Origin of the sequence: Streptomyces sp. NPDC021749, from assembly GCF_040640655.1 — a bacterium.
Taxonomy (GTDB): Bacteria; Actinomycetota; Actinomycetes; order Streptomycetales; family Streptomycetaceae; genus Streptomyces.
This window is the reverse complement of sequence record NZ_JBFACE010000029.1, coordinates 1-56,005: the sequence shown is the minus strand read 5'-3', so window position 1 is coordinate 56,005 and position 56,005 is coordinate 1. Positions and strand designations below refer to the sequence as shown.

General features: G+C 73.0%; 54 protein-coding genes and 3 pseudogenes (1 of these 57 cut by a window edge). 35 read left to right on the top strand and 22 right to left on the bottom strand.

The genetic code is table 11. The features are described from left to right. The 4 genes from AB0G35_RS25690 to nsrR form a co-directional block, all read right to left on the bottom strand. Positions 1-68: the beginning of a TetR family transcriptional regulator gene (locus tag AB0G35_RS25690; protein ID WP_360953957.1), read on the bottom strand. It extends 538 nt beyond the left edge of the window; 68 of the gene's 606 nt are visible here — the first part of the coding sequence; it begins with the start codon at positions 66-68; its stop codon lies off the left edge, out of view. 417 nt (positions 69-485) lie between these two features. Continuing rightward, the gene (locus AB0G35_RS25685; RefSeq protein ID WP_360953954.1) at positions 486-911 is read right to left on the bottom strand and encodes a hypothetical protein; all 426 of its coding nucleotides are present in this window, start codon (positions 909-911) and stop codon (positions 486-488) included. Positions 912-916: 5 nt separating this feature from the next. Next, positions 917-2,131 carry a globin domain-containing protein gene (locus tag AB0G35_RS25680; protein ID WP_360953951.1) on the bottom strand — a complete coding sequence of 405 codons (1,215 nt, stop codon included), beginning with the start codon at positions 2,129-2,131 and terminating at the stop codon, positions 917-919. Between the two features lie 116 nt (positions 2,132-2,247). Next, positions 2,248-2,691, bottom strand: coding sequence for a nitric oxide-sensing transcriptional repressor NsrR (gene nsrR, locus AB0G35_RS25675; protein ID WP_360953948.1), 444 nt, complete (start codon positions 2,689-2,691; stop codon positions 2,248-2,250). Between the two features lie 171 nt (positions 2,692-2,862). On the opposite strand from nsrR, the gene AB0G35_RS25670 reads away from it, so the two are divergent. Both AB0G35_RS25670 and AB0G35_RS25665 read left to right on the top strand, forming a co-directional pair. Continuing rightward, on the top strand, positions 2,863-3,294 hold the full coding sequence (locus AB0G35_RS25670) for a hypothetical protein (RefSeq protein WP_360953945.1): 432 nt from the start codon (positions 2,863-2,865) through the stop codon (positions 3,292-3,294). 143 nt (positions 3,295-3,437) lie between these two features. Continuing rightward, positions 3,438-3,863, top strand: a complete 426-nt coding sequence (locus tag AB0G35_RS25665) for a DUF779 domain-containing protein (protein WP_360953942.1) — start codon at positions 3,438-3,440, stop codon at positions 3,861-3,863. A 101-nt stretch (positions 3,864-3,964) separates the two neighbouring features. On the opposite strand, the gene AB0G35_RS25660 is transcribed toward AB0G35_RS25665, so the two are convergent. From AB0G35_RS25660 to AB0G35_RS25650, 3 genes are all read right to left on the bottom strand, one after another. Next, positions 3,965-4,912, bottom strand: coding sequence for a hypothetical protein (locus AB0G35_RS25660; RefSeq protein ID WP_360954108.1), 948 nt, complete (start codon positions 4,910-4,912; stop codon positions 3,965-3,967). 207 nt (positions 4,913-5,119) lie between these two features. Continuing rightward, entirely contained in the window at positions 5,120-5,638 is a 519-nt protein-coding gene (locus tag AB0G35_RS25655) for a lytic polysaccharide monooxygenase auxiliary activity family 9 protein (protein ID WP_360953939.1), read from the bottom strand. Between the two features lie 79 nt (positions 5,639-5,717). Beyond that, complete coding sequence (locus AB0G35_RS25650; RefSeq protein ID WP_360953936.1) at positions 5,718-6,755, bottom strand: LacI family DNA-binding transcriptional regulator; 1,038 nt, start codon at positions 6,753-6,755, stop codon at positions 5,718-5,720. 232 nt (positions 6,756-6,987) lie between these two features. Here AB0G35_RS25650 and AB0G35_RS25645 point away from each other — a divergent pair, with 232 nt between their 5' ends. Both AB0G35_RS25645 and AB0G35_RS25640 read left to right on the top strand, forming a co-directional pair. Continuing rightward, entirely contained in the window at positions 6,988-7,935 is a 948-nt protein-coding gene (locus AB0G35_RS25645) for a nucleoside hydrolase (protein WP_360953933.1), read from the top strand. Between the two features lie 23 nt (positions 7,936-7,958). Further along, on the top strand, positions 7,959-9,422 hold the full coding sequence (locus tag AB0G35_RS25640) for an MFS transporter (protein WP_360954106.1): 1,464 nt from the start codon (positions 7,959-7,961) through the stop codon (positions 9,420-9,422). Between the two features lie 40 nt (positions 9,423-9,462). On the opposite strand, the gene AB0G35_RS25635 is transcribed toward AB0G35_RS25640, so the two are convergent. After that, positions 9,463-10,605 (bottom strand): Vms1/Ankzf1 family peptidyl-tRNA hydrolase, encoded by a 1,143-nt coding sequence (locus AB0G35_RS25635; RefSeq protein ID WP_360953930.1) that lies wholly within the window; start codon positions 10,603-10,605, stop codon positions 9,463-9,465. 302 nt (positions 10,606-10,907) lie between these two features. On the opposite strand from AB0G35_RS25635, the gene AB0G35_RS25630 reads away from it, so the two are divergent. Beyond that, positions 10,908-11,324, top strand: coding sequence for a DUF2795 domain-containing protein (locus AB0G35_RS25630; RefSeq protein WP_360953927.1), 417 nt, complete (start codon positions 10,908-10,910; stop codon positions 11,322-11,324). Positions 11,325-11,438: 114 nt separating this feature from the next. Next, on the top strand, positions 11,439-11,918 hold the full coding sequence (locus AB0G35_RS25625; protein WP_360953924.1) for a DUF5709 domain-containing protein: 480 nt from the start codon (positions 11,439-11,441) through the stop codon (positions 11,916-11,918). A 66-nt stretch (positions 11,919-11,984) separates the two neighbouring features. On the opposite strand, the gene AB0G35_RS25620 is transcribed toward AB0G35_RS25625, so the two are convergent. Both AB0G35_RS25620 and AB0G35_RS25615 read right to left on the bottom strand, forming a co-directional pair. Beyond that, positions 11,985-12,149 carry an isochorismatase family protein gene (locus tag AB0G35_RS25620; protein ID WP_360953921.1) on the bottom strand — a complete coding sequence of 55 codons (165 nt, stop codon included), beginning with the start codon at positions 12,147-12,149 and terminating at the stop codon, positions 11,985-11,987. A 50-nt stretch (positions 12,150-12,199) separates the two neighbouring features. Then, positions 12,200-12,751: pseudogene (locus AB0G35_RS25615) on the bottom strand (DNA polymerase ligase N-terminal domain-containing protein); the annotation flags it as partial. Between the two features lie 197 nt (positions 12,752-12,948). Here AB0G35_RS25615 and fdh point away from each other — a divergent pair. The 10 genes and pseudogenes from fdh (at position 12,949) to AB0G35_RS25565 (ending at position 23,853) form a co-directional block, all read left to right on the top strand. Then, a complete protein-coding gene (gene fdh, locus AB0G35_RS25610) occupies positions 12,949-16,218 on the top strand; it encodes a formate dehydrogenase (RefSeq protein WP_360953918.1) in 3,270 nt (1,089 codons plus the stop codon). Further along, complete coding sequence (locus AB0G35_RS25605) at positions 16,215-17,132, top strand: 4Fe-4S dicluster domain-containing protein (RefSeq protein WP_360953915.1); 918 nt, start codon at positions 16,215-16,217, stop codon at positions 17,130-17,132. Before fdh ends, AB0G35_RS25605 begins: the two co-directional genes overlap by 4 nt. Then, entirely contained in the window at positions 17,129-18,157 is a 1,029-nt protein-coding gene (gene nrfD, locus AB0G35_RS25600; protein WP_360953912.1) for an NrfD/PsrC family molybdoenzyme membrane anchor subunit, read from the top strand. Before AB0G35_RS25605 ends, nrfD begins: the two co-directional genes overlap by 4 nt. A gap of 48 nt (positions 18,158-18,205) precedes the next feature. Then, entirely contained in the window at positions 18,206-19,495 is a 1,290-nt protein-coding gene (locus AB0G35_RS25595; protein WP_360954103.1) for an NAD(P)/FAD-dependent oxidoreductase, read from the top strand. Positions 19,496-19,605: 110 nt separating this feature from the next. Further along, positions 19,606-20,568: a Ku protein gene (locus AB0G35_RS25590; protein ID WP_360953909.1), complete on the top strand. Its 963-nt coding sequence runs from the start codon at positions 19,606-19,608 to the stop codon at positions 20,566-20,568. Positions 20,569-20,609: 41 nt separating this feature from the next. Then, entirely contained in the window at positions 20,610-20,924 is a 315-nt protein-coding gene (locus AB0G35_RS25585) for a DUF6479 family protein (protein WP_360953906.1), read from the top strand. Positions 20,925-20,982: 58 nt separating this feature from the next. Beyond that, positions 20,983-21,648: an HAD family hydrolase gene (locus AB0G35_RS25580; RefSeq protein ID WP_360953903.1), complete on the top strand. Its 666-nt coding sequence runs from the start codon at positions 20,983-20,985 to the stop codon at positions 21,646-21,648. Positions 21,649-21,822: 174 nt separating this feature from the next. Continuing rightward, positions 21,823-22,050, top strand: a pseudogene (locus AB0G35_RS25575) (hypothetical protein); the annotation flags it as partial. Positions 22,051-22,195: 145 nt separating this feature from the next. Next, a complete protein-coding gene (locus tag AB0G35_RS25570; protein WP_360953900.1) occupies positions 22,196-22,840 on the top strand; it encodes a diguanylate cyclase in 645 nt (214 codons plus the stop codon). Between the two features lie 38 nt (positions 22,841-22,878). Beyond that, positions 22,879-23,853: an SMP-30/gluconolactonase/LRE family protein gene (locus AB0G35_RS25565; protein WP_360954100.1), complete on the top strand. Its 975-nt coding sequence runs from the start codon at positions 22,879-22,881 to the stop codon at positions 23,851-23,853. Between the two features lie 71 nt (positions 23,854-23,924). On the opposite strand, the gene AB0G35_RS25560 is transcribed toward AB0G35_RS25565, so the two are convergent. The 5 genes from AB0G35_RS25560 to AB0G35_RS25540 form a co-directional block, all read right to left on the bottom strand. Next, positions 23,925-24,344 carry an Asp23/Gls24 family envelope stress response protein gene (locus tag AB0G35_RS25560; RefSeq protein ID WP_360954097.1) on the bottom strand — a complete coding sequence of 140 codons (420 nt, stop codon included), beginning with the start codon at positions 24,342-24,344 and terminating at the stop codon, positions 23,925-23,927. Positions 24,345-24,574: 230 nt separating this feature from the next. Then, positions 24,575-26,416 (bottom strand): alkaline phosphatase family protein, encoded by a 1,842-nt coding sequence (locus AB0G35_RS25555; protein WP_360953897.1) that lies wholly within the window; start codon positions 26,414-26,416, stop codon positions 24,575-24,577. Between the two features lie 169 nt (positions 26,417-26,585). After that, positions 26,586-27,845 carry an iron uptake transporter deferrochelatase/peroxidase subunit gene (gene efeB, locus AB0G35_RS25550; protein WP_360953894.1) on the bottom strand — a complete coding sequence of 420 codons (1,260 nt, stop codon included), beginning with the start codon at positions 27,843-27,845 and terminating at the stop codon, positions 26,586-26,588. A 5-nt stretch (positions 27,846-27,850) separates the two neighbouring features. Further along, on the bottom strand, positions 27,851-29,041 hold the full coding sequence (locus tag AB0G35_RS25545) for an EfeM/EfeO family lipoprotein (RefSeq protein ID WP_360953891.1): 1,191 nt from the start codon (positions 29,039-29,041) through the stop codon (positions 27,851-27,853). Between the two features lie 159 nt (positions 29,042-29,200). Then, entirely contained in the window at positions 29,201-30,061 is an 861-nt protein-coding gene (locus AB0G35_RS25540; protein WP_360953888.1) for a helix-turn-helix transcriptional regulator, read from the bottom strand. 87 nt (positions 30,062-30,148) lie between these two features. On the opposite strand from AB0G35_RS25540, the gene AB0G35_RS25535 reads away from it, so the two are divergent. The 6 genes from AB0G35_RS25535 (at position 30,149) to AB0G35_RS25510 (ending at position 34,167) form a co-directional block, all read left to right on the top strand. Continuing rightward, positions 30,149-31,027, top strand: coding sequence for an SDR family oxidoreductase (locus AB0G35_RS25535; protein ID WP_360953885.1), 879 nt, complete (start codon positions 30,149-30,151; stop codon positions 31,025-31,027). Positions 31,028-31,253: 226 nt separating this feature from the next. Then, complete coding sequence (locus AB0G35_RS25530; protein WP_360953882.1) at positions 31,254-31,709, top strand: VOC family protein; 456 nt, start codon at positions 31,254-31,256, stop codon at positions 31,707-31,709. A gap of 311 nt (positions 31,710-32,020) precedes the next feature. Further along, positions 32,021-32,158 (top strand): hypothetical protein, encoded by a 138-nt coding sequence (locus AB0G35_RS25525; protein ID WP_360953879.1) that lies wholly within the window; start codon positions 32,021-32,023, stop codon positions 32,156-32,158. Between the two features lie 128 nt (positions 32,159-32,286). Further along, the gene (locus AB0G35_RS25520; protein WP_360953876.1) at positions 32,287-32,511 is read left to right on the top strand and encodes a DUF6191 domain-containing protein; all 225 of its coding nucleotides are present in this window, start codon (positions 32,287-32,289) and stop codon (positions 32,509-32,511) included. Then, complete coding sequence (locus AB0G35_RS25515; protein WP_360953873.1) at positions 32,508-33,017, top strand: DUF3995 domain-containing protein; 510 nt, start codon at positions 32,508-32,510, stop codon at positions 33,015-33,017. Before AB0G35_RS25520 ends, AB0G35_RS25515 begins: the two co-directional genes overlap by 4 nt. A gap of 490 nt (positions 33,018-33,507) precedes the next feature. Continuing rightward, on the top strand, positions 33,508-34,167 hold the full coding sequence (locus tag AB0G35_RS25510; protein ID WP_360953870.1) for a helix-turn-helix domain-containing protein: 660 nt from the start codon (positions 33,508-33,510) through the stop codon (positions 34,165-34,167). Between the two features lie 76 nt (positions 34,168-34,243). Here the strand turns inward: AB0G35_RS25510 and AB0G35_RS25505 are convergent, their stop codons facing one another. Then, positions 34,244-34,906 (bottom strand): DUF6214 family protein, encoded by a 663-nt coding sequence (locus AB0G35_RS25505; protein ID WP_360954094.1) that lies wholly within the window; start codon positions 34,904-34,906, stop codon positions 34,244-34,246. 42 nt (positions 34,907-34,948) lie between these two features. After that, positions 34,949-35,101 (bottom strand): annotated as a pseudogene (locus AB0G35_RS25500) (DUF6214 family protein); the annotation flags it as partial. 361 nt (positions 35,102-35,462) lie between these two features. Between AB0G35_RS25500 and AB0G35_RS25495 the strand changes: the two are divergent. After that, positions 35,463-36,833: an FAD-dependent oxidoreductase gene (locus AB0G35_RS25495; protein WP_360953867.1), complete on the top strand. Its 1,371-nt coding sequence runs from the start codon at positions 35,463-35,465 to the stop codon at positions 36,831-36,833. An 18-nt stretch (positions 36,834-36,851) separates the two neighbouring features. Here the strand turns inward: AB0G35_RS25495 and AB0G35_RS25490 are convergent, their stop codons facing one another. Beyond that, complete coding sequence (locus AB0G35_RS25490) at positions 36,852-37,223, bottom strand: helix-turn-helix domain-containing protein (RefSeq protein ID WP_360953864.1); 372 nt, start codon at positions 37,221-37,223, stop codon at positions 36,852-36,854. 182 nt (positions 37,224-37,405) lie between these two features. On the opposite strand from AB0G35_RS25490, the gene AB0G35_RS25485 reads away from it, so the two are divergent. The 7 genes from AB0G35_RS25485 (at position 37,406) to AB0G35_RS25455 (ending at position 44,396) form a co-directional block, all read left to right on the top strand. Continuing rightward, positions 37,406-38,509, top strand: coding sequence for an NADH:flavin oxidoreductase/NADH oxidase (locus AB0G35_RS25485; protein WP_360953861.1), 1,104 nt, complete (start codon positions 37,406-37,408; stop codon positions 38,507-38,509). A 144-nt stretch (positions 38,510-38,653) separates the two neighbouring features. Further along, a complete protein-coding gene (locus AB0G35_RS25480; RefSeq protein WP_360953858.1) occupies positions 38,654-39,739 on the top strand; it encodes an exo-alpha-sialidase in 1,086 nt (361 codons plus the stop codon). A gap of 229 nt (positions 39,740-39,968) precedes the next feature. Beyond that, positions 39,969-40,646: a uracil-DNA glycosylase gene (locus tag AB0G35_RS25475; RefSeq protein ID WP_360953855.1), complete on the top strand. Its 678-nt coding sequence runs from the start codon at positions 39,969-39,971 to the stop codon at positions 40,644-40,646. A 23-nt stretch (positions 40,647-40,669) separates the two neighbouring features. Beyond that, positions 40,670-41,716, top strand: a complete 1,047-nt coding sequence (locus tag AB0G35_RS25470; RefSeq protein WP_360953852.1) for a phospholipid scramblase-related protein — start codon at positions 40,670-40,672, stop codon at positions 41,714-41,716. Further along, a complete protein-coding gene (locus tag AB0G35_RS25465) occupies positions 41,709-42,713 on the top strand; it encodes a BadF/BadG/BcrA/BcrD ATPase family protein (RefSeq protein ID WP_360953849.1) in 1,005 nt (334 codons plus the stop codon). Before AB0G35_RS25470 ends, AB0G35_RS25465 begins: the two co-directional genes overlap by 8 nt. Positions 42,714-42,898: 185 nt before the next feature. Further along, complete coding sequence (locus AB0G35_RS25460; RefSeq protein ID WP_360954091.1) at positions 42,899-43,765, top strand: hypothetical protein; 867 nt, start codon at positions 42,899-42,901, stop codon at positions 43,763-43,765. Between the two features lie 289 nt (positions 43,766-44,054). Next, positions 44,055-44,396, top strand: coding sequence for a nuclear transport factor 2 family protein (locus AB0G35_RS25455; RefSeq protein WP_360953846.1), 342 nt, complete (start codon positions 44,055-44,057; stop codon positions 44,394-44,396). A 22-nt stretch (positions 44,397-44,418) separates the two neighbouring features. On the opposite strand, the gene AB0G35_RS25450 is transcribed toward AB0G35_RS25455, so the two are convergent. Together AB0G35_RS25450 and AB0G35_RS25445 are read right to left on the bottom strand one after the other, a co-directional pair. After that, positions 44,419-45,513, bottom strand: a complete 1,095-nt coding sequence (locus AB0G35_RS25450; protein ID WP_360953843.1) for a lactonase family protein — start codon at positions 45,511-45,513, stop codon at positions 44,419-44,421. A gap of 217 nt (positions 45,514-45,730) precedes the next feature. Then, on the bottom strand, positions 45,731-47,251 hold the full coding sequence (locus AB0G35_RS25445) for an FUSC family protein (protein WP_360953840.1): 1,521 nt from the start codon (positions 47,249-47,251) through the stop codon (positions 45,731-45,733). 791 nt (positions 47,252-48,042) lie between these two features. On the opposite strand from AB0G35_RS25445, the gene AB0G35_RS25440 reads away from it, so the two are divergent. The 3 genes from AB0G35_RS25440 (at position 48,043) to AB0G35_RS25430 (ending at position 50,249) form a co-directional block, all read left to right on the top strand. Next, a complete protein-coding gene (locus AB0G35_RS25440) occupies positions 48,043-48,591 on the top strand; it encodes a hypothetical protein (RefSeq protein WP_360953837.1) in 549 nt (182 codons plus the stop codon). Positions 48,592-48,956: 365 nt separating this feature from the next. Continuing rightward, positions 48,957-49,436, top strand: coding sequence for an Lrp/AsnC family transcriptional regulator (locus tag AB0G35_RS25435; protein WP_360953834.1), 480 nt, complete (start codon positions 48,957-48,959; stop codon positions 49,434-49,436). Between the two features lie 57 nt (positions 49,437-49,493). Next, a complete protein-coding gene (locus AB0G35_RS25430) occupies positions 49,494-50,249 on the top strand; it encodes an HAD family phosphatase (protein WP_360953831.1) in 756 nt (251 codons plus the stop codon). 76 nt (positions 50,250-50,325) lie between these two features. Here AB0G35_RS25430 and AB0G35_RS25425 read toward each other — a convergent pair whose 3' ends face one another. Next, positions 50,326-51,405 (bottom strand): substrate-binding domain-containing protein, encoded by a 1,080-nt coding sequence (locus AB0G35_RS25425; protein ID WP_360953828.1) that lies wholly within the window; start codon positions 51,403-51,405, stop codon positions 50,326-50,328. A gap of 427 nt (positions 51,406-51,832) precedes the next feature. Next, positions 51,833-53,065: a helix-turn-helix domain-containing protein gene (locus AB0G35_RS25420; RefSeq protein ID WP_360953825.1), complete on the bottom strand. Its 1,233-nt coding sequence runs from the start codon at positions 53,063-53,065 to the stop codon at positions 51,833-51,835. A 174-nt stretch (positions 53,066-53,239) separates the two neighbouring features. On the opposite strand from AB0G35_RS25420, the gene AB0G35_RS25415 reads away from it, so the two are divergent. Together AB0G35_RS25415 and AB0G35_RS25410 are read left to right on the top strand one after the other, a co-directional pair. Further along, positions 53,240-54,409 (top strand): lactate 2-monooxygenase, encoded by a 1,170-nt coding sequence (locus AB0G35_RS25415; protein WP_360953822.1) that lies wholly within the window; start codon positions 53,240-53,242, stop codon positions 54,407-54,409. A gap of 82 nt (positions 54,410-54,491) precedes the next feature. After that, entirely contained in the window at positions 54,492-55,460 is a 969-nt protein-coding gene (locus AB0G35_RS25410; RefSeq protein ID WP_360953819.1) for an NAD(P)-dependent oxidoreductase, read from the top strand. Positions 55,461-56,005 lie beyond the last annotated feature (545 nt).

Here is a 56,005-nt window from a genome sequence, read left to right as displayed (position 1 = left end):
GTCAGCCGGACCGCCGCCCAGCTGAGCGCCGCGCGCGTCTCGGCCTTCTTCTGCTCTCGCAACCCCATGCTCAGCACGGTAAACAAAACTTGCGCGGCACGCAATAATGCGTGCCACGCAAGTTTCCGGCCCGGGGGCATCAGGCGGAAGCGTCATCGCGGTCTCCGTCACCGTTGAAGTCGCCGGCGGCCACGGCGCGTGCGGTGGGCGGAGCGGCCGTCGCCGCACCCACCGGGAGGCAGAGCAGCCCACCGGTGAGCGAAGCGGCGGTGGTCGTCGCGAGGGCTGGACGGAAGGGCCGGCGCATGAGCGTATGGGGCCGCATGGGTGGGGGAGATCGCCGGTTCGGGCGGGCGCGGGGCCGGGCCGACCGTCGGTGCGTCCTCCGCCCACCGCGGTACGGAGAAGACCGCTTGCGCGGCATGGCGGTGGTATGTCCGGCGGAGGCGCGAGCCCGGCGAGGGGTACCGCCCCGGTGCGGGCGCTCAGACCGCGAGCGTGGTGATGCCCAGGGTGAGCAGGGCCAGCGCCTTGAGGGCTTCGGCGGCGGCGTAGAGCACGTGGGCGCGGGACCGCGGGAGTTCCTCACCGGCCAGCACCCGGTCGGAGCGGCGGTTCAGGACCGGGCGGACGGCCGCGAGCTGCAGCGTCAGGAGGAGGACGGTGACGGCCGTCAGGAGCACCACGGACAGCGGGGGCCGGGCGAGGGCGACCGCGGTGACCACGACGACGGCCAGCACCGCCTCGGCCCGGTTGAGTGCCCGGAAGACGAGGCGGCCGATGCCGAGGCCGATGCGTACCGTCACGCCGGGGGCGCGGAACTTCAGGGGCGCCTCCAGGAAGGAGATGGCGAGGACCATTCCGAGCCAGACGAAGGTCGCCGCGACGGCCACGGCGTTCAGGGCGTCCATGCAGGTCACCGCCCCAGCCACAGGTCCGGGCCGAAGACCTCGTAGTGGATCGCCTGCGCGGGGACGCCACGGTGCAGCAGGGCGCCGCGGACCGCGCGCAGGAAGGGCAGCGGGCCGCAGAGGTAGGCGGTCACGCCCGGGGGGAGGTCGACGGTGTCGAGGTCGACCCGGCCGGTCGACGCCTCCGGGGCCCGGTCGCCCGGCTCCTCGTACCAGAGGTGGAGCCGGGCGTCCGGCAACGCGCCCACCAGGCTGCGCTGTTCGTCGCGGTGTGCGTGGTCGGCGGGGGTGCGGTCGGCGTGGAGGATGGTCACCGGGCGGGCGGATCCGGTGGCGGCGAGGTGGTCGAGCATGGACAGCATGGGCGTGATGCCGATACCGGCCGAGGCCAGGAGCAGCGGACCGTCGCCCTCCGGCAGGACCAGGTCGCCGAACGGTGCGGAGACCGTGAGCTCGTCCCCGGTACGGGCGTGCGCGCAGAGCCGGTGGGACACCTCGCCGTCCGGCTGCGCTCCGCCCGCGTCGTTCCCGTTCCCGGCCCGCACCCGCTTGACGGTGATGCGCCAATCGGTGCGACCGGGTGCGGCGGAGAGGCTGTACTGGCGTATCTGCCGGGCGCCGTCGGGGAGTTCGGCCTGGACGCTGACGTACTGACCGGGGCGGAAGGGGGCGGTGGGGCGGCCGTCGGCCCGCCGCAGGACGAAGGAGACCGCGTTGGGGGTTTCCTGCCGCCGCTCGACGATGGTCATGCGCTGCCAGACGTCTCCCTCGGCGGCGCCGGCCTCCTGATAGAGCCGCGCCTCGACGGCGATCAGCGCGTTCGCCATCAGCCAGTAGACCTCGTCCCAGGCCGCGGCGACCTCGGGGGTGACCGCGTCGCCGAGCACCTCGGCGATCGCCGCGAAGAGGTGGCGGTGGACGACCTTGTACTGGTCGGAGGTGATGCCGAGGGAGGCGTGCTTGTGCGCGATCCGGGCGAGCATCGCGTCCGGGCGGACGTCCGGGCCCTGTAGCAGCACCTCCGCGAACGCCGCGATCGAGCCGGCGAGGGCCCGCTGCTGGTCACCGTTGGCCTGGTTGCCCCGGTTGAACAGGTCCCGGAGCAGCTCGGGATGGGCCTCGAAGAGCTTCCGGTAGAACAGCTCGGTGATGTCCCCGATGGCGGCACCGACCGCCGGGAGGGAGGCCCGGATGACCGGGATGGACTGTTCGGAGAGCACCGCGACTCCTTAATTGGTTAACGATCTTCTTATTTAGACGCGCGAGACACAGGACATCCGGCAGCGCGATGGCGTCGGCGACGCGGGTGGCGCCGGCGACCTCGGAGACGCGAAGGTCACTCCGGCGGGCGGCCGACCAGCCCGATGAGCACCGGACCGGTGGGCGAGGCCACCAGGTCCGCCACGGTCAGCGGGTCGAGCGCGGCGTAGAACGCCTCCTGGGCGTCCCGCAGCGCCCGGCGCAGGCGGCAGGCCGCGCGCAGCGGGCACGGTGGGTCGCCGTCGCAGGAGACGACCTCGCCCTCCCCCTCCAACTCCCGGACCAGCCAGCCGACCGAGGCCCGCCGGCCGAGGCCGGTCAGCGCCAGGCCGCCGCCGCGACCCCGGCGCGCCTCCACCACGCCCAGGCGCTGGAGGCGGGTGACCGCCTTCGCCATGTGGGTGTAGGGCACGTCCATGGCCTCGGCCACCTCGCGCGTGGTCAGCGGGTCGCCCTCTCCGGAGACCGCCAGGCGCATCACGGAACGCAGCGCCAGGTCGGTGAACTTCGTCAGCCGCACATACCGGACGTTAACAAAGACGCATGTTAGATTCCCATTCAGATACGCCCGGGACCGTGTGGAGTGCGTCACGGGCGAGGCCGCTGACGAACGGGGCCGGTTGCGGGGGTCGGCCCCGCAAAGGGCCCGTTCCGCCGGCGGCGGGCAACGCACAGGGAACAGGGCACGTGTATGACTGTGGAAAACGACGGCTCCCCCGGCCCGGCCGGTGACGCACCGGTCCCCCGCGTGCTGTGCGACACCGGGGCCCTGACCGCGGCCGCGGCGCTCGACGGTACGCCGGCCGGTGCGCTGTGGCGGCTGGCGGAACCCGGACGGCAACTCGACGCCAATGTCGTGCGCCTCCCGCCCGCGGGCCGGGTGGACCCCCACACCGAGCCGGATCTGGACGTCCTCCTGCTGGTCGCCGCCGGGAACGGCACGCTGCTCCGCGCGGACGGTGCCCTCCCCCTGACGGAGGGAAGCCTGGTCTGGCTGCCGCACGGTTCCACCCGTGGCCTCGTCGCGGGCGCGGCGGGCCTGTGTTACCTGACCGTGCACCGGCGTCGGCCCGGAATGCAGATCCAGCCGTCCCCGCCCGCCGACCGCCTCCCGAAGCCGTAGGCGCTTCCGGCCGTCAGGCGCTTCCGCCGCACCTCCGGCCGTGCACCCTTTCGCCCTCGGACGGCCCGTGCAACCCTCTCGCAACCTCGTAGGGGGTTAACTGAAGGCCGTGGCTCTCTGTTGATGCGGCGGGTGGTGTGGCGGTGGACGCGGGTGCGGGTGTGGAGCGGATCGCGGTGACCGGGGCGGCGGGTGAGCTGCTGCGGGTCTTGCGGGAACAGCACGGGCCGTTGATGTTCCATCAGTCCGGCGGGTGCTGTGACGGCAGTGCGCCGATGTGCTACCCGGCGGGGGAATTCCGTACGGGCGGATCGGACGTGCTGCTGGGACGGCTGGCGGTGGAGGGGGTGCCGGAGCCGGTGGACTTCTGGATGTCGGCGGACCAGTTCGCGCGCTGGCGGCATACCCATCTGACCGTGGACGTCGTGCCGGGGCGGGGCAGCGGATTCTCCCTGGAGGCGCCCGAGGGGGTGCGGTTCCTGATCCGCTCGCGGCTGCTGACCGAGGAGGAAGCGGAGCGGGCGGCCCACGACCGGGGGCGGGAACGAGGCAGCGGCAGGACGTGGTGAGGCCCCACGCACGGGGGAGAGCGTGGGGCCTCACCTATAGGAACGGGTGGGAGCGGGAAGTGGTTCCCCTTCTGTGAAGATCCGGGAAAAAATCTTCCGGGTCAGTTCTCGTCCTGTACCAGGCGTTCGAGGAGTTCCTGGAATTCGCCGTCGACGACCACGCGCAGACCGTCCCCGTCCGGCTCGCTCAGCGGGGTCATCACGCCCCGCCGCCACCAGAAGACCCGCGGGCTGATGGCGCCCGCCGCGTCCTCGTGGCCGGCCGCCGCGAACTGCGCCATGGCCTGGAGCGCCGGGATCACCTGGGCGTCCTGGATGCGGTGGAACGCCAGCTGGTGGCGGAACGGCATGGCGACCAGCGCACCGTCCGGGGTGAGCCCGGTGCCCAGGAGCCGCTGGACCAGGTCGTCGAGCACCAGCACCCGGCTGGCGGTGAAGAAGGAGTCGCCGAGCAGCACTTCGAAGGCCGAGCCATCACCGCGGCGCACCGTCTCGTGGCCCTCGACGGGCAGAGCGCGGAGGTTGTTCAGGGCACGGATCCGCAGCTCGGCGACGTCCCCGAGGTCGCTCAGCGAGTCCTCGCTCAGCATCTGCACCGCTTCGGGCAGATCGAGGGCGAGGACCTCCCGCAGGCCGGGGGCCGGTTCCCGGCCGTAGCGGAAGGAGTCCGAGGCGGGCAGGGTCTCCTGGGCGACGACGCGGGGGTAGAGGCAGGCGCGGATCTCGTCCGCGGAGAGCACCTCCAGCGGCTGCGGGCCGTCCATGGTGCGCAGCACCTTGCCGACGTGGTCCCGGATCAGCCCGGGCCAGGCGCGTTCGCCGCGCCGGTCGCGGTGGCACACCGCCGCGAGGTTGCCGAGGCCGAACTGACGCCCCGACGAGTCGGTGACCGCTCCCGCGTACGCGGTGACCTCCAGGCCCTGCTCGGCGAAGGCCTGCCGGACCTGGGAGCGGAAGACGCCGCCCTCGCGCTCGGAGAAGAAGCTGAACTCCCCGTCGCGTGCCAGGTCGCGGGGATCCCGCTTCGGTCCTCGGCGGAACAGGCCCATCTCTTCCTCCCGGCAGCGGCCACGCACAACGGCCATGAATGGGCCGATCGTAACGGGTGCGCCGGCCGGCCCCGTCACCCTGCCGACCACCGTTCCCCGCCGTGACGCGGCAGGGCGACGGGGCAGGTGGGACGGGGTCGGCCGAGGGGGGACGAGAGGGACGAGGGGGACGTGCGCGGAGGTAGCGGACCGGTCGCCGGTACCGGGTCAGCCGCCGATGGTGACGTCGATGCAGGCGTAGAAGGCGTTCGCGGTGTCGGCGATGTTCCAGACCGCGAGGATCTTCTGCCTGCCCGTGAGGCTGCCGAAGTTGACGGTGTGGGTCACGGTCTTTGGGGGCTGTGCGCCGCCGCCGCTGAACTCGGCGACCTTCCGGCCGCCGGCGAAGTACCGCCAGGTACTGGTGGCGTGACGGGCCGTCAGATGCCAGCGGAAGGCCTGGGTGCGGCCGACCGGGGTGACCTTCCAGCCCTTGGAGTCGTCGTCGAGTTCGGCGAACCGGCTGTTGCCGCCGCTGCAACTGGTCAGCCCCTTGGGGCCCTCAACGCTCTGCGGCTCCCACTTGACGGGGCCGCAGTCGATCGCGCCGGCGGCGCACTGCGCCTGGCGGCTGGGGGGTGCGGAGACGTAACCGTGGGCACCGGCCGGGGCGACCGGCAGGGTGACGACGAGCAGCGGGGCGATTCCGGCGCCGACGGCGAGAGCCAGCCTTCTGTTCTTGTTCATGTCGACCCTTTCGCGAGGGGGGTGGGAGGCGCGAGGGGTGCACTGATTGGTCTGGACTTTACTCCCTGACCGTGTACGGTCAATAGGTCCGGACCGGCCCGTCCGCCGGTACCGCGGCGGCCGTCCCGCTGGAGGCCCGGACCACCAACTCCGGGGCGAGGCGGACCGTGTGGCACGGTCCTGACGAACCGTCGGCCCGGCGGCGGGACAGCAGCCGGGCGGCCTCGGCGGCGAGGTCGGCGACCGGCTGGCGGACGGTGGTGAGCGCGGGGTCGGCCAGACCGGCGAGCGGGATGTCGTCGAAGCCGGTGACCGCCACCTCACCCGGGACGTCCGCGCCCAGTTGCCGCAGCCGTTGCAGCGCGCCGGCCGCGATCAGGTCGTTGGCGCAGACCACCGCGTCCGGGCGGGACGGCCAGAGGCGGTCGACGGCGGCCCGGCCCCACTCCGCCGAGAAGTCGCCGAGGGCGAGCCGGCCGGGTGCCGCCGGGTCGAGGGCCGCGGCGCCGGTCTCGTAGGCAGTGCGCCGCTCGACGGCCGCGGAGGCGGTGCCGGCGGCGCCGATGAAACAGGGGCGGCGGCGCCCGGTGGCGGCCAGGTGGGCCAGGACGAGCGCCATTCCGGCGGCGTTGTCGACCGCGACGGAGTCGGCGACGCCGGGACCGCAGCCGCGGTCCAGGAGGACCAGCGGCACCTGTGCGGCGGCCGCCGCCACCGCCTCCCGGCTGTGCCGTTCGTCGACCGGTATCAGCAGCAGCGCGTCGACCTGCCGGGCCAGCAGGGCGCTGATCCGGGCCGCCTCGGTGGCCGGGTCGTCATCGCAGTCGGCGAGCAGGACGGCACGGCCCTCGGCGTGCAGGGCGTGCTCCAACTCCCGTACCAGGGTGGGGAAGAACGGGTTGGTGATCTGCGGCAGGACCAGCCCGACCGTGCCGGTGGAGCGGCTGCGCAGGGCGCGGGCGACGTGATTGGGGCGGTAGCCGAGCCGCTCGGCCGCCGCGCGGACGGTGCGGGCGGTCTCGGCGCCGACCGGGCGGGTGCCGGCGAGGACCCGGGAGACCGTGGCGATGGAGCAGCCGGACGCCAGCGCGACGTCCTTCAAGGTCACTTCGGCCACGGTGGCGCCCCTTTTGTCGACCCGTACCGGATGAGGGCGGCAAACGTTATCACCGCTCACCCACCGTGTCCGTGAGCCGGATCAAGCGGTCGTATGGCTCACATTTCGTTGACATCGCACGGAGCGATGGGCGAAATTCTCGGAGAACGTTTTCCAGCGGTAGTCGCCTCCTGCGGGCGCACCCAGAGACTTCACCCGCACCACCGTTCCGCAGAGCAAAGGGGCTCGTCCGTTGGCCAGAAAGATCATCCTCGACTGCGACCCGGGGCACGACGACGCGATCGCCATGCTCCTGGCACACGGCAACCCCGAGGTCGAGCTGGTCGCCGTGACGACCGTGGTCGGCAACGCGTCGGTCGAGAAGGTGACCCGCAACGCGCTGTCCGTGGCGCGGATCGCCGGGATCACCGGGGTCCCCTTCGCGGCCGGCTGCCCGCGGCCGCTGGTGCGGGACATCGAGACGGCGCCGGAGATCCACGGGGACACCGGCCTGGACGGCCCGGACCTGCCCGAGCCCACCCTCGAACTGGACCGCCGGCACGCGGTGGACCTGATCATCGACACCGTCATGGCGCACGAGCCGGGCGAGATCACCATCGTCCCCACGGCCGGCCTGACCAACATCGCGCTGGCCGCGCGCAAGGAGCCGCGGATCGTCGAGCGGGTCCGCGAGGTCGTGCTGATGGGCGGCGGCTACCACGAGGGCAACTGGAGCGCGGTCGCCGAGTTCAACATCATCATCGACCCCGAAGCGGCGCACATCGTCTTCAACGAGAAGTGGCCGGTCACCATGGTCGGGCTGGACCTCACGCACCAGGCGCTGGCCACCCCCGCGGTCGAGGAGAAGATCGCCGCGGTGGGCACCAAGCCGGCCACCTTCGTGCTGGAACTGCTGGACTTCTTCCGCGAGGCCTACCGCGAGAACCAGGGCTTCGAGCACCCGCCGGTGCACGACCCGTGCGCGGTGGCGTACGTCATCGACCCGGACGTGATGACCGTGCGCCGGGCCCCGGTGGACGTCGAGCTGCGCGGTGCGCTGACCGTCGGGATGACCGTGACGGACTTCCGCGCGCCCGCGCCGGACGACTGCACCACCCAGGTCGCCGTGAAGCTCGACCACGAGCGGTTCTGGAACCTCGTCGTGGACGCGCTGGAGCGGATCGGCGACGTGGCGGAATGAACGGCACGAACGGTACGAACGGCATGAACACCTCCCTCACCCAGTCCACCCGGTCCCCCGCCGAGGCGAACGGCACCGGCTCAGGCGTCCGCATCGGGGTGCTGGTCACCGCGCTGCTGGCGGCCTGTTTCGCGTTCCAGCTGAACGCCAGCATGCTCAGCCCGGCGCTGAAGAACATCGAGGACACCCTCGGTGCCAGCTCGGCCGAGATCGGCCTCACCCAGACCGCGTTCTTCACCTCGGCGGCCCTGTTCTCCCTGTTCCTCCCGCGACTGGGCGACGTCATCGGCCGCCGCCGGGTGCTCACCGGGATGCTGGGCCTGATGGTCGTCGGCTGCGTCCTCGCCGCACTGGCGACCAGCGTGCCGATGCTGTTCGCCGGCCGGATCATCCAGGGCGTCAGCGGTCCGGTCGTCCCGCTGTGCCTGATCATGCTGCGGGTCGAGGTGCGCGAGCCCAAGCGGTACGGCACCCTGCTCGGCGTGATCACCGCGGTCAACGGCGGGATCGCCGGGGTGGACTCGCTCGCGGGCGGCTACCTCGCCGACAACCACGGTTTCGGGTCGGTCTTCTGGGCCATGGCCGTCGTCGCGGCGCTGGCGACCGTCCTCGTCGCCACCCTGACCCCGGAGTCCAGGGCTCCGGCCCCGGACACCCCGGGCGCCCGCCGGATGGACTGGCCCGGCGTCGCCCTGCTCGTCGTCTCGGTCGGCTCGCTGCTGACCGCGCTGAACGAGGCGGGCAAGCTGGCCGCCGCCGACTGGCCGCTGATCGCCGTCCTCGTCGTGGTGTCCGCGGCCGCCTTCGGCCTCTTCTGGCGCACCGAGAACCGCAGCGGGCACCCGCTGGTCGCCACGAGGCACCTCAAGCAGCGCGCGACCTGGGCGACCCTGCTGACCACCGTGTTGACCATGACCGGTGTGTTCGCCGTGATGAACGGCCTGATCCCGGCGTTCGCGCAGGACGCGCAGGCCGGTCTCGGGATGAGCGCGGAGGCGTCCGCCTGGTGGACGCTCTCGCCGTACGCGCTGGCCGGTCTGGCCATGGGCCCGCTGGCCGGCCGGCTCGCCGCCACCTTCGGCTACGGCCGCGTCCTGCGGTGCGGCCTGGTCGGCTCGGTGGCGACGGTGGTGCTGATGCTGGCGACGATGCACAGCCACTCGCACGTCCTGCTGCTGGCGACCTCGATCCTGGTGGGCATCGCCTACGCGGGCGTGGCCAACATCGTCCTCAACGGGCTCGGCATCGTGCTCTCCCCCAGCGAGAACCCGGGCTTCCTGCCCGGGCTGAACGCGGGCGCGTTCAATCTCGGCGCGGGGCTGAGCTTCGCGGTGCTCTACGCGGTCAAGACCGCCGCCACGCCGGCCGATCCGGCGTCCGCCGGCGGCTACACCGCGGGCATGATCGCCGGTGTGGTCGTCCTGGCGGCGGCGATCGCCACCTCGTTCCTGATCCCGAAACCGGTGGCGGCCGAAGCCCAGGACTGAGGGCTCACGGCGCGCCACCGGGGGATTCCCGGGCGGCGGCTCACTCCGGCGCCGGCTCGTCCGTCCACCGCAGGATGGCGCCGAGCCCGCCGGAGGGCGCCCGTTCGGGATCGCGGACGATCACGACCTCGGCGCCGCTGGCCGCGGCCGACCGGATGAGCGCGTCGTCGGCCCGGGCGGCGGCCGGCCGCACCTCGCCGAGGTACTGCAACTCGGTGCCGCGCACGGCGAGTTGGTCGGCGCCCTCGCCGACCCAGACCTGGCGTCCGGTGTCTGCGCCGTGCGGGTCGACCAGCAGGGTGTCGATCCGGTGTTCCCGGGCCGCCTCGACCAGCGCGGGGATACCCGCCGCGGCGTGCGGGGCGCCCTTGCTGCCGGGGGCTTCGCCGGTACGGAAGCGGTCGGTGACCTCCGCGACGTGCAGGCGTTCCTGTTCGGCCCGGACCTGGGCGATGTCCCGTTCCACCAGGTCGCTCTCGGAGCCGGCCGCGCGGCCGCCGTGCTCGCTCTCGTAGGTGAGGCCGCGCAGCTGCTCCGGCAGCTTCTCGTGCACGAGGTGCCGCTCGCGGGCGTCGCCGATGAGGATGATGGCCTCCGCCCCGTGTTCCTCGGCGGTGCGGCGGATCGCATCGGCGATCTCCGCGGCGTTCTGCTCCCAGGTGTTCTCCACCTTGGCCTGGAAGTGGGTTTCGGACCAGTCCGAGGACGTGGTGCGGTGGATGGGCCACTCGGCGCCGGTGACCTTGCCGGCCGCGTCCTCGGTGCCCTGCTGCCCCAGGACGGCGAGGTCCGCGCCGGTGCGGTCGAGCCGGACCACGAGGCAGACGGGGTCGTCGCCGATCGCGGCCAGGAAGGGCGCGATCCGGGGCACCGGCCCCCAGGCGGCGAAGGGTGTCGGCGGTGGCCCCGGCAGCGGTGCGTCGAGCACGACCTTGCCGTTGGTGGCGAACAGCACCCGCCCGGCGTGCGACTGCGGTTCCCCTTCGCGCCGCGTGACCAGGGCCTCGTGCACGGCGCCGCAGGTGGCCTCGTCCGCGCCGAGCGCGAAGAGCTGCGCGGTGGTCGCGCTCGCCGTCAACTCTTGCTGCTTTTCGGCGTCCTCGGTGCCGTGCGAGATATCGGCATAGACGGTTGCCCATGGGCCCGGCCGATCGATGACCGGTCGAAGGAGCGAGAGTCGCATGGCGCTGCCTCCTTGGGTTCTCCCGGTTATGCGGTGGGCTTGTCTGCAGTTGGCTGCGTATGCGTGGGACGCGTATGCGTCGCTGCGTATGCGGTTGGCTGTCATACGAATTCCCGATCCCCCAGGGCGTATGCATTGCGTTCCGGCCGGGGATATGCCTCGATGGCGGTCACCCAGAGTAGTAGTTCGGGTGAATTCCGTACCGGGGCTTGAATCGAGTGCGTCGGGTTGTTAGGGCGGAAGGACCAGGGAAACTGGGAGAAACGCGTCGGGTCGGTACGACTCGGAGACCGGAGGCAGCGATGGTCATGGAACACGGAACGGACAAGACCGGCCCCGCCCGGGACGACATGATGAAGAAGCAGCTGCGCGGTCAACTGGCCGCGGAGCGCTCGCTGCGGACCGACGAGGAGCACGAACTCCAGCCCCCGGGCGAGGACCAGCCGGTGCCGGCGTGGTCGCCCGCGAGCGACTACCGCGGCGGTACGCCGAGCGGGATGACCGAGCAGGACGTCGGACTGCGCTCCGAACTCGCCCAGCACCTCGGCCGGAGCCTGTACCCCGCCGACAAGAACACGGTCATCGAGACGCTGCGGCGCAACCAGGCGCCGGACCGGCTGGTGGAACTGGCGCAACGGCTGCCGGCGCACGACCGGTACGTGAACGTGCAGGCCATCGCCGAGGCCATCGGACTGCACACCGAGCACGTGCGGCGCTGACCCGGCCGTCCGCCTCCTGACGCTGCCGAGCGGCGCCGGGAGGCGGACAATTGGTGGCAGAGGGCTCCGCCGCACCCGGCGGCGGGCCGAGCGGACGGGAGAGGGAGGGCGGTCATGTCCGACGACGCGATGGGCGACGAGGTCTACCAGCCGCCCAGCTCCGACCCCCAGGACAACCCCAACGACCTCGACATGGAGGACGCCCTCGACGAGCCCGACCTCGATGCCATGCTGGACACCGGCTATTCGCCGCCCGAACGGCCCTTCGTGGTCAACCACGACGGCACCACGGCACGGGAACTGCACGACCGCGAGTCGCTGGAGCACCGGCTGGCCGTGGAGGTGCCGGACGTGCTCCCGGTCGACGGCGACGGCATCGGCGATCTGCCGGGCGGCGTGGGCGAACCGGTGGATCTGGAGTGCGGCGAGGAGCGGGCCGGCCGGCTCGTGGGCACCGACGAGGGCTTCTGGCGCGGCGGCAGCGACGACATCGCCGCCCGGGACGTCGGCATCGACGGCGGTGCGGCGTCCGCCGAGGAGGCCGCGGTGCACATCGCCCGCGACGACGCGGGGGACGGGGAGCCGGAGGTCTAGCCGCCCGGGCCCGAGATTCCTTCGCCGTACCTTTCACGCCGTCCGCCGGGGGGATTCCGGCGGGATTCAGAAGATTTCCCCGGCGGTGGACCTGACGATACGGGCCCGCATATTGCGTTCCATCATGCGCAGCGCGGCTTCCGCGAGATCCCGGTGAATGTGGGCGCAGGCGTCCTCGACGACGATGACGTTGAGATGCCGGATATGGGCGTCGAGCGCCGAATAGAGCACGCATTGTTCGGTGACCTGGCCGCAGAGCACGATCGTGTCGATGCCGTGCCCCGGCGGGCGTCGGGGGTGCCGCGCCGTTCGGCTCGTTCGTCGTTCTCCTTGACCAGCAGCCAGGACTCCCGCTTCCCGGGGTCGTCGCCGCCGCGGAACCGGGTGAGCGCATAGCCGCCGTGCAGTTTGCTGCCGTCGAGCCAGAAGGACGCGTGGCCCTGCTCCAGTGCCTCGCCGAAGGTGCGGGGGCGGCCCTTCCTCCTCCCGGGCAGCGGCCGGTAGCTGCCCTCGTCCCAGACGATGACGGTGCCCGCGCCGTACTCCCCTTCCGGGATGACGCCCTCGAACTCCCGGTACTCCAGCGGATGGTCCTCGGTGGGCATGGCCAGCCGCTTGTCCTGCGGGTCGGTGGACGGGCCCTTCGGCACCGACCAGGACTTCAGGACGCCGTCGACCTCCAACCGGAAGTCGAAGTGCAGGGTGCTCGCGTCGTGGATCTGCACCACGAAGCACGGGGTGTCGCCGGAGGAGGGCTGCCCGCCCCGCGGCTCGCGGGTCCGGTCGAAGTGCCGTTTGCCGCGGTACGTCGTCAGTCCGTTCCTGCCACTCACGGGTCGGCCCGCCTTTCCTCGGATGCCGCATCTCTCACTGTGGCGCGCGGCGGGCGGCGCCGCACGTGCGCCCCGGGGCCCGACCGCGGCTCTTCGCGTGCCCGGTCGGGTGAGTAACACGCCCGCCAAGGGGCACGCGAGGGCCGCGGGAGGCAGTTTGGCTCCCGGCCGCACGGCGCGAGGTGCTTGGAGGAGCCATGGGCGTGGGGAGGCTGCTGCGTGACTGGCCGGTGTACCGGCAGCTGACCGGCGGCGATCCGCTGGGCCGCGGACGCGCCGCGATGTCCGCGCGCACCGAGGCGCTCCGGCCGCGGACGGACACCGCCGACCGGGTGGTGAAGTCGGTCTGCCCGTACTGCGCGGTCGGCTGCGGACAGCAGGTGTACGTCAAGGACGACCGGGTGGTGCAGATCGAGGGAGACCCGGATTCGCCGGTCAGCCGGGGCCGGCTGTGCCCCAAGGGGTCGGCGACGCTCCAGCTGACGACCGGGCCGTCCCGGCGCCACCAGGTCCTCTACCGCCGGCCGTACGGCACCGACTGGCAGCCGCTCGACCTGGACACCGCCATGGACATGATCGCCGAGCGGGTGATCGAGACCCGCCGGGACACCTGGCAGTGGGAGGTGGACGGCAAGCGGGTGGCCCGCACGCTCGGCATCGCCAGCCTGGGCGGCGCGACCCTCGACAACGAGGAGAACTACCTGATCAAGAAGCTGCTGACGGGTCTGGGCGTGGTCCAGGTGGAGAACCAGGCCCGGGTCTGCCACAGCTCGACGGTCGCGGGTCTGGGCACCTCGTTCGGGCGGGGCGGGGCGACCACCTTCATGCAGGACCTCCAGCACGCGGACTGCATCGTCATCGAGGGCTCGAACTTCGCCGAGGCGCATCCGGTGGGCTTCCAGTGGGTGATGGAGGCCAAGGCCCGGGGCGCCCGGATCATCCATGTCGATCCGCGCTTCACCCGCACCAGCGCACTGTGCGACCTGCACGTGCCGATCCGGGCCGGCACCGACCTCGCCTTCCTGGGCGGGCTGATCCACCACGTCCTGTCCGAGCAGAAGGACTTCCGCGAGTACGTCCTCGCCTACACCAACGCCGCCACCCTGATCAGCGAGGACTTCCGGGACACCGAGGACCTCGGCGGGGTGTTCTCCGGCCTGGACGAGGAGGGCCGCCGCTACGACCCGGCGAGCTGGCAGTACGAGGGCACCGACGTCCAGGCCCCGGCCGGCGACGTCGAGCAGCTGCACGACCGCCGGCTCCAGGACCTCCGCCAGGCCTCCCACCACGCCCCCGGCCACGCCGAGACCCACGGCTCGGGCGGCCCGCAGGCCGCCGCCGCGGCGCCGCAGGACCCGACGCTTACCCACCCCCGGTGCGTCTACCAGATCCTCAAGCGGCACTACGCCCGCTACACCCCGGAGCTGGTCGAGCGGACCTGCGGGATCCCGCGCGAGACGTTCCGGCAGGTGTGCGACGCGCTGACGTCGAACTCCGGGCGGGAGCGGACCAGCGCGTTCGTCTACGCGGTCGGCTGGACCCAGCACGCGACCGGCTCCCAGTACATCCGGGCCGCGAGCGTCCTGCAGCTGCTGCTGGGCAACATCGGCCGCCCCGGCGGCGGCATCCAGGCGCTCTGCGGCCACGCCTCCATCCAGGGCTCCAGCGACATCCCCACGCTGTTCAACCTGCTGCCCGGCTATCTGCCGATGCCGCATGCGCACGCCCACGAGGACCTGGACACCTTCGTCGCGGCGAGCCGCACCGACAAGGGCTTCTGGGGCGATATGCGGGCCTATTTCGTCAGCCTGCTCAAGGCGTACTACGGCGCTGCCGCGACCCCGGAGAACGACTTCTGCTTCGACCACCTGCCACGGCTGACCGGCTCGCACAGCACCTACGACACCGTCGTGGCGCAGCTGGACGGCGTCTGCAAGGGCTACTTCCTGATGGGCGAGAACCCCGCCGTGGGCTCCGCCAACACCCGGCTGCAGCGGCTGGGCATGGCGCGGCTCGACTGGCTGGTGGTCCGCGACTTCTCGCTCATCGAGTCGGCGACCTGGTGGAAGGACGGGCCCGAGATCGACAGCGGGGAGCTGCGCACCGAGGACATCGGGACCGAGGTGTTCTTCCTGCCGGCCGCCTCGCACACCGAGAAGTCCGGGTCGTTCACCAACACCAACCGCTGGCTGCAGTGGCACCACGCCGCCGTCGAGCCGGACGGCGACGCCCGCAGCGATCTGTGGTTCATGTACCACCTGGGCCGGCGCATCAAGGAGAAGCTGGCGGCGTCCACCGACCCGAGGGACCGCATGGTGCAGGACCTGACCTGGGACTACCCGGTCGAGGGCGAGCACCGGGAGCCGGTCGCGGCCGCCGTCCTCGCCGAGATCAACGGCCACGGCCCGGACGGCGCCCCGCTGAGCGCCTACACCGAGCTGAAGGACGACGGCTCGACCCGCTGCGGCTGCTGGATCTACTGCGGGGTCTACGCGGACGGCGTCAACCAGGCGGCCCGCCGCACCCCGCACACCGAGCAGGACTGGGTGGCCGCCGAGTGGGCGTGGGCCTGGCCGGCGAACCGCCGGATCCTCTACAACCGGGCGTCCGCCGCCCCCGACGGCACGCCCTGGAGCGCCCGCAAGGCGTATGTGTGGTGGGACGCCGGTGCGGGCCGCTGGACCGGCCGCGACGTCCCGGACTTCGTGCCCGACCGGGCGCCGGACCACGTACCGCCGCCCGGCGCGACCGGGCCGGACGCGCTGCGCGGCGACGACCCGTTCATCATGCAGGCGGACGGCAAGGGCTGGCTGTTCGCCCCGTCCGGGCTGCTCGACGGGCCGCTGCCGACCCACTACGAGCCGCAGGACTCGCCGTTCGGCAACGCCCTCTACCCCGACCGGCCGCGCTCCCCCACACAGCAGCGGTACGTCCGGGAGGGCAACCGCTACCACCCCAGTGGCGGCGAGCCGGGCGCCGAGGTCTTCCCGTACGTCGTGACCACCCACCGGCTGACCGAGCACTTCACGGCGGGCGGGATGAGCCGCTGGTCGTCCCATCTCGCCGAGCTGCAGCCGGAGTTGTTCTGCGAGGTGTCCCCGCGGCTGGCCGCCGAGCGCGGTCTGACGCACAACGGCTGGGCGACGATCATCACCGCCCGGAACGCCGTCGAGGCGCGGGTCGCGGTCACCGACCGGATCAGGACGCTGACCGTGCACGGCCGCGAGGTGCACCAGATCGGGCTGCCGTTCCACTGGGGCCCCAACGGGACGGTCACCGGCGACGCGGCCAACGAGCTCATGGCGATCGTGCTGGACCCCAACTCGCACATCCAGGAGGACAAGGCGCTCACCGCCGACATCCGCCCGGGCCGCCGGCCGCGCGGCCCCGCCCTGCCCCGCCTGGTGGCGGAGTACCGGCGGCGCGCGGGCATCACCGAGCACACCGGAGAGGACCGACGGCCATGACCGACAGCCTGCTCAGCGGCCCGGAACCGGACCCGGCCGGCGACGCCGGGCACACCGGTGCCCCGCCCCGGGTCGGGTTCTTCACCGACACCTCCGTCTGCATCGGCTGCAAGGCGTGCGAGGTGGCGTGCAAGGAGTGGAACGCCCTCCCGGAGGACGGACTGACCCTCACCGGCATGTCGTACGACAACACCGCCGGGCTGGGGGCGTCCACCTGGCGGCATGTGGCCTTCATCGAGCAGTCGAAGCCGCATGCCCCGGTGCCGGCGCCCGAGGGCCGTACGGTGCTGCCGCTCGCCGCGGACGCGGACCAGTCGGCCGGCGGTGACCTGCGCTGGCTGATGTCCTCGGACGTCTGCAAGCACTGCACCCACGCCGCCTGCCTCGACGTCTGCCCGACCGGCTCGCTGTTCCGCACCGAGTTCGGCACCGTGGTGGTGCAGGAGGACATCTGCAACGGCTGCGGCTACTGCGTCCCGGCCTGCCCCTACGGCGTGATCGAGCAACGCCCCTCCGACGGCCGGGCGTTCAAGTGCACGCTCTGCTACGACCGGCTCGGCGCCGGACAGGAACCGGCCTGCGCCAAGGCCTGCCCGACCGAGTCGATCCAGTTCGGCCTGCTCGACGAGCTGCGCGAGCGCGCGGCACTGCGGGTGGACCAGCTGCACGCGGCCGGGGTGGGCGAGGCCCGCCTCTACGGCCACGACCCGGCGGACGGGGTCGGCGGGGACGCGGCGTTCTTCCTGCTGCTGGACGAGCCGGAGGTCTACGGACTGCCGCCGGACCCCCAGGTCACCACCCGGGACCTGCCCGCGATGTGGCAGCACGCCGGCGCGGCGGCGCTGTCTCTGGCGGCCGGCTTCGCGCTGTCCTTCGCGCTGCCCGCGGTGCGGCGAGGGAGGGGACGGCGATGACCCGGCCCGACAGGGTGGACGACCGGTGCGCACGGCGGCCCCGCAAGGGCGAGGAACTCATGGTCCCGCGCGCCGAGTTCGACTCCTACTACGGCCGGCCGGTCATCAAGGCTCCCTCCTGGTCGGCCCGGGACATCGCCGGGTACTTCTTCCTCGGCGGCCTGGCGGGTGCCGGCTCGGTGCTCGCCGCGGGCGCCCAGCTGACCGGCCGGACCACGCTGGCGACCGGGATGAAGGTCTCGTCGCTGGCGGCCGTCTCACTGTCCACCGCGGCGCTCGTCCACGACCTCGGCCGGCCCGCCCGGTTCGGCAACATGCTGCGCGTGCTGAAGCCGACCTCGCCGATGAGCGTCGGTTCCTGGCTGCTCAGCGGCTACGGGCCGGCGGCCGGCGCGGCGGCGGTGTGCGCGGTCGGCGGGCGGCTGCCGCGGACCGGTGCCGCCGCCACCGCGACCGCCGCGGCGCTGGGGCCGGCCGTGGCCACGTACACCGCCGTGCTCACGGCGGACACCGCGGTGCCGGCCTGGCACGGCGCGCACCGCGAACTGCCCTACCTCTTCGCGGCCTCCGCGACCGCCGCGGCGTCCGGCATGGCGCTGGTGCTGGCGCCGCCCCGCGAGACGGCGCCCGCGCGCTGCGCCGCCGTCCTCGCCGCCGCTGCCGACGCGGCGGCGACGCGGGCGGCAAAGCGGCGGCTGGGGATGGTGGCGGAGACCTGGCGGGAGGGCCGGGCCGGGCGGCTGCTGCGCGGGGCGGAGCTGCTGCTCGGCGCCGGGGCGCTGACCGCGGCGCTCGGCGCCCGCCGCTCCCGCGCCGCGGCCGTCGCCGCCGGGCTGGCGCTGCTCGCCGGGTCGGCGTGCACCCGCTTCGGCGTCTTCGCCGCCGGGATCGCCTCCGCCGAGGACCCGGCGTACACCGTCGTCCCGCAACGCGCCACGAAGGGGCCGTCCGACGGACCGGGACCGGGACCGGACCCGGCCACCGCCCGCCCGGACGGCCGGGAAACACCGCAATCGACCGACTGACCGTCCTCGACCGCAGGAGTCCACGTGCAACGACGTCGCCCTCGGATCGTGATCGTCGGAGCCGGTTTCGCCGGCTACGAATGTGCCCGCACACTCTCCCGGACGGCCAAGGGAGCCGCCGAGATCGTGCTGCTCAACCCCCATGACTACTTCCTCTACGTACCGCTGCTGCCGGAAGTGGCGGCCGGGATCCTGGAGCCGCGCCGGATCTCGGTGTCGCTGACCGGGACCCTGCCGGGCGTCCGGCTCGTCCTCGGGCAGGCCCACGACCTGGACCTGGACGCCCGCCGGGTGGCGTACACCGACCCGGAGGACCGGGAGGGCACGCTGGACTACGACCGGCTGGTCCTCACCGTCGGCAGCGTCAACAAGCTGCTGCCCATCCCCGGTGTCGCCGAGCACGCCCACGGCTTCCGGGGCATGCCCGAGGCGCTCTACCTGCGCGACCACATCACCCGCCAGATCGAAATGGCCGGGACCGCCGAGGACCCGGCCGAACGGGCCGCCCGGACCACCTTCGTGGTCGTCGGCGCGGGCTACACCGGCACCGAGGTCGCCGCCCACGGCGTGCTGTTCACCGATGCGCTGGCCCGGCAGAACACCGGGCTGCGGGACGGTCCGCGGCCGCGCTGGCTGCTGCTGGACATCGCCGACCGGCTGCTGCCGGAGCTCGACGAGCGGCTCTCCCACACGGCCGAGCGGGTGCTGCGCGGCCGCGGGGTGGACGTCCGTACCGGCACGTCGGTCAAGGAGGCCACCCCGGACGGGGTGCTGCTGGACGACGGCGAGTTCGTCGACAGCCGCAGTCTGATCTGGTGCGTCGGCGTCCGCCCGGACCCGCTGGTGGCCTCGATGGGGCTGCCCACCGACCGGGGGCGGCTGTGCGTCGACGAGTACCTGGGTGTGCCCGGGCGGCCGGAGGTGTTCGCCTGCGGTGACGCGGCGGCCGTCCCGGATCTGACCCGGCCGGGCAAGGTGACGCCGATGACCGCCCAGCACGCCCAGCGGCAGGGCAAGGTCGCGGCGCACAATGTGGCGGCGTCCTGCGGCCATGGCACCCCGCGCGCGTACGAGCACCACGACCTGGGGTTCATGGTCGACCTGGGCGGGGTCCAGGCCGCCGCGAACCCGCTGCACGTCCCGCTGTCCGGCCCGCTCGCCGGTGCCGTCACCCGCGGCTACCACCTGATGGCGATGCCAGGGAACCGGGTGCGGGTGGCCGCCGACTGGCTCCTGGACGCGGTGCTGCCCCGCCACGGCGTCCAGCTCGGCCTGGTGCGGTCCTGGTCGGTGCCGCTGGACACCGAGACACCGGAGGTGGCCCGGGTGCCGCGCTAGACCTGCCCGGATCCGGCGGCCGGCCCGCGCCGGGATGCGATCACCGCCGATCGGTCGTGCCATGGAGAGGACCAGGCCCCTGGCACGTCCGGTGCGAAGAGGTGCGATCCATGGCACGACCGGTGTGGAGCGGTGCGCTGACCTTCGGGCTGGTCACGCTGCCGGTACGGCTGTACACGGCGACGGACAGCCACACCCTCCACTTCCACCAGATCCAGCGCGGCACCTCCGACCGGGTCCGCAACCAGCGGGTCAACGAGCGCACCGGCGAGGAGGTCGCCGCCGACGACATCGTCAAGGGGCTGGACGCCGGGGACACCTACGTCCTGGTGGAGCCGGAGGAACTGGCGGACATCGCCCCGGGGCGGTCCAGGGCGCTGGAGATCAGCGGATTCGTCGACCTGGCGGAGGTCGAGCCGGTCTGCTTCGACCGGACCTACTACCTCGGCCCCGGCGGCAAGGAGTACGCCAAGGTCTACGCGCTGCTCCAGCGGGCCCTGGACCGGTCGGGGAAGGCCGGGATCGCCACGTTCGTCCTGCGCAACCCGGAGTACCTGGCCGCCGTCAAGGCCGAGGACGACGTGCTCGCGCTGCACACCCTGCACTGGGCGGACGAGGTGCGCGACCCGCACCGGGAAATCCCGGACCTGCCCGCGAGGTCGAAACCCGCCGAGAAGGAACTGAAGACCCCGCTCCAGCTGATCGAGGCGCTGGCCACCGGATGGGATCCCGAGGAGTACCACGACACCTATCAGGAACGTGTGCGCCGGCTCGTCGAGGCGAAGAGCAAGGGCGAGACGGTGGATAAGGAGGCGGAGGCACCGGAATCCACCCATGTCATCGATCTGATGGAGGTCCTCAACGCCAGCCTCGACACGGCGAAGGGCAAACGAAAGGCCGCGCGGGCGAAGGGCGGAAAGCGCCGCACCCCGCCGGCGGAAAAGCGCGGTACTGCGCCCTCGGACCTGGAGCAACGCAGCAAGACCGAGCTCTACGAACTCGCCACCGAGGCCGGTATTCCCGGCCGTTCGTCGATGAACCGGGGCGACCTCATCAAGGCCCTCTCCGCGTGATTCCGGCGCTTGTCCGGACAGGTGCCGGGTATCCGCCCGGAATGGAGAAGCTGACCGTGGAAACCACGTATCCGTCCGCGCCTCTCGCCGCTCCGCACGGAACGAGCGGCGCCCTGCTCACGATCGTCGGTGTCCTCGTCGTCGCCCTGCTGCTCGCGGCGTTCGTCCGGGGCCGGCGCATCAGGAAACGCGAGCCGGGCCCGCCCCGCCCCGAGTCACAGCCGCGGCTGCCGCACGGCGGGCCGGTCGGCGACGTCGTGGAGCGCCGCGAGCCCGATGAACTCCCCCGGACCGACCACCGGCGCACACCGCACGAACTGAAGGGCGACGGCATCGAGTCCCGGCGCCGCGAGTAGGGCAGGTCCGGCGCTCGGCATTTCCGTTCAGCCCCGGCCGCTGCGAAGGAGGCGCACCATGACCGCGGACCGCAGAGCCGCCCTGTTCGACATGGACGGCACCCTCGTCGACAGCACCTATCTGCATGCCGTCACCTGGTGGGAGGCGTTCCGCCAGGCCGGCCACCGGGTGCCGACGGCCGCCGTCCACCGGACCGTCGGCATGGGCGCCGACCACCTCATCGGCCATCTGCTGGGCCCGGACCGGGACCGCGAGGGCGATGCCGCGATCAACGCGGCGCACAAGACGCTGTTCGCCGAGTACTGGGACCGGCTGGCGCCCCTGGACGGCGCCGCCGAGCTGCTGCGGGCCTGCGCGGGGCGCGACTGGACGGTGGTCCTGGCCAGCTCGGCGGGCGGCGGCGAACTGAGCGCCATGCGGGCCGCGCTGGACGCCGAGGACGCGCTCACCGCGGTCACCGGCGCGGACGACGTCGAGTCCAGCAAACCCTCCCCCGACCTCGTGGAACAGGCGCTGGCGCAGGCCGGCACCGAGCCCGCCCGGGCGGTTTTCGTCGGGGACACGGTGTGGGACATGAAGGCCGGTGCCCGGGCCGGGGTGCCCTGCGTGGGCGTGCTCACCGGTGGCTACTGCCGCGCCGAGCTGCTGGACGCCGGTGCGCGGGAGGTCTACGACGGGCCGGCCGCCCTCCTGGCGCGGCTGGACTCGTCGCTGCTCAAGTGACCGGCCCGTCGCTGCACAAGTGACCGGCCCCGTCGCCGCGCAAGTGACCGGCGCCGTCGCTGTGCAGGTAACCGGCGCCGCTGCGCAAGGGAAGGGCCGTGCGGGTGAAATCGCCGTGCCGGCCGGCGGCATGGCGGTCTCCGCCCGTAGCGGCCCATCGAGTATCCAGGAGCCATGGCCCTTCGTCATCCCGTGGACCGCGGCGGTAACGAGCGGGGGCGGTTCGCCGAACTGGCCGAAAGAGCCTCGCATTTCACCAGTTCCCCGCTCTTCTTCGTGCTCTGCCTCGTTCTGATCGCCCTGTTCCTCGCCGTTCACCTCGCCCATCTGTCGCTGGCTTGGCAGCTGCCGGCGGGGGACTTCATGACCGCGGTGACCCTGCTTCTCCTCGCCCTGCTCAAGAATTCCGAGCTGCGGGCGGAACATGCGATCCAGCGGAAACTCGACGCCGTGGCGGCGGCCTTGCTGGAGTCCCGCGAGAGCCGGGGCGGAAAGGCCGCCGAGGACCTCTCAGGAAGGCGATCCGAATGGAGGAGGAGACGTAAGCATGGACCTCACGAAAAGCCCGGTCGCCCGGGCCTGGCGCGGCCGGCGCCGGCTCACCGCGCCCGACATGCCGCGCCGGCCGATGGACGTCGAGGACGCCAACCGCCGGTTCCTGCTGTACGGCGTGCTGCCGCTGTGGCTCGTCCCGTCGGTGGCGGACTGGGCCATGCACCGGCGCACCCGCATCGAGGACACCACGGGGGTGCGGGAATCGGCGGTGCACGCGCTGATGCTGACCGAGGCCGGGGTGCCGCTCGCGATGGGCCTGCTGGCCAGGATCAATCCGCTCGTCCTGACGGTCATGGGCGGTGCCGCGCTGGCCCACGCCGCCACCGCCCTGTGGGACGTCAGCCTGGCGGACGGCGAGCGCGAGCTGCACCCGGTCGAGCAGCACATCCACAGCTTCCTGGAGGTCCTGCCGCTGACCGCGCTGGCGTTCTTGTGCACGCTCCACGCCGACCAGACCCGGGCCGCCCTGCGCGGCGGCCGCGGACCCGACGACTGGAAGCTGCGGCCCAAGGAGAAACCGCTGTCCGCCCGCTATCTGGCCGGCCTCGGCCTGGGCGTCGGCGCCTGCGTCGTGCTGCCGTACGCGGAGGAGATGACCCGGTGCGTCAGGGCGGCCCGGCGTCGGCGCGGCCGGTGAGCGCCGTCCAGGGGGAGCGGGCCGCGGGCGGGGGGCCGCTGCCGCTCCCGCCGGCGCGGATCGTCGCTCCCGGGATCGAGGGGCCCGAGGACGTGGTGGCCGACGCCGACGGCAGCGTGCTGACGGGCGCCGCGGACGGCACGATCTGGCGGGTGCGGCTGCCGGAGGCAGGAGCGGCCGACCGGACGGCCCGGGCGGAGGCCGTGGGCCACACCGGCGGCCGGCCGCTCGGTCTGCATCCGCTCCCCGGTGGCGAGCTGCTCGTCTGCGACGCCTACCGGGGTCTGCTGCGGCTCACACCCCGGGACGGGACGGTCCGGGTACTGGCCGACGAGGCGGCCGGCGGGCCCCTGCGGTTCTGCAGCAATGTCACCGCGGCGCCGGACGGCACGGTCTACTTCACCGTCTCCAGCTGCCGCTACGGCCTGGACGAGTGGCCCGGCGACATCCTGGAGCACCTCGGGACGGGTCGGCTGCTGCGGCTGCGGCCCGGCGGAACGCCCGAAGTCCTGCTGTCGGGGCTGCAGTTCGCCAACGGTGTGGCGCTGGCGCCGGACGGGTCGTTCCTCGTCGTGGCCGAGACCGGCGCCCGCCGGCTGCGCCGCTACTGGCTCACCGGGCCGCGGGCCGGCCACTGCGAGACCCTGGCCGCGGACCTGCCCGGTTACCCCGACAACATCTCCCTCGCCGACGACGGCATCTTCTGGGTGGCCCTCGCCGGGCCGCGCCAGCCGGCCCTTGAGCTGGTGCACGCCCTGCCGCGCCCGGTGCGGCGCGCGGCCTGGCGGACGATACAGCGGGTGCGCCCCTTCCCGCCGCCGCATCCGACGGTGCGGGTGCTGGGGATGCGCCCCGACGGCCACCCGGTGTGGGACCTGCGCGCCGCCCGGTCGCCGTACCGGATGGTCACCGCGGTCTGCCGTACGGGCAGCCGGCTGGTCCTGGCCAGCGTCGCGCAACGCGGGGTGGCGGTGTGCCCGCTGCCCGGTGCGAAGTCGCTGACCGGGCACTGAGGAGGCAGGCGCCGGCGGGCCGGATCGCACCCGCCGGGCCCGTCCCGGGCCCGGCGGGGCCTCATCCGCGGCTACCGGACCCGCTCGGTGGTCTCCTCCTCTTCCTCTTCGGGGAGTTTCACGTCGCTGACCGCGATGTTGACCTCCACGACCTCAAGACCGGTCATCCGCTCGACCGCGGCGATGACCTGCTCGCGGACCGACCGTCCGACGTCCGGGATCACCTCGCCGTAGTCGACGATGACGTCCAGGTCGATGGCCGTCTGCTTCTCGCCGACCTCGACCCTGACCCCGTGGGTGCCGGCCGATCCTCCGCCGGGCACCCGCTTGCGCAGCTCGCCCATGGACCGCGCGAACCCGCTGCCCAGGGCGTGCACACCGACCACCTCACCGGCCGTCAGATAAGCGATCTTCGCCACCACGCCGTCGGCGATGGTCGTCCGCCCGAGGGTCCCGGCGTTCCGCGACCCGTGCTCGGTGACCTCGGTCATCCCGCTCACACCCCTCGCTCCGTCGCCTGTGCTTCGTGCCGTGCGCTCCCGTACGGAGAAAAGCGTTGGCCCTCTCTTCACGCTAGAGCCCGGCAGATGAGGCCGCCTCTCCTCCTTTGCCGTACCGGCAACCGGAATTGTCCCCGTGCGACGGCGGACGCCCCGGTGACCGTGTCCGGCCGGACGCGGTCACCGGGGCGGTCTCCTCCGGTGTCAGGTGGCCCTGTGGGTCAGGCAGCCCCGTGGGTCCGGCGGCGGCGCAGCGCCAGGACGGTGCCGGTCGCGCCGGCCGCCACCACCGCCGCGCCGATCGCCGCCGGGAGCACGGGGAACGCCGGGGAGTCGGTGGCCGAGGCGGTGTTCTGCAGGGCCGGGCCCGGGTCGATGGTGGTCGCGACCGGGGCGACGGGCCGGATCGGGCCGACCGACCTGACCGAGCCGTCCTTGTCGAGCAGCACCTGCTTGTTGTTGGGGTGCCGGAAGTCGAACATGCCCTTCAGGGAGCCGGCCCGGGTGTCGAAGGCGGCGTCGCCGATCCGCCCGGTGTGCCAGTTGTCCTCGATGAACTTGATGAGGGAGGTCTGCTCGGTGCGGGTGTGGTCGATCTTGTTGACCTTGCTGTACGGGGAGATCACCAGGAGCGGCTGCCGGGTGCCGGGGCCGCAGCGGTCCGCGTAGCCGCCGGCGGCCGCGGGGCCCGCCTGGCAGGCCGGGCTGTCGGTGGCCTTGCCGTTGGAGCCGGTCGAGGTGTCCTTGGAGCCGTTGCGCGGCTTCACGTAGGCGTGGTCGTACCAGCCGTCGGAGTCGTCGTAGGCGACGACGACGGCGGTGTCCTTCCACTGCGGCGACTGCTGGATGCGGTTGATCCGGTCGACGAGGAAGTGCTGTTCGTCGACCGGGTCGGAGTAACCGGCGTGACCGTCCTGGTACGCGGGGGCCTTGACGAAGCTGACCGCCGGCAGCTTGCCCGCCTTCAGGGCGGCGTCGAAGTCGGTCAGGTCGTAGTTGTGGTTGGCCGGCCCGGCGTGACCGATCTCGTCGACGCTCTTCGGCGGCAGGTGGTGCGGGTTCGCGGTGGACCGGTAGTACTGGAACGGCGCGTGGTGCGGGCTGTAGTCGACGACCGCAGCGCCCCCGACGTTGGCGTGGGTGGTGCCGCCGCACTTCGCGTAGTGGCCGTCCTGGCCGTCCCACGGGGTGCTGGGCCGGAAGCCGCCCTGGAACCAACCCCAGCTGACGTGCCGCGCGGTGAGCAGGTCGCCGATGTTGCGGCCCTGCATCGCGGCGACCGCGTTCTTGCCGGTGTGGTCCTTGTTGGAGCAGTCGTCGTACGCCGGGTCGGGGTCGTTGACGATCGTGCCGACGCCGTGCGCGTCGGGCGACTGCACGGCGTGCGGATCGGGCTTGTCGGTCTGCCGCGGGTGCTCCGTACCGGAGGCCGGGTCCATGGAGACGACGCCGTGGGTCTGCCCGGAGACCAGGTTGAGGGCCCCGGGGGTGGACGGGCCGTACGTGGTGCTGAAGGAGCGGTCGTTGAGGGCGTAGTGCTGGGCGTAGTTCCACAGCCCGGTGACGGTGTTGCCGTCGTAGTAGTCCATCACCAGTCCGGGCTCGCCGAAGAGGCCGCCGGAGCATTTGCCCGAGTCGGTGTTCTGGACGAACCGGTCGGCCTTCCCGCCGTTGTACGCGTACTGCTCGGGCCCGTAGTCGTGGTTCTGGTCGCAGGTCATGGCCTGCTGCGGGGTGAGCCGCTTGGGCGCGTACTGGTTGGGGTTGTGCTTGAGCAGACCGGCGGTGCGCAGGTTGTCGATGTCCCGGGGCGTGCGCGGGGACGGCGTGAAGCGGGTGCCGTCGGTGTTCGCGGCCTTGGGGTACGTCGCGAAGTAGTGGTCGAACGAGATGTTCTCGTCGAAGAGCACGACCACGTGCTTGATGGGGGTGGCCGTACGGGAGGGGGCGGGCTGGTGCCCGGCGGCCCAGGACGGCACCCCGGTGCCCAGGACGGTGAGGGCCGCGGCGCCCGCAAGGGCTCCCAGGCCCCGTATCGCCGCTCGTCTTCCCCTGCTTGCCATGCTCGTTACATCCTTCGGACGGGGACGTGGTGGTGCTGTACGCCCGGATGCTCGGCCGGGCGGGCAGCGGCTCGGCAGAGCCATGATGACGGGCGGGTGAACACTGAGTCAGGTAAGCCGGGCCAAAGCTTGACCGGGTGTTGACCCTTTGCGGCCGGCGGGGCGTCGGTCAGGTGAGCAGGGCCCGGCCGTACCAGTCCGAGGCGTCGCGGACGCCGGGCAGTGCGTAGAAGTACCCGCCGCCGAACGGGGTGAGGTAGTCCGTCAGCGGTTCGCCGGCGAGCCGGTGCTGCACGGCCTCGAACTGGGCGGCCACATCCCGCTGGTAACAGCAGAACAGCAGGCCCATGTCGAGGTTGCCGTTGCGGTCCACCCCCTGGTCGTAGTTGTAGGAGCGGCGCAGGATCCGCTGGCCGTCGGTGTCCGCGGTGCGCGGGTTGGCCAGCCGGATGTGGCTGTCCAGGGGGATGACGTCGCCCTTGGGGTCGCCGGGGTAGTGCGGGACGTCGTGTTCGTGGTTGCCGTCCAGGGGCGCCCCGGTCTCACGGTTGCGGCCGAACATCCGCTCCTGTTCGGTCAGCGACACCCGGTCCCAGAACTCCACCAGCATCCGGATCAGCCGCACCACCTGGTAGCTGCCGCCGGCCGCCCAGGCCGGTTCACCGGAGTCCCGGCCGGCCCAGACCAGCCGGTCCATCTCCCGGACGGACCCGGCGTCCGGGTTGGCCGTGCCGTCCTTGAAGCCCATGAGGTTGCGGGAGGTGCCGGAGGGGCGGGGCGGGCTGCTGAAGCCGTCCATCCGCCAGCGCACCTGCATGCCGCCCCGGGTGTGCCGGGCGATGTCCCGCAGGGCGTGCAGCACGGTGTCGGTGTCGTCGGCGCACAGTTGGAGGCTCAGATCGCCGTGGCACCACTCGGGCCGGAGGTCGTCGTCGGGGAAGGTCGGCATGGCCGTGAGGCGGCGCGGTGCGTGGCCGTGCAGTCCGAACCGGTCGTCGAAGAGGGACGCGCCCACACCGACCGTCACCGTCAGTGCGCCGGCGGGCGGCAGTGGTCCGAGGATGCCGGAGCCGGCGGGCGGGCCGGTGATTCCGGGGTCCGCCGGTGTGCCGCCGCCGGTCAGGAACCGGGCCCGGGCGGTGAGGGTGCGCAGCAGCTCGGCCAGCTCACCGCGGTCGCCGGCGGTGACGTCGAACGCCGTGAAGGCCGTGACCCGGCGGGTCGGGGCGAGCACCGAGGACTGGTGCGGACCGTGGAACGGCACCGGGGGTGCGGTCGTGATCCCGAGCGCGGAGCCGGGCACCGGCACCGTGACGTCGTTCTGCGGCGAACCCTGTGCGGGCGCCGCCCCGCCGGCCGCCAGCCCGGCCCCGGCGAGGGCCGCGCCGCGCAGGAACCCCCGTCTCCCGACTCCGTTCACGCCGCTCATCCCGCTCACACCGTCCTGCGCGCGTCGCACAGCGTCGCCACCGACGCCAGCCGTTCCACCAGGTCTCCCAGCACCGCGTCGGTACGCTCCCGCTGCCGGCGGTCCAGTCGGTCCAGCGGCGTCCAGCGCCCGTCCCGGTGGAAGCCGTCGAGCACTTTCCCTGCCCGGTCCAACCGGCGTTCCAGCGCGGGGAGTTCGGGGTAGCGGGTGACGAGCAGAGGGCGGAGCCGGGCGAGCACGGCACGGGTGCCGTCGAGGTTGGCGCGGGCGGTGGCGAGGTTGCTGCCGCTGCCGTAGTCGGTCCGTCCGGTCAGCTCGAACTGGAGGGTGTTCTCCAGGATCTCGTGGGCCCGCAGGCCGAGGTCCGCCGGTTCCATCCGGGCCTCGGCCCAGTCGTCCCGCAGCGTCTTGACGGCATCGGCGAGTGCGGTGGCCGGCCCGCGCAGGGAGTCGGTGGACCGTCCGTGCCACAGCCCGTACTCGATCCGGTGGAAGCCGGTGAAGGCCGGGTCGCGGACGCCGTCCGGCAGGCCGGCGGTGGTGCCGTTGATCTTCCCGTCCGCCTCGCCGAACGCCCCGTAGGCCGCCCCCAGCCGTTCGTAGGCGAGGTGCGCGGACAGCCAGGCGTCCTCGGCCGCCGCGCGGTCGCCGTCCGCCAGGGCGTCCCGCAGCCGCCCGGTCCTGCCGACGAGACCGTCCAGGCCCTTGGCGACCCACTTCTGGTAGGCGAGCGCCGGGGGGATCAGATCGTGCTCGGTGACCGGGGCCGCCGCGGGGCCGGCCGGGCCGCCGCCCGCGATCCGCACCGTCGGCCCGGTGACCGCGTTCGCGTCGTCCGGCAGGCACATGAAGGCGTACGCGCCCCGGCCCAGCCGGACCCGCAACTGGCGGGTGGTGCCGGGCCCGATGCCCTCCACCTCGCCGTGGACCGAGCCGTCGGCGGGGTTCTTGAGGTAGACCTCGGCGGCGGTGTCGGAGGTGTTGTGCAGGTCGAAGACCTGGAAGCCGGGGCGCGGATGCCGCCATCCGCGGCCGCACCCACCGGGCGACACCTCGATGCGGGTGTGCGGCAGTCCGTCCGGTGCGGCGCGTCCCGCCCCCGCGTCGTCGGCCCCGCCCACCAGCGCCAGTCCGGCCACCAGCCCGCCGACGACCAGTACGGCACCGACGGCCCTGGTCCGCGCGGTGGCTCTCATGCTGCTCCTGGCCTTCTCCTGGTCCGGTCCGGGTCCACCCGACGGCGCCCGCCCCCATGCTAGGCAGCGCTCCGCCTCCGAACACCCCTTCTCCCGGACCGGCTCCGAGAGTTTCCCGTCAGTTCACCGCACGGACGCTCCGCCACCGCCGTCGGCCGGTCAGCCGGGCACCTCCAGGCGCTGCGTGCCGACGACCGACAGCAGCCGCATCGCCTCTTCCGACGGCGAGCCGGGGGCGGCGGTGTAGATGACGACGCGTTGGTCCCGGTCGGCGATGTCCAGGACGTCGCAGCGGACGGACACCGGGCCGACGAGGGGGTGCTCGAAGGTCTTGCAGAGGGTGGGACGGTCGGTGACGTCGTGCGCGGCCCAGAGCCGGGCGAACTCCTCGCTGCCGGCGAGGAGTTCCTCGACCAGACCGGTCACCTCCGGGTCGTGGGGGTAGCGGGCCGCGGCGGCCCGCAGGTGCTGGGCCGAGGTCCGGGCGAACTCGTCCGCGTCCGAGACGCCGTACAGCCGCCGGTGGTCCCGGTAGGGGCCGAGGAAGGTGCGCCGGACGAGGTTGCGGTCCCGGGGCGGGAGGGCCGAGAAGTCCTCCATCAGGGCGGCGGCCAGGTCGTTCCAGGCGAGGACCTCGTACGTCGCCGACATCACCAGCGCCGCGGCCTCCGGCAGCCGGTGCAGCAGGTCGACGATGCTCTGCCGCACCTCCCGCGACGGCCCGGGCGGGGGTCCTGGCGGGGCACCGGCGAGGTGGTGGAGGTGGTCGCGCTCGGCGTCCGACAGGCGCAGCGCGCGGGCGAGCTGGGCCAGCACCTCGCGGGAGGGGTGGGCGGCGCGGGCCTGCTCCAGGCGCGCGTAGTACTCGGTCGAGATGAACGCCAGTTGCGCCACCTCCTCGCGGCGCAGTCCCGGGGTGCGGCGGCGCGGCCCGGCGGGGAGTCCCACGTCGGCGGGGGTGATGCGTTCGCGTCTGCTGCGCAGGAAGTCACCAAGCTCACGTCGCACTCGTCGATCCATCCCCCCAGTGTGCGCGGGCGCCGCGGCCCCCATCCAGGTACTGCCGGTGCCTGGATGAGCACAGCCGCCGGACCCAGGCTCGTCGGCATGAACAACACACCGATCACCACCGCCCCCTCGGAGACCTGCGGAACCTCTGCGGCCTCCGGAACCTCTGCGGCCTCGGGGGCCTCTGCGTCTTCGGAGGCCTCTGCGGCCTCGGGGGCCTCCGGCCTGCTCGCCGGCAAGGTCGCCTTCCTCACCGGCGCCGGCCGCGGAATCGGCGCGGCAGCGGCACGGCTGTTCGCCCGGGAGGGCGCCCGGGTGCTCCTCGCGGCCCGTACGGAGAGCCAGCTCAAGGCGGTCACCGAGGAGATCCGGGCGGTCGGCGGCACCGCGGAGTACGTGGTGTGCGACCTGGCCGACCCGGCGAGCGTCCGGGCCGCCGTCGAGCGGTCCGTGGAGCTGTACGGCCGGCTCGACGTGGCCTTCAACAACGGCGCGACGGCGCAGCCGCCCGGCCCGATGGACCAGCTGTCGGAGGCCGATTTCGACCACGTCTGCGCCGTCAACTTCAAGGGCCCGTGGCTGGCCATGACCGCCGAGGTCGCCGCCATCCGCGCCACCGCCCGGCGCGGGGCCATCGTCAACACCTCCAGCGTCGGCGCCGTGATGGCCAACCCCTGGCTGCCCGCCTACGGGGCGGCGAAGCGGGCGGTCGACAGCCTCACCGCGTCGGCAGCCGCCACCTACGGCCCGGAAGGCATCCGCGTCAACGCCGTCGCGCCGGGCACCACGCTCACCGAGATGCTGCACGAGTGGGACGAGCGGACCCCCGGCATCATCGACCAGCTCAACGCCCAGACCCCGCTGGGCCGGGCCGCCGATCCGGAGGAGATCGCCCAGGCCGCCGCCTGGCTCCTCAGCGACCGCGCCTCCTACGTCACGGGCACCGTCCTCCGGGTCGACGGCGGCATGCGGGCCTGAACCGGCGCGGCGTCCATCCTCGACGGCCTGCGCCCCCGCGTTCCGACCTGATGCGGGGTCAGCCCGCCTGAGATGCGAAGCGGTTCAGGGACCGGCACCAAGGTCGGCAAGGTCACGACCATGACCGACACCCGGAGAGCCGGAGGCGCCGCGCTCCTTCTGCCGCTGAGCCAGGGCCTGTTGCGAAAGTGGATCGGCTGTCAGACCTGTCTGGGATGCTCCGGCCATGGAGATGACAGTGCAGCTGACGATCGACTGCTCCGATCCGCAGAGAATGGTGACTTTCTGGGCCGAGGCCCTGGGCTACGTGCCCGAGCCTCCGCCGGGCGGGCACGCCACGTGGCGTGCTTACTGGGCGGCGGTGGGGGTGCCCGAGGCGGAGTTGCCGGCCGGTGCCGGGGATATTCCCGAGTCGATCATCGATCCCGCGGGACGTGGGCCGAGGGTGTGGTTCCAGCAGGTTCCGGAGGCGAAGGCCGCCAAGAACCGGTGGCACTTCGACCTGAAGGTCGGTGGGGGCCGTGACGTCCCATGGGACGTCCGCACCCAGCGGGTCAAGGCTACGGTGGAACGGCTGGTCAAAGCCGGTGCCACCGTGCTGCGGGTCAAGGATGAGCCGGACATGGGGTTCTACGCCACCGCCATGCAGGACCCCGAGGGCAACGAATTCGACGTCGTCTGAGGGCCGTTGCGACGGCGCTGGTCACAGCCACTCGGTCACGGCTGCGACCAGCACCGTCGCCTCGTAGCGCACGGAGAGCTCGTCGTACCTCGTGGCCACTGCCCTGCGCCTTCGAGTCGGTTGGTCCGGCACGCGAACGCAACGCCCCGACGAGGAGCTGGCCCGGCCCGCGCGGCGGGCCGGGCGCTCGCTGCCCGTAGGAACGCCTCCGCCGTGCGGTGGATCTCCGTGGCGGCGCCTCCGCCGCACGGGGGAGGCGGATCATGCGCCGGCCCGATCCCCGGGCGCTGCGGATCCAGAACAGTGATCCCATGGCAATCAGCGAGATGAGCCCCACGACGGCGGCCGAGGGGACCGAGCGGTCCGTGCCCCCCGGGGCAGCGCGCATGGCCCGCGAGTTGGGAAGCCGGCCCTGTGGGGTGCCGTACGGCGCGGTGACGCTGCTGTGACGATGTGGCTGATGTCGTTCCCGGCGTTCGTGTGTCTGCTGGTCTTGTTCGCCCTGGTGGAGGGCGTGTGGCGAGGGTTCACGGGGCTGGGCTTGATCCCTTGGCTCCGTCGGCGCACGGGGCGGTCGTTGTCGAACACGGCCTTCGATGAATTCACGGCGGTCGTGAACGGGAACAAGACGGTGGAGCTGGAGCAGCGGCGGGTGGAGCTGCTGCGGCGGGACGACGAGAGCGACGGTGCGCCGCCTCGCTCCAGCATCGACCTGGCCAAGGGCACCGCGTTCATCGTGATGCCGCGGGAAGCGGGCAGCCCGTGCGCTGACGGGTGCGACACCGGTGAGGGCCGGCGGTGAGACGCCCACCGGAGGGAACGGACGCAGCACCGGCCACGCTGTGGGGGCGTCTCGCCTGCCTGTGGGCGACCGCGTTCGCCGGCTTGCACTTCTACTGGGCCGTCGGCGGTGATGCGGGGCTGAGCCTCTCCGCCGGTCCGCTGGCCACCGAGCGCCCGCTGTGGTTCGTCGTAGCCGGTTTGTGGGGCGTGGGCGTGCTCTGCCTCCTCGGCGCCCTGCTGGCGTGGCTGCTTGCCCGGCCCGGGCTCCAAGGTGTCCCCGCCCTGCTGGCAAGGTGGCTGGGACGGGGCGTCAGTGCCCTCCTGCTGGCCCGTGGCATCGGTATCGAGGTACTGCTGCTGACCGACTCAGCGCACCTGGACGCTTCCGTGAGCGCGGGACAGCGGGCCTGGACGCTGGTCCTGTGGAACCCCTGGTTCATCGCCGGAGGACTGGCCTTCGGCCTCGCCACCCTTCGGTCCCGCAGACATACCGACGCGGAACCGCCACCCCCGTCCCGGCACTGATCGCTGCGCCGGTCAGCCCACGGCACAACAGAAACCGGTAACGCCCGAGCAGGGATGTGCACGAGACGGTCGGATGAGTGAAGTGATCCACCGCCCGTCACTGAGGAACGTCATGGTGCTTCAGGGGCGCGCGGACAACCAGCCCGTCAGGGCTCGCGAGCGCTGACGGGCCCTTACCCCTGCGCACACGAAACCCTGCGCACACGAACGTGATCTGACGAGTCATCAGACGAGACGGCGACGAGTCGGCATGGGTATGATCAGAGCCGACCGGAGAGGGTTGAACCTGCGACGTGGCGTGCATCGGGGTTAACCCCATGACCTGGCACGACGCAGATCACGAGGCCAACTCCGCCCGCACCTGCGCCCGATTCGGGCGATCCCCCGCGTCGCCCGAATCAGGCAGCTCCCCGGATCCGCCCGAGGGGACGGACTTCCGGTGACCGTCTGAGTATATTGGCTCCCAGCCAGTCAACGCAGGAGTTACAGGATGTCCCCCCGCAGCGCATCGGTCAACGAAGAATTGCGGCGGCGCTCCCGCGAGCGGCTGTTGCAAGCGACGGTCGATCTGGTAGGGGAGCGCGGCTACGAGGCGACGACGCTCGGGGACATCGCCCAGCGGGCCGGGGCGGCGCGCGGGCTGATCTCGTACTACTTCCCGGGCAAGCGGCAGCTGTTGCAGTCCGCGGTGCACCGGCTGATGCACCTCACCCTGCAGGCGGCACTGGAACGCGAACCACGGCCCACCGGGCCGGACACGGGGCGGGAACTGCTGGCCCGGGCCATCGACGCGATCCTCGGACTGGCGCATGACAGGGCGCTGCTGATGCGTACGCACATGGCGGGGATCCTGACGGCCGAGGGGTTCATCCAGTGCCCCGAGCAGCAGCGGCTGGCGCAGTTGCTGCGGGAGACGGTCGTGGCGTACGGCTCCGCGGACCCGGACACCGACTATCCGCTGCTGCGGGCCCTGCTGATGGGCGCGGTGGTGCCGATGCTGCTGCCGGGCGCCCCGATGCCGCAGGCCCGGTTGCGGGCCGAGCTGTTCCAGCGGTACGGGCTGGACTGGGAGCTGGGCGTCCCGCCGGGCGAGGAGCCCGCCGCGGCGGCCCGGCCGCGCGCCAACTCGCCGCAGTTGACGAGCAATTGAGGCCGGCAGTTCGGAGGGAACGGGGCACGACCACGCCCCGGCCGTCCGAGATGCCGTCGGGACCTCCGCGAAGGGGTCAGCGCTTGTTGTGACGCGGCGTCAAGAGGCCCTCGTCGCGGGCGCCGGCGATCAGCCGCAGGGAACGCCGGCGGTTGCGTCCGGTGGCGAGCATGACGGCCAGCACCGGGTCGCGCCCCTCCCGCTGGGCCTGCCGGTAGGCGTCCGCGGCGAGTTTGCGGCGCTCGGCGACCCGTTTGCGGGCGAGCGGCGCCGAGCGGGGGCGCGCCTCGGCCCCGTCCGCCTGCGCCGCGACCTTGCCCGTCCCGTCCGCGGCCCGCTCCCCCGTCCCGGCGCACTCGCCCGCCGCGGCAGGCCCCTCCCCCGCTGCCTCAGCGCGCTCCCCGTCCTCGGGACCTGCCGCTTCTCCCCTGCCGGCCGCCTCCGCCGCCGCCTCCGTCTCCGCCGCTGTCTCCGCTTCCGCCGCCTCTTCCGCGTCGGCCGGCTGCCCGGCGGGCGGCGCCGACTGCCCGGCGGGCGGCGCCGGTGGTTCGGCGACCCGGGCGGGTCCCGTCATCGACCCCGTGGGGGCCGCCGGGCCGTTGGGCGGCCCTTCCGCCGTCGGGCCGGCCGGCGAGGCGCCCGTCCCGCCGGCGGTCCGGCCGGTCGGTGACGCGGCCGCAGCGTCGACCGGTGGACGCTGTGCCGGGCCCGTCGTGGGCGTGCCCGGCGGGCGGACCATCCGCTCCGGTGAGCCGGCGGCCGGGCCGGGCTGGCGGGGTGTCGGGCGGTGCTTCCGCGGGCGTCCGGTGGCCGCCCGGAACGCGTCGTCCAGGGGGCCCTCGATCCAGCGGGCCAGGTCGGCCAGGCCGTCCAGGGTGAGCGGCGGGTCGGCCCGTACGTCCTCGACGGTGATGTGATCGTCGGAGACCGTCACGAGGACGTCGATGCGGGCGCCGTCGGCGAACGTCAGCCGGGCGCTGCACCAGGGGCCCAGCGGGTCGAGCCGGGGGTCGGTCGGGCCGGCCGGCCCGTCCGGTGCGGCGGGCGTGCGCGCGGGCGCGGCCGAGCCGTGCGCCTGCAGCTCCCACGTGGGCCACCCCCGTGGCGCGCCCTGGGCTTCATATCGGTGATTAACGGTATAAAAGTCACTTTCCGACACATTGAAAACCTAGCCTCCAGCCCACCCGGCCCAGTAGCGCGGCACGCTCATCCCACCGGGAGCAACCCCGATAGCGCATCTCCCGTCGCGCGCTTGCGGGTGCGATCCTGGGGTTATCCCGCGAAAGGGGCCACTCGTGCTTCGTGTCGCAGTGATCGGTTCGGGACCCAGCGGCGTCTACACCGCCCAGTCCCTCGTCGAGCAGGAGGCCGTGCCGGACATCGAGGTCTACGTCCTGGACCGGCTGCCGTGCCCGTACGGCCTGGTGCGCTACGGCGTCGCACCCGACCACGAAAAGATCAAATCGCTGCAGAACAACCTGCGTACGGTGCTGGAGAACCCCCGGGTGCGCTTCGTGGGGAACGTGGAGGCGGGGGCTCCGGGGCTGGGGGTCGAGGAGCTGCGGGAGATCTTCGACGCGGTGGTGTTCTGCGTGGGCGCGGCCACCGACCGGCATCTGGGCATCCCCGGCGAGGACCTGCCCGGCAGCCATCCGGCGACCGAGTTCGTCGCCTGGTACAGCGCGCACCCGGACGCGGCCGCGAACCGCTTCGTCCTCACCGCCCGGTCGGCCGTCGTGATCGGGGTGGGGAACGTGGCGGTGGACGTGGCGCGAATGCTCTCGCGGGCGGCCGCCGAGCTGGCCGCCACCGACATGCCGCAGGGGCCCCTGGGCGCGCTCGCGGACAGCCGGGTCGAGGACGTGTGGATGGTGGGCCGACGCGGGCCCTCCCAGGCCAAGTTCACCACCAAGGAGCTGCGCGAGCTGGGGTCGCTGCCGGGTACGGAGGTGCTGGTGCGGCCGGAGGAGCTGGCGCTGGACCCGGCGTACGGCGACCCCGCGGGCCTGCCGGCGGTGGCCCGGCGCAACGTCGAGGTGCTGCGCGGCTGGGCGGAGCGGCCGGCCGGCAGTGGCGCTCCGGTGGGCCGGCGGCGCCGGATCCATCTGCGGTTCTTCCTGCGGCCGGTGGAGATCCTCGGGGACGCCGGCGGGGTGCGGGCCGTCCGGTTCGAGCGGACCGCGCCGGACGGGCGGGGCGGGGTCACCGGAACCGGCCGATTCGAGGAGATCGAGGGGCAGTTGGTGCTGCGTTCGGTCGGCTACCGGGGGACGCCGCAGCCGGGGCTGCCGTTCGACGAGGCGACCGGGACGGTGCCGCACTCCGCGGGGCGGGTGCTGCGGGACGGGGTGCCGCTGCCCGGTGTCTATGTGGCGGGCTGGATCAAGCGGGGCCCTACGGGGGTGATCGGCACGAACCGGCCGTGCGCCAAGGAGACCGCACAGTCGCTGCTGGCGGACGCGGCCGGTCTGGCGGGCCGGGCGTCGGCCGGGGACCCGGTGGCCGCGCTGGCCCGGGCGGGGCAGCAGCCGGTGCTGTGGCCGGGGTGGCTCGCCATCGAGGCCGCCGAGGCGGAATGGGGCCGGGGGCTGGGGCGCGGAACGGTCAAACTGCCGGACTGGTCCGGCCTGTTGGAGGCGGCCCGGGCGGCGGGCCTGACCCGCTGAGAGCGGGCGGGGCCGGCGTCAGCGTTCCCCGAGCCGGCGCTCCTGGAGGTCGGCGGCCCGCAGGACGTCGTCGATCAGGCCGGGGAAGAGCGCTTCCAGGTCGGCCGTGCGCAGCCCGTTCATCTTGGCCGTGCCCCGGTAGAACTGCTGGATCACGCCGTGCTCCCGCAGCACCCGGAAGTGGTGCGTACAGGTCGACTTGCTGACCGGGAGCTCGATGTCCGCGCAGCTCAGCTCGCCCTCGGCGGCGGCGAGCCGGCACACGATCCGCAGCCGCATCGGGTCGGCGAGGGCGTGCAGGACGTCGGCGAGCCGGATCTCCTCGCGGGCCGGGTGCGCGAGCGTGCGCGGTCCCGGCACGGCGCCCGGGGAAGTCGTATCGGTCGGCATCACGGCTCCTGTGGGGTCTGCGGGCCCGCTCTCCGGGTTCCGGGGCCCTGACGCCCGGTCCGCACGCTCATTGTACGAGAAGCATCGTAGTTTGACATCCACCGTAGTACGGTGTTTATCGTACGAGCAGGGGCCGGTCCGGCTCCCGTCCTTCCCGGCACACCCAGGCACAGGAGCCCGCCGTGAGCGCACTGTTCGAGCCCATCACCCTTCGGTCGCTGACCATCCCGAACCGCCTCTGGATGGCGCCGATGTGCCAGTACTCCGCGGCGGCCGACGGCCCGGAGGAGGGGGCGCCCAACGACTGGCACTTCCAGCACCTGGCCGCGCGGGCGACGGGCGGCACCGGGCTGATCCTCACCGAGGCGACCGCGGTGCGCCCCGACGGCCGGATCAGCCCGTACGACCTCGGACTGTGGAACGACACCCAGACCGAGGCCTTCCGGCGCATCACCGCCTTCCTCAAGGCCCAGGGCACCACCCCGGGCGTCCAGATCGCCCACGCCGGGCGAAAGGCGTCCACCGAGCGCACCTGGGTCAACCGCGGCGGCCCGATCCTGCCCGGTCAGCGGCACGGCTGGGAGCCGGTGGGGCCGAGCCCGCTGCCGTTCGACGAGGGGTTCACCACGCCGGCGGAGCTGTCCGTGGCGCAGATCCAGGAACTCGTCGGGCAGTTCGGGGCGACCGCGCGCCGGGCGCTGGCGGCCGGCTTCGAGGTGGCCGAGATCCACGGGGCGCACGGCTACCTGATCAACCAGTTCCTCTCCCCGTTCACCAACCGGCGCACCGACGCCTACGGCGGCTCGTACGAGAACCGGACGCGGTTCGCGCTGGAGGTCGTGGACGCCGTGCGGGCCGAGTGGCCGGACGAGCTGCCGCTCTTCTTCCGGATCTCGGCGACCGACTGGCTCACCGAGGACACCGGTGACGACCGCACGGGCTGGACGGCCGACGACACCGTGCGCTTCGCCCGGGACCTGCGGGAGCACGGCGTCGACCTGCTGGACACCTCCACCGGCGGCAACGCCCCGGACGCCAAGATCACCGCCGGTCCGGGCTACCAGGTGCCGTTCGCCGCGCGCGTCAAGAAGGAGACCGGCCTGGCGGTGGGCGCCGTCGGGCTGATCACCGAGGCCCGGCAGGCGGAGAAGATCATCGCGGACGGCCAGGCGGACGCCGTGCTGCTCGGCCGGGAGCTGCTGCGCTCCCCCAGCTTCGCGCAGCACGCGGCGAAGGAGCTGGGCGCCGAGGTCCGGGTTCCGCAGCCGTACCACCGCGCCGTCTGAGCCGGTCCGACATCTCGCGCGGCGGGGCGCGGCACGCCGTAGCACCCCGTCCGACCTGCGCGGACGCGTTCCGGGACGCCGTTGTCAGTGGTCGGGTGCAGACTTGCCACTATCTGAGACAACGGCGTCCCGGAGGTTCGGGCCATGACTGACGTACTACTCGCGGTGGGCACCCGCAAAGGGCTCTTCATCGGCCGGCGACGGCGCGGTGCATGGGAATTGAGCGGTCCGCATTTTCCCTCGCAGGCGGTGTACTCCCTCGGGATCGACACCCGCCGTGCGACCCCCCGGCTGCTGGCCGGGGCCGACAGCACCCATTGGGGCCCGTCGGTGTTCCACTCCGACGATCTGGGCGAGAGCTGGCAGGAGCCCGCCCGCCCCGCGGTCAAGTACCCCAAGGACACCGGGACTTCGCTGGAGCGGGTGTGGCAGCTGCATCCGGCGGGCCCGGCCGCCCCGGACGTGGTGTACGCCGGCACCGAGCCCGGCGGACTGTTCCGCTCCGAGGACTGCGGTGAGACGTTCGAGCTGGTCCGGGCGCTGTGGGAGCACCCGAGCCATGAGCAGTGGGTACCGGGCGGCGGCGGACTGGCGGTCCATACCGTGATCACGGACCCGCGGGACGCCGACGCGGTCACCGTCGCGGTGTCCACGGCCGGGGTGTTCCGCACCCTGGACGGCGGTGCCAGCTGGGCGCCGTCCAACAAGGGCGTCAAGGCGGTCTTCCTGCCGGACCAGCATCCGGAGTTCGGCCAGTGCGTCCACAAGATCGCCCAGGACCCGGTCGACCGCGACCGGCTCTATCTGCAGAACCACTGGGGTGTCTACCGCAGCGACGACGCGGGCGCGCAGTGGACGGACATCGGCGCCGGTCTGCCCTCCGACTTCGGCTTCGCGGTGGCCGCCCATCCGCACCGCGGCGATGTCGCCTACCTCTTCCCCATCACGGCCGACATCGACCGGGTGCCCGCTGAGCACCGCTGCCGGGTCTACCGCACCTCCGATGCCGGCGGAAGCTGGGAGGCGCTGAGCCACGGCCTCCCCGCGGAGGACCACTACGGCACGGTGCTGCGCGACGCCCTCTCCGTCGACGACGCCGATCCCGCAGGGGTGTATTTCGGCAATCGCAACGGCGAGGTGTACGCCAGCGCGGACGACGGCGACAGCTGGCGGCAGCTCGCCTCCCATCTGCCGGACGTGCTGTGCGTCCGGGCAGCGGCGGTGGCGTGAGCAAGGAAATGCGCCGGGCAAGGGGGCCTGGGCGAGCAGGTGAGCGGTGCTGCCACCGATGCCTACGGAAGCCACCGGCACCTCCGGAAGGAGGAACTGCGGGGCGCCGTACGGGGGTTGGGGCGCTCCGGGCTCGGGCCGGGCGCGGGCCGGGTGCGGTCCGCCGGGAGCGGTCCGTCGAGGGAACCGGAATTGAAGGGGACGGGGCCTCGGCCAGTAGGGTGAGCCCGTGGCTGCACGACCTCTTCAAGACATCGTCGAATCAGGCTGGGCCAAAGCGCTGGAGCCCGTCGCCGACCGGATCGCCGCGATGGGCGACTTCCTGCGGGCAGAGATCGCCCAGGGGCGCACCTATCTGCCGGCCGGCAGCAACGTGCTGCGCGCCTTCCAGCAGCCGTTCGACGAGGTGCGGGTGCTCATCGTCGGGCAGGACCCCTACCCCACCCCGGGGCATGCGGTCGGGCTCAGCTTCTCGGTGGCGCCGGACGTCCGTCCGCTGCCCGGGAGCCTGGAGAACATCTTCCGCGAGCTGCACTCCGACCTCGGCCTGCCCCGTCCGTCCAACGGCGATCTGACCCCGTGGACGCGCCAGGGCGTCCTGTTGCTGAACAGGGCGCTGACGACGGCGCCGCGCAAGCCCGCAGCGCACCGCGGTAAGGGCTGGGAAGAGGTCACCGAGCAGGCCATCCGCGCGCTGGTGGCCCGCGGCCGTCCGCTGGTGTCGATCCTGTGGGGGCGCGACGCCCGGAATCTGCGGCCGCTGCTGGGCGACCTGCCGGCCGTCGAGTCCGCGCACCCCTCCCCGATGTCCGCCGACCGGGGCTTCTTCGGCTCCCGCCCGTTCAGCCGGGCGAACGACCTGTTGGCCCGGCAGGGCGCGGCGCCCGTCGACTGGAGGCTGCCCTGACCCCGGGCGATAGTGTGCCTGGCATGACGAATGCGAACATCCCTGCGGGTTGGTACGCCGACCCGCAGGGCACCCCCCACCAACTCCGCTGGTGGGACGGGTCCCAGTGGACGGCACACACCCACCCGGGACAACAACCGGCAGCCCCGGACCGGACCGCGCAGCCCGGCCCCCAGCAGCCGCAGCAGCAGTACGCCCCGGCCCAGCAGCAGCCGGCCGCCCAGCAGCCCGCGCCGCAGCAGACGGCCCCGCAGCAGGCCCCGCCGCAGCAACCCGCCCCGGCCCAGGCTCCGTACCCCGGCCAGCCGCAGGGCGGCGCCCCGTACGGCCAGCCCGGTCCCGGCCAGCCGATGCAGCAGCCGTACGGCCAGCAGCCGGTGCCCGGCCAGCAGCCCGGCCCGTACGCCGGCGCCGGTGTACCGCACCAGGTGCAGCAGCAGGCGGGGGTGGCGCCGACGGGCCAGGGCGGCGGAACGCTGTTCACCGAGCCGGTGCTGGTGGTCAACCAGAAGGCCAAGCTCATCGAGGTCACCAACGAGTACGGCGTCTTCGACCAGCACGGCAACACCCTGGGCACGGTCGTCCAGGTCGGCCAGAGCACGGCCAAGAAGGTGCTGCGGGTGGTCTCCAGCCTGGACCAGTACATGACCCACAAGCTGGAGATCCGGGACGCCTACGGACAGCCGCAGCTGGTGCTGACCCGGCCCGCGAAGCTCATCAAGTCCCGGGTCATCGTGGAGCGTCCGGACGGCTCGCCGGTCGGCGAGATCGCCCAGCAGAACGCCATCGGGAAAATCAACTTCGGGATGATGGTGAACGGCCAGCAGATCGGCGCCATCAAGGCCGAGAACTGGCGGGCCTGGAACTTCGCCATCGTGGACCACACCGACACCGAGGTCGCCCGGATCACCAAGACCTGGGAGGGCCTCGCCAAGACGATGTTCACGACCGCCGACAACTACGTCCTGCAGATCCACCAGCAGCTGCCCGATCCGCTGCTCAGCCTGGTCGTCGCCACGGCCCTGACCGTCGACACCGCCCTCAAGCAGGACGCCCGGGGCCTTGGCTGACACCTCCGGCGGCCATGTCCTCGGCGTCGACTCGGGCGGGTCGGGGCTGCGGATCGCGGTGGCCCGCGCGGACGACGCCGCGGCGCGGCCGCTGGCCGTCCGCACCTCCCGCGAACCGGTGCGCACCGGCCCGGCCGGGATCGACGCGGACCATCTGCTCTCCCGACTCCTCCCGCTGGCCGGGGAGTTGGGGCGGGAGGTGGGGGCTCGGGGTTTCCCGGCCGTGTGTGTCGGCGCCGCCGGGATGGCCTCCATGGGCGACGCGCTGCGCGCCCGACTGCCCGGCGCGCTGGCCACCGCCTACGGGGTGCGCGGGCTCGTCCTCGCGGCCGACGCCGTGACCGCGTACGCCGGGGCGCTCGGGCAGCGGCCCGGTGCCGTGGTCGCCGCGGGCACCGGCGTGATCGCGCTCGGCACCGACCTGACCGGTGCGGCGGGCTGGCGCCGCGCGGACGGCTGGGGCCATCTGCTGGGCGACTGCGGCAGCGGCGCGTGGATCGGCCGGGCCGGCCTGGAGGCCGCCCTGCGCGCGTACGACGGCCGGCCCGGGGGTTCGGCCGCCCTCCTGGCGCGCGCCGAGGCGGTGTTCGGCCCGGTCGCCGGGCTGCCCTCGGCGCTCTACCCGCGCCCCGACCGGCCCGCCGTCCTCGCCTCGTTCGCGCCCGAGGTCGGCCGGTGCGCCGCGGCGGACGACCCGGTGGCGCGGGGCGTCCTGGCCGCCGCCGCGGGCCATATCGCCGATGCCGCGGCCGCGGTCTGTCCGCCCGGCACCGGTCGCGCGGTGGCCTGTACCGGCGGGCTGTTCGGCCTCGGCGAACCGCTGCTGGCCCCGCTGCGGACCGCGCTCGCCGAACGTCTGCCGGACGCCCCGCTGACGCCCGCCGCCGGGACCCCGCTCGACGGGGCGCTGACCCTCGCCGCGGCGCTCGCCGGCGACCGGCTGAAACTCCCCGCCGATGGGAAGTTGTTGCAGATCACACGGCCTGCGCCGGGGTAGCACGACCATGACGCGCGGGATAAATCGGGACGGATACCTCGGCACCGAACCCTCCCTCCGCGGGGGGTGGGCCCAAGGCGTTAGCATGCGGCGCCATGAGTTCCCCCACTGGGCCCGCACCTGGCTCGCCCGATATTGACGCCGCACCCCCGAGCCCGGGAGCCGCACCCGGCCTGCCCGTACGCATGCCGCGCGCGCGGCAGTCCGGCCGCCACCGCAGGCCGGAGCCGCTCGCCGCACCCGAGGGCGCACCCGCCCTGGTGCTGGCCGTGCCCGGCACCCCGTCCACCGCCGCGCGCAGCCTGGCGGAGGAGGTCTCCAGCATCGCCCGCTCCGAACTCCCCGGTCTGGACGCCCGGATCGGGTACGTCGACGGCGGTGACGAGGAGTTCCCGTCGCTCGAAGCGGTGCTGGCGCAGGCCGCCGCCGAGCGCAAGGCCCGGGAGAGCGCCGAAGGCCAGGAAGACCCCGGCCCCGTCGCGGTGGTCGTGCCGCTGCTGGCCGGCCCGGACAGCGCGCTGCTGCGCCGGATACGCCAGGCCATGATGAACAGCGGCTCGGGCGCCGAGCTGACCGACGTCCTCGGCCCGCACCCGCTGCTCGCCGAGGCGCTGCACGTCCGGCTCTCCGAGGCCGGTCTGGCGCGCGCCGACCGGGCCCGGCTGTTCACGGTCGCGACGGCCGCGGACGGCATCATCCTCGCCACCGTCGGCGGCGAGGAGGCCGTGCAGGCCGCCGGGATCACCGGCATGCTGCTGTCCGCACGGCTCGCGGTGCCGGTGCTGGCCGCCGCGCTGGACGAGGAGGGCGCCATCTCCCGCACGGCCGAGCAGCTGCGCGAGTCCGGTTCGCAGCAGCTGGCGCTGGCTCCGTACCTGATCGGCCCGGAGATCGCCGACGGCCTGGTGGGGGCGGCCGCAGCGGAGGCGGGCTGCGCGTCCGCCGAGCCGCTGGGCGCGTACGGCGCGGTGGGCCGGCTGGTGCTCTCCAACTACGCGGCGGCGATGGGCATCACCCTCCCGACGCAGACGCCGGGGGTTCCGGTCCGCTAGGAGAGCGGATGCACAGAACGCAACGCCGGTAGCCGCTACCGGCCAGGGGCCGTCCCCGCACGCATCGTGCGGGGACGGCCCTTCGCCCTTTTCTCCTTCCCCCTTTTCGGATGGACGGCACGCCCCCGGGCGGAGGGCCGCGGTCCGGTTCCGGCCGTGAGCGGCGCAGATGCCCGCGAGACGGCCTGGGAGCGTGGCGGGTGCGGCCCGGGACCCCGGCGCGCCGTACGCTCGCCAGAGGACCCCGCACGGCCCCTCACGGGCGCTCACCCGTACGCGAAGGAAGCCCATGTCGAACCTCGACATCGTCCGAGCCGGTTTCGCCGCCTACCTGGCTCAGGACCGCGACGCCATCGAGCGGCTGCTCGCCGACGACTTCGTCTTCACCAGCCCCCAGGACGACCACATCGACCGGGCCACCTTCCTGGAGGTCTGCTTCCCGACCGCGGACCGGCTGCGCCACCAGGAGATCCTGGATGCCGTGGAGATCGACGCCGAACAGGTCTACGTCCGCTACGAGTACGAGCTGACGACCGGTGAACGGCACCGCAACGTCGAGGTGCAGACGGTGCGGGACTGCCGGATCGCGGAGGCCCAGGTGTACTTCGGCGGCCGTTTCCCGCAGGGGTGAAGGACCGCTCCCTCGGCCGCCCTCAGACGAACACGATGCAGGAGGCCGCCGGCGCCTTCATCGCGCCGCCCCGCGCCGGGACCCCGCTCTCCGGGTCGACGGTGAACCAGGTGACGTCGCCGGAGCGCTCGTTGGCCACGTAGAGGTGCCGGCCGTCCGGGTGCAGCGCCAGGGCGCGCGGCCAGTGGCCGCCGCAGGGCACGGTGGTGACGAGGGTGGCCGCGGCGCCCGAGGGGTCGAGGGCGAGTACGGAGAGGCTGTCGTGGCCCCGGTTGGCGGCCCAGGCGAACCGTCCGTCCGGAGAGACGACCAGACCGGAGGGGAACGTTCCGGCCGCCTCCGCCCCTTCCGGCAGCAGTCGGCACTCCCCCAGCGGCGTCAGGGCCCCCCGTTCCCCGTCCCACCGGCAGACCGTCACCGCGGGGTCGAGTTCGTGGATGACGTAGGCGTGGTGGCCGTGCGGGTGGAAGGCGAGATGGCGCGGGCCGCTGCCGGGCCGGAGCCGCACCTCGTCGTGCACGTCCGGCGCCTCGGCGGACGGATCGGCGAACGCGCAGATGCGCACGGAGTCGGTGCCCAGATCGACGCTGAGCAGCCACCGCCCGTCCGGCGCGGGGGCGACGGCATGGGCGTGCGGCCCCTCCTGGCGGTCGGCCTGCGGCCCGCTGCCCTGATGGGCGAGCACTCCGGCGGTTCCACCGAGCGAACCGTCCGCGCCGACCGGGAGCGTACTGACGCTGCCGGAGCTGTAGTTGGCGGTGACCAGCCGGCCCTCCACCAGGGTGAGATGGGTCGGATCGGCGCCCCCGACGGGGACGGCCGGGCCGAGCGGTTCGGGCCGCCCGCCGGGCGTGAGGAGGAAGGCGGCCGCAGCCCCGTCGGCGGTCTCGCTGACCGCGTACAGCCGCCGGCCGCCGGGATCCGGCACCAGATAGGAGGGGTTCGGGACGGCGTCGGTGGAGTGCAGCGCGGTGAGCGCCCCCGACTCCGGGTCGACCGCCGCGGTGATGATCCCGCGCCCCCCATTTGTGGTGAACGACCCGATGTACGCCCGCCGCCCCGGCGCCGCCTCCTCCGGCTCCGCACCCACTGCGTCCGCCGCCGCCCCGTCCGTCACCGCTCCACCCTTCGTCCACCGGCCCGTGGTACGCCGGGACGCACCACGCACCCGGCGTACGTATCCCTTACCGCGGGGCACGGCGGACACGCCAGTGCCCCGCGGTAGACCGGGAGAGACGCCACCGGTGGACGCCGCCGGCACAGGCCGCCGACGCCACGTGGTCGATCACCGGCGTCGCCGAGCGGAAGGGAGTCGGAGGGGAGTCGGAGGGAGTTCAGGCGCCCATCGGGATCCGGTCGGCGCGTCCGAGGGGCACGGCGAGGGCGAGCAGGGCCTGCTCCAGGGCGTGCAGATGGGCCAGGTGGGCCAGCACGGGCCCGCCCTCGGCAGACGGCACCACCTCCCCGGCATCGACCTGGCGGCCGCGCCCGTCAAGAGGGGCATCGGTGAGGGCCTCGACGGCGGCTTCCACACGCCAGCAGGCCGCGACCAGCCGCGCGTCGTGCGAGGCCACCGGGTCGGCGGCGACGGACGCCAGTCCGCGCACTTCACGCGCGCAGTCGTCGAGCAGCGCGAGCACCTGCCGGGCCCGGCCCTTGCGGGCGCGCAGGGGGCTGAGCGGATGCACCAGCGGGACGAGCGAGAGCCGGACGCGACCGAGGATCGCCTCCAGCTCGGCGACCAGCGGCGCCGGATCGGCGGCCGCGTCTCCCGCGAGCCGGGCGGCGGCCTCCGCGGTACACGCGTGCACACACCTCACGGCCTGTTCGACCCGCTCGTCGGTGACGGAGTGCGTGGTCACGGGCAGGACGAGGAGCACCGCGAGCACGGCACCGAGGGCGCCGACGGCCGTCTCGGCCACTCGCAGGCCGAGCAGCGCCGGGTCGAGCACACCGAGCAGCCCGTAGAGCGTGCTCGCCATCACGGTGACGGCGAGCATCATCCAGGTGTAGGAGACGGCGGCGGTGTAGAAGATCCCGAAGACGCTGGCCGCGACGATCACGGCGGCCGCGACCGGCTCATCGTGCAGGGGCACGGCGACGGCGAAGCCCAGCACCACCCCGAGCACCGTTCCCAGGAACCGCCGGAACCCACGGACGAGCGTCTCGCCCCGCGAGGTGGTGTTCACGAACACCCACCATGTGGCGCCCACGGCCCAGTACCACCGCTGGTCGGACAGCACCTGCCCGGCGGCGAGGGCGAAGGCGGCTCCCACGGTCGCCTGCACGGCCTGCCGCGTCGTGATCCGCGCGAGGCCCGTCCCCCCGTTCGCGGCGACCGCGGCGGCGGGCGCCGGCAGCCGCCGCTCGTAGCACCACACCCCGAACCGCACCACCGACGACGCCACGAGCGAGAGCAGCACGGCCGCGTACAGCTCGGGGAGCTGACCGGGAACGGTGTGCAGGAACTGCGCCGCGAAAAAGGTCATGAACGCGAACACGCCCAGCGCGTGCCCGCGCGGCCCCCACCGCCGCGCGTACACCCCCGCCCCGACGACAGCCAGGAACGCCAGGTCACGCGCGAGGGGCACATCGTGCAGCAGGGCCGCGAGGGCAAGAACCGGAAGGCCGACGACCGGCAGCAAGGCGGTCGTCACGGCCTGCTCGCGCACGGTCGGATCGGTCACCGTGAACAGGGCGAGCAGCGCGGCCAGACCACCCGTGATCGCGGCGACCAGCGCATGCCCGGCCACCCCGCACAACGCCACGGCGAGTCCGACGCCGACCACGGCCCGAGCCGCGAACCGCAGTCGCATCCGCCCCGGATCCGGTGCCACGAATGCCCTCTTCAGCAAGTTGCCCGCCCCTTCCGCACACAGGTGCACCACGACATGAGAAAGGCGCCGCGGGGATCCCGCAGCGCCATCGACGCACACATCTCAGCACCTGTTCGGCCGATGGCTCAACAGCGGCCGAAAGCACTGGACCATTGGCCCACCCGCGGACGGTCCGCGGTTACCACCGACGGGCCAATGGCCCACTCACCCCGTGAACCCTCGAAATTCCGGCCGCTCGCTTCCTCCCCCATCCGCCCTGACTACCGCGGCCGCCACTTCCCCACCCATGCTTTGACCATCCCCTCCGGCGCCGCCCGCACCGCGCAACCCGCCGCCCGTCCCGGCACGCACGGAGTCGTCGAGGGCAGCCGGAAAACACGGGACTGACGCATTCAGCCGCGCACGGCTACGATCCTCCTTAGGAGCCTTCGTACTCTTTCGAGGCGACCCGCTTCTGACCCGACGGCCGGCAGATCCACGACCGCGAAACCGGCCTCGGCGACGGCAACAGCACCGCCACAGAAAACCGGTACGGGGACTACGCGAGCTCGGGGGAGGACGCCGGACAGGGAAATCCGAAGCCACACCCCGTGGCACCCGACCGAAAGCTTGACGAAAAAGACGTGCAATTCCGCACCAGCCCGTCGGCCGCCGGCTTCCGCGGAAGCCGGCGGCGCGAGGGTCGGGGACTCTCCCGAACGCGGTCTGGTCAGGGATGCCGAAGACGCGCCGGTCCGGCGGGCTGGGCCGGGCACACGACCGGGCCACCCCTTACGCGGGGGCGCACGGAACAGGAAGGGAGACGAGCAATGAAGCGGCAGACGGCCACGGTGAAGCTCCGAAGGAAGTCCCAGCGCATCCTGCAGTGGTTCTTCGCCACGCTCCTCCTCGCCCTGGGGGCTCTCGCGGTCAATAAAATGGGCTTTGCCGGGCCGAATAAAGCCCAAGTAGGCCTCACCGCCTGCTTTGCCAGCATATTCTTGATACAGAGAATTTCGCGGCGCCGCATCCTCATCTCGCAAGGCGAGTTACGCATCGTCAATGCGATCTTTGAATACAGGGTGGCATGCGCTGCCGTAGCCCAGGTCCTCGTCGACACTGGAGGGAATCTGAGGCTGAAAACGGCAGGCGGTGAGGAAATTTACGTAGCCGCCTACAGCGGCTCACTCATAGATCATTTCGTGGGCAGCTCGGACCGGGCGGCCGAAACGATCCGCCGGCACATGCCGAAGAAGACCACTTCCGCCCCAGACTCCGCGGTACACAGAAGGCTCGCAGTTTCCTGGCTGTCGGAGATCTGGTTGGCCGCCGCGGCGGCCTTCGGCGTATGGACCGCCGTGGCTCATGCGGTTGGTTGAGCGGTAGCCAACGGCCTGCGGCTCCCCTGACGGCAGCTCACCGGCGATCGAGGCCGGCTCGGCCGGCTCTCCACCCGGCCCCGCGACCAGCTCCCCCGACCTGCCCGAGGTCCGCTGACCGATGGGCCGTTCGTCCCCCACAGACCGGAAACGCTGCGCCATTGGCCCAGTCGATGGCACTCATTCCGGTTCGGCGGCGGTCCCACGGCCGAGCCCCGCCGGACCGCAGGTGCCAGGTTCGCGCCGGCCGGGGCGCCGGCGGCGGAGGGGTGGCGGACCGGCAGCCGGTGCCGGCGGCGGCCGGGAGGCTGGGCCATTGGTACATTCACCGGCAGGGCCCGCCGACCGTGAGGAGGCCGTGGACCGTGCCCGTGGACGCCCTGGACGCCAAGATCCTTCGGCTGCTGCTGGAGCAGCCGCGCACCAGCGTGCGGGAGTACGCCCGGCTGCTCGGCGTGGCCCGGGGCACCGTGCAGGCGCGGCTGGACCGGCTGGAGCGGGACGGCGTGATCACGGCGTACGGGCCGCGGCTGTCGCCCGCCGCGCTCGGCCATCCGCTGCTCGCCTTCGTGCACATCGAGGTCACCCAGGGCCACCTGGAGGAGGTGGCCGACGCGCTCGCGGAGGTGCCGCAGATCATCGAGGCGTTCTCGACGACCGGCGGCGGCGATCTGCTGACCCGGGTGGTGGCCCGGGACGCGGCGCATCTGGAGGACGTGATCCAGCGACTGATCAGCCTGCCGGGGGTGGTCCGTACGCGGACGGAGATGGCGCTGCGCGAGCGGGTGCCGCACCGGATGCTGCCGTTGGTCGAGGACGTGGGCGGCACCACGCGGCCGCGGTGAGCCGGGCCGGCCCGGCGGCCGGCCGTCCGGCGGGCGCGTGGGGGCATGCCGGAGGGCATGAGCGCCTCCCCCGCCTCCCGGGTCACGCCCGGGCCGCCCACCCCGGTGATCTTCGATCTCGACGGCACTCTGGTGGACAGCGAGCCGAACTCCTACGAGGCGGGGCGCCGGCTGCTGGCCGGCTACGGCGTGCCGGACTTCAGCGGGGAGCAGCACGCCCGTTTCCTCGGCATCGGGACACGGGAGACGCTGGAGATCCTCAGCGCGGAGTTCGGGATCGACGCGCCCTTGGACGAGCTGCTCGCGGGCGAGAACCGGCTCTATCTGGAGTTGGCGCGGGCTCACACCGAGGTCTTCCCGGAGATGCGCCGCTTCGTCCGGCGGCTGTCGGCGGCCGGGCATCCGATGGCGGTGGCGTCCGGTTCCTCGCGGGCCGCCATCGAGGCGGTGCTGGCGGGGACCGGGCTCGACGGGCTGCTGCCGACGGTGGTGCCGGCGGAGGAGGTGGCGCGCGGCAAGCTGGAACCCGATCTCTTTCTGGAGGCGGCGCGCCGGCTGGGGGTCGCGCCCGCGGACTGCGTGGTGCTGGAGGACGCGGCGCCCGGTGCGCTCGCGGCCGCCCGGGCCGGGATGCGGTGCATCGCGGTCCCGTATCCGGGCGGCACGGCCGACGACCCGGGGTTCGCGGGCGCCGGGCTGCTGTTCCGGGGCGGGCAGCGGGAGTTCACCGCGCGGGCCGCGTACGCGTGGCCGGGGCGGGCGGCGGGGCGGCCGCCGGGGGAACCGGCGGGGGACACCGCGACACCGTCCTGACGGATGCGCCGAACGGCCACGCCCCTGCCTGCGGCGGGGGGCGTGGCCGTCGTGGGTCATCGGGCGTCCGACGGGGTCACTCCAGGCCGAGCGACTTGCAGGCCGAGGCGAGATCGGCGCAGAGCAGATCGACACGGACCACGCCGTCACGGACGACGCTGTTCTTCAGGTTCTTCCGGTCGACGAGCTGCGCCTTGAACAGTCGGGCCGGAATGCCCGCCTTGCTGCTGCTGGTCACGACGGTGGAGGTCAGCGAGCTGATCTTCTTGCCGCGCAGCAGCTTGAACGCGATTTCTGCGGCCGTTTCGGCTTCCGGCCGGACTTCTTTGTAAATGGTGAAGGACTGGGTGCCGGCGACCACCCGCTGGAGGGCGGGGAGTTCGGCGTCCTGGCCGCCGAGCGGAATGTTCTTGAGGCCCGCCGACTTCAGTGCCTCGGCGATACCGCCGGCCATACCGTCGTTGGCGGAGTAGACCGCGTCGAATCCCTGCGCACCGCGCGCCTCGATGACGTCGGACATCTTCTTCTTCGCGGTCAGCGCGGACCAGTCGGGGATGTCCTTCTCGTAAACGATCTTGTGGACCTTGCCGTCGAGGACGTCATGCGCGCCCTTCTTGTAGGCCGGCGCATTCGGGTCGGTCGGCGAACCGTTCATCATGACGACGTCGGAGCTGGCCGCCTGCGATCCGAGGGCGTCGAGAAGGCCCTGCCCCTGGAGCCGGCCGATCTTCTCGTTGTCGTAGGAGACGTACGCTGCGACGTCGCCCTCGGCGAGCCGGTCGTAGGCGATGACCTTGACGCCCTTCTTGGCGGCCGCGTCGACCCAGCTCTTGGCCGCCTGGGAGTCGACCGGGTCGAGGATGATGACCTTGACACCCTTCTTCACCAGGGCGTCGAACTGCCTTTTCTGGGTGCCGACTTGCTGCTCGGCGTTGCCGTAATCCACTTTGCATTCGAGGCAGAGGGAGGCTACCCGCGAGGTAATGATGCGGCGGTCGAACTTCTCATAGCGGTCCGCTTTGTTCTCCGGGAGGAGCAGACCGATGGAGTCCTTGCCGGCACCCGCGTCCTGTTGATCTTGGCCGCAGGCCGCCAAAGGCGCAGCCAGCGAAAGCGCCATTGCGCCGGTGAGCGCACGCCGCATTATTGCATTCATTTTTTCGGTACCTCCCATGGGGCCGCCTGACCCGGCCCAGAACGGCTGAAGTGAACGCCACGACCTGCCCGATCGTCAAGAATCGAAGCAATAACGATACGAAAGCGGACGGTGAGTTGAGGCTCCGAAGAGAGGAAGGAGGCCGGCCACTCCGAGTGAACACCCGACCTTTATCGAGCCCCTCCGACTTCAACCTGCCTAGTCCACACCGGAGTTACCCGATCACGCTGAGTGAACATCAGGCTTGCTGTTATGTACAACGAGACGGCAACTCGCGCCCTTTCGCCGGCGGCGCACATATGGCACGCCATTGCCGGTAAATGCCCGATTAGCGCAGGACGCGTTTTCCGGGCCACTTTCGCTGCGCCCGGCACCTTATTCCGGCGAAGTCGCCTTCCTGTCGAAAGTGCGGTGTGCCGACGGGCGGTCAGGGGGCGATGGTCCGTGCGATGTCCAGGGTGAGCCGCTGCCAGGGGTCGCGCGGGTCGCGTCCGGTGAGGTCGCCGATGCGGCGCAGGCGGTAGCGCAGTGACTGCGGGTGCAGGCCCAGCCGGCGGGCGGCGGCGTTCGCGGAGCCGGTGTCGAGATAGGCGGTCAGCGCGTCCAGGAGATGCCGCGGGCCGGGGTGCCCGAGCGGACCGAGCAGCAACCGGGCGATCTGGTCGGGGGTGGTGGCGGGGCGGCCGGCGAGGAGCGCGAGGACCTGCGCGTCCCCGTCGGTGAGGAGGCGTGCGGGGTGGTGGGCGTGCGCGGGAGCGGTGTCCAGGGCGTCGGCCGCGAGGCGGTGGGCCACGGCGATCCGCTCCAGGCTCTCCCCGGAGATCGCGCAGCCGCGCAGGGCCCGCTCCCGCAGCGCCGCGGGCGCGGCCCCTTCGGCACCGGCCGGGAGCAGCAGGACGAGGCGGGAACCCCGGACCGTCGCCAGCGCGGTGACCTCGGACGTCCCCTCTTCCCCCTGGCCGGTCAGCGCCGCGAGCAACGCGTCCGCCGGTTCCGCGGAGCCGGCGGGCCGGGTGTCCGCGCCGGCCGACGGCAGCGGATCGGCGCCCTGCGCCGGCTGGACCGGTCCGGTCGCCCCTGCCGGCTCGGCCACCAACAGGCAGTAGGGATCCGGGAGTTGCACCCCCAGGCGGGCGGCGCGGCCGGTCAGTGCACCGACCGAGGCGTGCCGCCCGGCGATCAGGTCGTCGAGGAGCAACCGCAGCGCCCGGCCGCGGTCCCCCGCGAGGTCCTCGTTCGCGGCGGCGTAGGTCCCCGCCATCTCCTCGGCCAGGGTGTCCAGCGCGGTCAGCAGCATCCGGGTGAGGGCGAAGGCGTCCTCGGCGGTGGGCCGGGGCGTGCAGACCGCGATCTCGTCCGCGATGACCGTGGCCGCGACCCGGTAGGCCCGCAGCACGGCCTGCACGGGGCGGCCGTCGGCAGCCCGGGCCGCCGCGATGCCGCGGAACCGGCGCAGATCGGCCGGCGCCATCACGCCGTCCGTCGCCCACAGGCGCAGCAGCCGGTCCAGCGCCCAGGCGGCGATGGCCCGCACCTCCGGAAGCCGGCGGTCGTCGAGTGCCGCATAGGCGGGGACCTGCGCGTGCACCGCATCGACGATGGCGTCGACGACCCGGGGAGTGGCGGTCAGCTCCTGCCGGATCCGCTCACGGTCGTTCATCACAGGGTGATAGTCGCAGCGGAAGAAGGTGCGCACCACCGTGGACGGATCTTGTCACGGTCGCCAGGATCGCGGGGACGGCCCGACGGACTCCCGGTCGCGACGGACGCGGTCGCACCCGGACCCGTGGGCCCCCAGGAGACGCGAGCAGCGCACGAGAGGCGGGACGGCCGGATGGCGAAGCACTGGGCGGACTTCCAGTACGAGATCTATCTGAACGGCATGTCGGGCGCGGTACCCCGGCTGCCGACCGAGCTGAACCGGCTGGAGGAGCTCACCGGGCAGAGGCTGGGCCCCGGCCCGGTCGGCTATGTGGCGGGCAGTGCGGGCAACGGCAGCACCGCGGCCGCCAACCGGGCCGCCCTGGACCGCTTGCGGATCGTCCCGCGGATGCTCCGCGATGTGCACGAACGCGACCTGTCCGTCGAGGTGTTGGGCCGCCGGCTGCCGGCACCGATGGCGCTCGCACCGGTCGGGGTGCTGTCGATCCTGCATCCGGACGCCGAACCCGCCGCCGCCCGGGCCGCCGCGGCGCAGGGCGTCCCGTACATCCTCTCCTCCGCCTCCAGCACCCCCATGGAACAGGTCGCCGAGGCGATGGGTGACGGGGAGCGGTGGTTCCAGCTGTACTGGGCGAGGGACCGCGAGGTCACCCGGAGCTTCCTCGCGCGGGCGAAGGCGGCCGGTTTCACGGCGCTGTTCGTCACCCTCGACACCCCGCTCCTCGCCTGGCGGCCGCGCGACCTCGACCAGGCGTACCTGCCGTTCCTGCACGGGGTGGGCACCGCCAACTACTTCTCCGACCCCGCGTTCCGGGCCGGGCTCGCCAAGCCGGTCCACGAGGACCCGACGGCGGCCGTGCGGCACTTCGTGGGAATGTTCGCCGACCCCGCCAAGACCTGGCCCGACCTGGCGTTCCTGCGGGAGAACTGGGACGGCCCGATCGTACTCAAGGGCATCCTGCACCCGGACGACGCGCTGCGGGCGGCCGAGGCCGGCATGGACGGCGTGGTCGTCTCGAACCACGGCGGCCGTCAGGTGGCCGGCTCGGTCGCCGCGGCGGACGCGCTGCCCCGGGTCGTCGAGGCGGCCGGCGACCGGCTCACCGTGCTCTTCGACAGCGGCATCCGCACCGGCGACGACATCGTCAAGGCGCTGGCCCTCGGCGCGGAATCGGTGCTGGTCGGGCGCCCGTACGCGTACGGTCTCGGGCTCGACGGCCAGGCCGGCGTCGAGCACGTCATCCGCTGCCTGCTCGCCGAGTTCGACCTCACCCTCGCGCTGTCCGGGCACGCCCGCCCCGGCACGCTGACCGCGGACGACCTCACCACGGCGTCCGCGTAGCGCTCCGCGCCGACGCCGCCACCGCACCTCCGCATGACCACCGCGGCGCACACCGCGCCCCCCCGATACCGAGAGGCCCACCATGAAGAACGTCCTCGCCGTCATCTCCCCGCACGTGGGCGGCCGCACCGCCGGCGCCGCGCTGGCCGGCGTCTTTCCCGCCCAGGCCCAGGTCACCGTCGTCGAGAGCACCGACGAGGACCCCGCAGCGCTGGCCTCGGCGCAGGTCATCATCACCGGCCTCGCTCCCGTGACCGCCGAACACCTCGGTGCCGCACCGGAGTTGGAGCTGGTCCAGTGCGCCAGCCACGGCTTCGACTACGTCGATCTGGACGCCGCGCGCGACCGGGGCGTCCCGGTCTGCAACATCGGCTCCAGCGGCGCCGAGAAGCAGAACGTGGCCGAGCAGACCTTCGCCCTGATGCTCGCGCTCGCCAAGCAGCTGGTTCCCGCCCATACGGCGCTGACCGAGGCGGACTGGGCGCTGCCGCGTCTGCAGCAGTCGATCACCGAGCTGTCCGGGAAGACCCTCGGCATCGTCGGCCTGGGCCACATCGGCCTGGAGGTGGCGCGGCGGGCCCTCGCGTTCGACATGAGCATCGTCTACGCCGGGCCGAGGCCGGTCGCCCCGGAGACCGCGGCCCGGCTCGGCGGCGCCCGCCACCTGGACCTGGACGAGCTGCTCCGCACCTCCGACTACGTGACCCTGCACGCCCCGCTCACCGAGGCGACCCGGCACCTCCTCGACGCGGAGCGGCTCGCCCTGCTGAAGCCGAGCGCCTTCGTCATCAACACGGCGCGGGGTGCCCTGATCGACCAGGACGCACTCGCGGACGCGTTGTCCGCCGGGGCGCTCGCCGGCGCCGGTCTCGACGTCTTCGACCCCGAACCGCCCACCGCGGCACTGCGGCTCCTCAAGGCCCCGAACGTCGTCCTCTCCCCGCACGTCGCGGGCGTCACACGGGAAACACTGGTCCGCATCGCCCTGGCGGCCGTCCAGAACGTCATCACGCACCTGGAGGGCGGCCCCGTGCGAGACGTCGTCGGCTGAGGGCGGTCTCCGTGCGTGCCTCTCGGTGCCTGCCTCTCGGTGCGTGCCTCTCCGGGACCTCCCCGTACGTGCCCCTCCGTACCTGCCCCTCCGTACGGACCTCCCCGTACGGACCTCTCCGTACGTGCCCCTCCGGTACGGACCTCCCCGTACGGACCTCTCCGTACGTGCCCGTCTGGCCCGCCGCGGGGGTCCCGCCGTGGCGGGCGTGGTGTTTTCGGGTGCGGTGCCGGCCCTCCAGACTTCGTCCTCCGGTCCAGCCCCTCCCGTGAGTGGGGGGTACTGAGGTGAGTGGGGGGCGTGCGTCGCCCTGGAAACACCGCGCGTCGCGAGTAGGGGGAATACACCCCGGCCCGCCGAGTTGAGGCCCTGCAAGGGGCGCGCGCATCCCCTACGGGATCTGTTCGACCCTCCCCTACGGGACCGCTGGCCCCCTTGCAGACCCCAACCTCCACCCCCACCCACCGCATTCCCACCCCCAACGGGAGGGGACGGGCCGGAGGGGCCGGGGTGTGGGACGTAAAGCGAAGCAGTCCCACACCCCG

Excerpts from the sequence above, each read along its gene's own strand:
- AB0G35_RS25685 (WP_360953954.1), bottom strand. The coding sequence starts at position 911 with ATGGACGCCCTGAACGCCGTGGCCGTCGCGGCGACCTTCGTCTGGCTC.
- AB0G35_RS25670 (WP_360953945.1), top strand. The coding sequence starts at position 2,863 with ATGACTGTGGAAAACGACGGCTCCCCCGGCCCGGCCGGTGACGCACCG.
- AB0G35_RS25660 (WP_360954108.1), bottom strand. The coding sequence starts at position 4,912 with ATGGGCCTGTTCCGCCGAGGACCGAAGCGGGATCCCCGCGACCTGGCA.
- AB0G35_RS25655 (WP_360953939.1), bottom strand. The coding sequence starts at position 5,638 with ATGAACAAGAACAGAAGGCTGGCTCTCGCCGTCGGCGCCGGAATCGCC.
- AB0G35_RS25640 (WP_360954106.1), top strand. The coding sequence starts at position 7,959 with ATGAACACCTCCCTCACCCAGTCCACCCGGTCCCCCGCCGAGGCGAAC.
- AB0G35_RS25635 (WP_360953930.1), bottom strand. The coding sequence starts at position 10,605 with ATGCGACTCTCGCTCCTTCGACCGGTCATCGATCGGCCGGGCCCATGG.
- AB0G35_RS25630 (WP_360953927.1), top strand. The coding sequence starts at position 10,908 with ATGGTCATGGAACACGGAACGGACAAGACCGGCCCCGCCCGGGACGAC.
- AB0G35_RS25625 (WP_360953924.1), top strand. The coding sequence starts at position 11,439 with ATGTCCGACGACGCGATGGGCGACGAGGTCTACCAGCCGCCCAGCTCC.
- fdh (WP_360953918.1), top strand. The coding sequence starts at position 12,949 with ATGGGCGTGGGGAGGCTGCTGCGTGACTGGCCGGTGTACCGGCAGCTG.
- AB0G35_RS25605 (WP_360953915.1), top strand. The coding sequence starts at position 16,215 with ATGACCGACAGCCTGCTCAGCGGCCCGGAACCGGACCCGGCCGGCGAC.
- nrfD (WP_360953912.1), top strand. The coding sequence starts at position 17,129 with ATGACCCGGCCCGACAGGGTGGACGACCGGTGCGCACGGCGGCCCCGC.
- AB0G35_RS25590 (WP_360953909.1), top strand. The coding sequence starts at position 19,606 with ATGGCACGACCGGTGTGGAGCGGTGCGCTGACCTTCGGGCTGGTCACG.
- AB0G35_RS25585 (WP_360953906.1), top strand. The coding sequence starts at position 20,610 with ATGGAGAAGCTGACCGTGGAAACCACGTATCCGTCCGCGCCTCTCGCC.
- AB0G35_RS25580 (WP_360953903.1), top strand. The coding sequence starts at position 20,983 with ATGACCGCGGACCGCAGAGCCGCCCTGTTCGACATGGACGGCACCCTC.
- AB0G35_RS25570 (WP_360953900.1), top strand. The coding sequence starts at position 22,196 with ATGGACCTCACGAAAAGCCCGGTCGCCCGGGCCTGGCGCGGCCGGCGC.
- AB0G35_RS25560 (WP_360954097.1), bottom strand. The coding sequence starts at position 24,344 with ATGACCGAGGTCACCGAGCACGGGTCGCGGAACGCCGGGACCCTCGGG.
- AB0G35_RS25555 (WP_360953897.1), bottom strand. The coding sequence starts at position 26,416 with ATGGCAAGCAGGGGAAGACGAGCGGCGATACGGGGCCTGGGAGCCCTT.
- efeB (WP_360953894.1), bottom strand. The coding sequence starts at position 27,845 with ATGAGCGGCGTGAACGGAGTCGGGAGACGGGGGTTCCTGCGCGGCGCG.
- AB0G35_RS25545 (WP_360953891.1), bottom strand. The coding sequence starts at position 29,041 with ATGAGAGCCACCGCGCGGACCAGGGCCGTCGGTGCCGTACTGGTCGTC.
- AB0G35_RS25540 (WP_360953888.1), bottom strand. The coding sequence starts at position 30,061 with ATGGATCGACGAGTGCGACGTGAGCTTGGTGACTTCCTGCGCAGCAGA.
- AB0G35_RS25535 (WP_360953885.1), top strand. The coding sequence starts at position 30,149 with ATGAACAACACACCGATCACCACCGCCCCCTCGGAGACCTGCGGAACC.
- AB0G35_RS25530 (WP_360953882.1), top strand. The coding sequence starts at position 31,254 with ATGGAGATGACAGTGCAGCTGACGATCGACTGCTCCGATCCGCAGAGA.
- AB0G35_RS25525 (WP_360953879.1), top strand. The coding sequence starts at position 32,021 with ATGGCAATCAGCGAGATGAGCCCCACGACGGCGGCCGAGGGGACCGAG.
- AB0G35_RS25510 (WP_360953870.1), top strand. The coding sequence starts at position 33,508 with ATGTCCCCCCGCAGCGCATCGGTCAACGAAGAATTGCGGCGGCGCTCC.
- AB0G35_RS25505 (WP_360954094.1), bottom strand. The coding sequence starts at position 34,906 with ATGGTCCGCCCGCCGGGCACGCCCACGACGGGCCCGGCACAGCGTCCA.
- AB0G35_RS25490 (WP_360953864.1), bottom strand. The coding sequence starts at position 37,223 with ATGCCGACCGATACGACTTCCCCGGGCGCCGTGCCGGGACCGCGCACG.
- AB0G35_RS25480 (WP_360953858.1), top strand. The coding sequence starts at position 38,654 with ATGACTGACGTACTACTCGCGGTGGGCACCCGCAAAGGGCTCTTCATC.
- AB0G35_RS25470 (WP_360953852.1), top strand. The coding sequence starts at position 40,670 with ATGACGAATGCGAACATCCCTGCGGGTTGGTACGCCGACCCGCAGGGC.
- AB0G35_RS25460 (WP_360954091.1), top strand. The coding sequence starts at position 42,899 with ATGCCGCGCGCGCGGCAGTCCGGCCGCCACCGCAGGCCGGAGCCGCTC.
- AB0G35_RS25455 (WP_360953846.1), top strand. The coding sequence starts at position 44,055 with ATGTCGAACCTCGACATCGTCCGAGCCGGTTTCGCCGCCTACCTGGCT.
- AB0G35_RS25440 (WP_360953837.1), top strand. The coding sequence starts at position 48,043 with ATGAAGCGGCAGACGGCCACGGTGAAGCTCCGAAGGAAGTCCCAGCGC.
- AB0G35_RS25430 (WP_360953831.1), top strand. The coding sequence starts at position 49,494 with ATGAGCGCCTCCCCCGCCTCCCGGGTCACGCCCGGGCCGCCCACCCCG.
- AB0G35_RS25425 (WP_360953828.1), bottom strand. The coding sequence starts at position 51,405 with ATGAATGCAATAATGCGGCGTGCGCTCACCGGCGCAATGGCGCTTTCG.
- AB0G35_RS25420 (WP_360953825.1), bottom strand. The coding sequence starts at position 53,065 with ATGAACGACCGTGAGCGGATCCGGCAGGAGCTGACCGCCACTCCCCGG.
- AB0G35_RS25415 (WP_360953822.1), top strand. The coding sequence starts at position 53,240 with ATGGCGAAGCACTGGGCGGACTTCCAGTACGAGATCTATCTGAACGGC.
- AB0G35_RS25410 (WP_360953819.1), top strand. The coding sequence starts at position 54,492 with ATGAAGAACGTCCTCGCCGTCATCTCCCCGCACGTGGGCGGCCGCACC.